At 70.5% G+C, this 57,364-nt stretch carries 51 protein-coding genes, 1 pseudogene and 2 riboswitches (2 of these 54 only partly in view); of the genes and pseudogenes, 17 read left to right on the top strand and 35 right to left on the bottom strand.

The window, feature by feature from the left end:
• The 5 genes from MYF83_RS09095 to betA form a co-directional block, all read right to left on the bottom strand.
• Positions 1–2,374, bottom strand: partial view of a GcvT family protein gene (locus tag MYF83_RS09095; protein ID WP_248959780.1) — the 5' portion only. Its footprint begins 80 nt before the window's first position; the window shows 2,374 of its 2,454 coding nt (coding positions 1–2,374); its start codon is at positions 2,372–2,374; its stop codon lies off the left edge, out of view.
• Positions 2,375–2,459: 85 nt separating this feature from the next.
• Positions 2,460–3,446 carry an ABC transporter substrate-binding protein gene (locus tag MYF83_RS09090; RefSeq protein WP_248959779.1) on the bottom strand — a complete coding sequence of 329 codons (987 nt, stop codon included), beginning with the start codon at positions 3,444–3,446 and terminating at the stop codon, positions 2,460–2,462.
• Between the two features lie 37 nt (positions 3,447–3,483).
• Positions 3,484–5,466 (bottom strand): ABC transporter permease subunit, encoded by a 1,983-nt coding sequence (locus MYF83_RS09085; protein ID WP_248959778.1) that lies wholly within the window; start codon positions 5,464–5,466, stop codon positions 3,484–3,486.
• 52 nt (positions 5,467–5,518) lie between these two features.
• Complete coding sequence (locus tag MYF83_RS09080) at positions 5,519–6,583, bottom strand: quaternary amine ABC transporter ATP-binding protein (RefSeq protein WP_248959777.1); 1,065 nt, start codon at positions 6,581–6,583, stop codon at positions 5,519–5,521.
• 310 nt (positions 6,584–6,893) lie between these two features.
• Positions 6,894–8,540 (bottom strand): choline dehydrogenase, encoded by a 1,647-nt coding sequence (gene betA, locus MYF83_RS09075; protein ID WP_248959776.1) that lies wholly within the window; start codon positions 8,538–8,540, stop codon positions 6,894–6,896.
• Between the two features lie 152 nt (positions 8,541–8,692).
• On the opposite strand from betA, the gene MYF83_RS09070 reads away from it, so the two are divergent.
• The gene (locus MYF83_RS09070) at positions 8,693–9,463 is read left to right on the top strand and encodes an IclR family transcriptional regulator (RefSeq protein WP_248959775.1); all 771 of its coding nucleotides are present in this window, start codon (positions 8,693–8,695) and stop codon (positions 9,461–9,463) included.
• Between the two features lie 51 nt (positions 9,464–9,514).
• Here the strand turns inward: MYF83_RS09070 and MYF83_RS09065 are convergent, their stop codons facing one another.
• Both MYF83_RS09065 and MYF83_RS09060 read right to left on the bottom strand, forming a co-directional pair.
• Positions 9,515–10,627: an aromatic ring-hydroxylating oxygenase subunit alpha gene (locus MYF83_RS09065; protein ID WP_248959774.1), complete on the bottom strand. Its 1,113-nt coding sequence runs from the start codon at positions 10,625–10,627 to the stop codon at positions 9,515–9,517.
• The gene (locus MYF83_RS09060) at positions 10,624–10,983 is read right to left on the bottom strand and encodes a bifunctional 3-phenylpropionate/cinnamic acid dioxygenase ferredoxin subunit (RefSeq protein ID WP_248959773.1); all 360 of its coding nucleotides are present in this window, start codon (positions 10,981–10,983) and stop codon (positions 10,624–10,626) included. The genes MYF83_RS09065 and MYF83_RS09060 overlap by 4 nt, the downstream gene beginning before the upstream one ends.
• Before the next feature lie 156 nt (positions 10,984–11,139).
• Here MYF83_RS09060 and MYF83_RS09055 point away from each other — a divergent pair, with 156 nt between their 5' ends.
• The 3 genes from MYF83_RS09055 (at position 11,140) to MYF83_RS09045 (ending at position 12,934) form a co-directional block, all read left to right on the top strand.
• Complete coding sequence (locus MYF83_RS09055) at positions 11,140–11,679, top strand: VanZ family protein (RefSeq protein WP_248959772.1); 540 nt, start codon at positions 11,140–11,142, stop codon at positions 11,677–11,679.
• Positions 11,680–11,832: 153 nt separating this feature from the next.
• On the top strand, positions 11,833–12,582 hold the full coding sequence (locus tag MYF83_RS09050) for a GntR family transcriptional regulator (protein ID WP_248959850.1): 750 nt from the start codon (positions 11,833–11,835) through the stop codon (positions 12,580–12,582).
• A 127-nt stretch (positions 12,583–12,709) separates the two neighbouring features.
• Positions 12,710–12,934 carry a hypothetical protein gene (locus MYF83_RS09045; RefSeq protein WP_248959771.1) on the top strand — a complete coding sequence of 75 codons (225 nt, stop codon included), beginning with the start codon at positions 12,710–12,712 and terminating at the stop codon, positions 12,932–12,934.
• A gap of 87 nt (positions 12,935–13,021) precedes the next feature.
• Here the strand turns inward: MYF83_RS09045 and MYF83_RS09040 are convergent, their stop codons facing one another.
• The gene (locus MYF83_RS09040) at positions 13,022–14,476 is read right to left on the bottom strand and encodes a coiled-coil domain-containing protein (protein WP_248959770.1); all 1,455 of its coding nucleotides are present in this window, start codon (positions 14,474–14,476) and stop codon (positions 13,022–13,024) included.
• Positions 14,477–14,659: 183 nt separating this feature from the next.
• Between MYF83_RS09040 and MYF83_RS09035 the strand changes: the two genes are divergently transcribed.
• The 3 genes from MYF83_RS09035 (at position 14,660) to MYF83_RS09025 (ending at position 17,007) form a co-directional block, all read left to right on the top strand.
• The gene (locus tag MYF83_RS09035) at positions 14,660–15,241 is read left to right on the top strand and encodes a gamma carbonic anhydrase family protein (RefSeq protein ID WP_248959769.1); all 582 of its coding nucleotides are present in this window, start codon (positions 14,660–14,662) and stop codon (positions 15,239–15,241) included.
• Positions 15,242–15,262: 21 nt separating this feature from the next.
• Positions 15,263–16,615, top strand: coding sequence for a hypothetical protein (locus MYF83_RS09030; protein ID WP_248959768.1), 1,353 nt, complete (start codon positions 15,263–15,265; stop codon positions 16,613–16,615).
• 230 nt (positions 16,616–16,845) lie between these two features.
• Positions 16,846–17,007, top strand: a complete 162-nt coding sequence (locus MYF83_RS09025) for a hypothetical protein (protein ID WP_248959767.1) — start codon at positions 16,846–16,848, stop codon at positions 17,005–17,007.
• A 117-nt stretch (positions 17,008–17,124) separates the two neighbouring features.
• On the opposite strand, the gene MYF83_RS09020 is transcribed toward MYF83_RS09025, so the two are convergent.
• From MYF83_RS09020 to MYF83_RS08995, 6 genes are all read right to left on the bottom strand, one after another.
• Positions 17,125–17,406 (bottom strand): metal-sensitive transcriptional regulator, encoded by a 282-nt coding sequence (locus tag MYF83_RS09020; RefSeq protein ID WP_248959766.1) that lies wholly within the window; start codon positions 17,404–17,406, stop codon positions 17,125–17,127.
• A gap of 42 nt (positions 17,407–17,448) precedes the next feature.
• On the bottom strand, positions 17,449–18,531 hold the full coding sequence (locus tag MYF83_RS09015; RefSeq protein WP_248959765.1) for a glycosyltransferase: 1,083 nt from the start codon (positions 18,529–18,531) through the stop codon (positions 17,449–17,451).
• Positions 18,528–19,343, bottom strand: a complete 816-nt coding sequence (locus MYF83_RS09010) for a hypothetical protein (RefSeq protein ID WP_248959764.1) — start codon at positions 19,341–19,343, stop codon at positions 18,528–18,530. Before MYF83_RS09010 ends, MYF83_RS09015 begins: the two co-directional genes overlap by 4 nt.
• 236 nt (positions 19,344–19,579) lie before the next feature.
• Positions 19,580–21,727 carry a (Fe-S)-binding protein gene (locus MYF83_RS09005; protein ID WP_248959763.1) on the bottom strand — a complete coding sequence of 716 codons (2,148 nt, stop codon included), beginning with the start codon at positions 21,725–21,727 and terminating at the stop codon, positions 19,580–19,582.
• Between the two features lie 215 nt (positions 21,728–21,942).
• The gene (locus MYF83_RS09000; RefSeq protein WP_248959762.1) at positions 21,943–22,608 is read right to left on the bottom strand and encodes a TetR/AcrR family transcriptional regulator; all 666 of its coding nucleotides are present in this window, start codon (positions 22,606–22,608) and stop codon (positions 21,943–21,945) included.
• A gap of 17 nt (positions 22,609–22,625) precedes the next feature.
• Complete coding sequence (locus MYF83_RS08995) at positions 22,626–23,441, bottom strand: sugar phosphate isomerase/epimerase family protein (protein ID WP_248959761.1); 816 nt, start codon at positions 23,439–23,441, stop codon at positions 22,626–22,628.
• A gap of 107 nt (positions 23,442–23,548) precedes the next feature.
• Between MYF83_RS08995 and MYF83_RS08990 the strand changes: the two genes are divergently transcribed.
• The 5 genes and pseudogenes from MYF83_RS08990 to disA all read left to right on the top strand — a co-directional run bounded on the left by MYF83_RS08990 (position 23,549) and on the right by disA (position 27,791).
• A complete protein-coding gene (locus MYF83_RS08990) occupies positions 23,549–24,247 on the top strand; it encodes a class I SAM-dependent methyltransferase (protein WP_248959760.1) in 699 nt (232 codons plus the stop codon).
• 109 nt (positions 24,248–24,356) lie between these two features.
• Positions 24,357–24,668: pseudogene (locus MYF83_RS08985) on the top strand (MerR family transcriptional regulator); the annotation flags it as partial.
• 64 nt (positions 24,669–24,732) lie between these two features.
• Positions 24,733–25,047: a thioredoxin gene (gene trxA, locus MYF83_RS08980; protein WP_248959759.1), complete on the top strand. Its 315-nt coding sequence runs from the start codon at positions 24,733–24,735 to the stop codon at positions 25,045–25,047.
• Positions 25,048–25,201: 154 nt separating this feature from the next.
• Positions 25,202–26,635, top strand: coding sequence for a DNA repair protein RadA (radA, locus tag MYF83_RS08975; protein ID WP_248959758.1), 1,434 nt, complete (start codon positions 25,202–25,204; stop codon positions 26,633–26,635).
• 67 nt (positions 26,636–26,702) lie between these two features.
• Entirely contained in the window at positions 26,703–27,791 is a 1,089-nt protein-coding gene (gene disA / locus MYF83_RS08970; RefSeq protein WP_248959757.1) for a DNA integrity scanning diadenylate cyclase DisA, read from the top strand.
• Between the two features lie 33 nt (positions 27,792–27,824).
• On the opposite strand, the gene MYF83_RS08965 is transcribed toward disA, so the two are convergent.
• Positions 27,825–28,529, bottom strand: a complete 705-nt coding sequence (locus MYF83_RS08965) for a hypothetical protein (RefSeq protein WP_248959756.1) — start codon at positions 28,527–28,529, stop codon at positions 27,825–27,827.
• 191 nt (positions 28,530–28,720) lie between these two features.
• Between MYF83_RS08965 and MYF83_RS08960 the strand changes: the two genes are divergently transcribed.
• Complete coding sequence (locus tag MYF83_RS08960; RefSeq protein ID WP_308201422.1) at positions 28,721–29,587, top strand: HhH-GPD family protein; 867 nt, start codon at positions 28,721–28,723, stop codon at positions 29,585–29,587.
• A gap of 100 nt (positions 29,588–29,687) precedes the next feature.
• Here MYF83_RS08960 and MYF83_RS08955 read toward each other — a convergent pair whose 3' ends face one another.
• The 6 genes from MYF83_RS08955 to MYF83_RS08925 form a co-directional block, all read right to left on the bottom strand.
• Positions 29,688–30,632 (bottom strand): TIM barrel protein, encoded by a 945-nt coding sequence (locus tag MYF83_RS08955; protein ID WP_248959755.1) that lies wholly within the window; start codon positions 30,630–30,632, stop codon positions 29,688–29,690.
• Positions 30,633–31,007: 375 nt separating this feature from the next.
• Positions 31,008–33,560: an ATP-dependent Clp protease ATP-binding subunit gene (locus MYF83_RS08950; protein WP_248959754.1), complete on the bottom strand. Its 2,553-nt coding sequence runs from the start codon at positions 33,558–33,560 to the stop codon at positions 31,008–31,010.
• Positions 33,561–33,870: 310 nt separating this feature from the next.
• The gene (locus tag MYF83_RS08945) at positions 33,871–34,203 is read right to left on the bottom strand and encodes a histone-like nucleoid-structuring protein Lsr2 (protein WP_248959753.1); all 333 of its coding nucleotides are present in this window, start codon (positions 34,201–34,203) and stop codon (positions 33,871–33,873) included.
• Positions 34,204–34,762: 559 nt separating this feature from the next.
• Positions 34,763–35,410 carry an RDD family protein gene (locus MYF83_RS08940; protein ID WP_279339294.1) on the bottom strand — a complete coding sequence of 216 codons (648 nt, stop codon included), beginning with the start codon at positions 35,408–35,410 and terminating at the stop codon, positions 34,763–34,765.
• Positions 35,411–35,562: 152 nt separating this feature from the next.
• Complete coding sequence (locus MYF83_RS08930) at positions 35,563–36,783, bottom strand: RDD family protein (RefSeq protein WP_248959752.1); 1,221 nt, start codon at positions 36,781–36,783, stop codon at positions 35,563–35,565.
• Positions 36,784–37,007: 224 nt separating this feature from the next.
• On the bottom strand, positions 37,008–37,553 hold the full coding sequence (locus MYF83_RS08925) for an amino-acid N-acetyltransferase (RefSeq protein WP_248959751.1): 546 nt from the start codon (positions 37,551–37,553) through the stop codon (positions 37,008–37,010).
• 373 nt (positions 37,554–37,926) lie between these two features.
• A riboswitch (cyclic di-AMP (ydaO/yuaA leader) is annotated at positions 37,927–38,136 on the top strand.
• Positions 38,137–38,141: 5 nt separating this feature from the next.
• On the opposite strand from MYF83_RS08925, the gene MYF83_RS08920 reads away from it, so the two are divergent.
• A complete protein-coding gene (locus MYF83_RS08920) occupies positions 38,142–39,221 on the top strand; it encodes a C40 family peptidase (RefSeq protein WP_248959750.1) in 1,080 nt (359 codons plus the stop codon).
• A 148-nt stretch (positions 39,222–39,369) separates the two neighbouring features.
• Here the strand turns inward: MYF83_RS08920 and MYF83_RS08915 are convergent, their stop codons facing one another.
• The 5 genes from MYF83_RS08915 to MYF83_RS08895 all read right to left on the bottom strand — a co-directional run bounded on the left by MYF83_RS08915 (position 39,370) and on the right by MYF83_RS08895 (position 45,760).
• Positions 39,370–39,561 (bottom strand): helix-turn-helix domain-containing protein, encoded by a 192-nt coding sequence (locus MYF83_RS08915; RefSeq protein WP_307784623.1) that lies wholly within the window; start codon positions 39,559–39,561, stop codon positions 39,370–39,372.
• Positions 39,562–40,404: 843 nt separating this feature from the next.
• Positions 40,405–41,187 (bottom strand): type III pantothenate kinase, encoded by a 783-nt coding sequence (locus tag MYF83_RS08910; protein WP_248959748.1) that lies wholly within the window; start codon positions 41,185–41,187, stop codon positions 40,405–40,407.
• On the bottom strand, positions 41,187–43,754 hold the full coding sequence (locus MYF83_RS08905; RefSeq protein WP_248959747.1) for an L-aspartate oxidase: 2,568 nt from the start codon (positions 43,752–43,754) through the stop codon (positions 41,187–41,189). The genes MYF83_RS08910 and MYF83_RS08905 overlap by 1 nt, the downstream gene beginning before the upstream one ends.
• Before the next feature lie 105 nt (positions 43,755–43,859).
• Positions 43,860–44,702: a pantoate--beta-alanine ligase gene (gene panC, locus MYF83_RS08900; RefSeq protein WP_248959847.1), complete on the bottom strand. Its 843-nt coding sequence runs from the start codon at positions 44,700–44,702 to the stop codon at positions 43,860–43,862.
• 167 nt (positions 44,703–44,869) lie between these two features.
• The gene (locus MYF83_RS08895) at positions 44,870–45,760 is read right to left on the bottom strand and encodes a Rossmann-like and DUF2520 domain-containing protein (protein WP_248959746.1); all 891 of its coding nucleotides are present in this window, start codon (positions 45,758–45,760) and stop codon (positions 44,870–44,872) included.
• 236 nt (positions 45,761–45,996) lie between these two features.
• Here MYF83_RS08895 and MYF83_RS08890 point away from each other — a divergent pair, with 236 nt between their 5' ends.
• Positions 45,997–46,980: an SAM-dependent methyltransferase gene (locus MYF83_RS08890; RefSeq protein WP_308201421.1), complete on the top strand. Its 984-nt coding sequence runs from the start codon at positions 45,997–45,999 to the stop codon at positions 46,978–46,980.
• 51 nt (positions 46,981–47,031) lie between these two features.
• Here the strand turns inward: MYF83_RS08890 and MYF83_RS08885 are convergent, their stop codons facing one another.
• Both MYF83_RS08885 and MYF83_RS08880 read right to left on the bottom strand, forming a co-directional pair.
• On the bottom strand, positions 47,032–48,234 hold the full coding sequence (locus tag MYF83_RS08885) for a cytochrome P450 (protein ID WP_248959745.1): 1,203 nt from the start codon (positions 48,232–48,234) through the stop codon (positions 47,032–47,034).
• Positions 48,235–48,301: 67 nt separating this feature from the next.
• On the bottom strand, positions 48,302–49,078 hold the full coding sequence (locus MYF83_RS08880; RefSeq protein ID WP_248959744.1) for a TerC family protein: 777 nt from the start codon (positions 49,076–49,078) through the stop codon (positions 48,302–48,304).
• 165 nt (positions 49,079–49,243) lie between these two features.
• Positions 49,244–49,359, top strand: a riboswitch (SAM riboswitch).
• A 77-nt stretch (positions 49,360–49,436) separates the two neighbouring features.
• Between MYF83_RS08880 and MYF83_RS08875 the strand changes: the two genes are divergently transcribed.
• Positions 49,437–50,798, top strand: coding sequence for an aminotransferase class V-fold PLP-dependent enzyme (locus tag MYF83_RS08875; protein ID WP_372500117.1), 1,362 nt, complete (start codon positions 49,437–49,439; stop codon positions 50,796–50,798).
• A gap of 18 nt (positions 50,799–50,816) precedes the next feature.
• The gene (locus MYF83_RS08870) at positions 50,817–51,971 is read left to right on the top strand and encodes an NADH-quinone oxidoreductase subunit D (RefSeq protein WP_248959743.1); all 1,155 of its coding nucleotides are present in this window, start codon (positions 50,817–50,819) and stop codon (positions 51,969–51,971) included.
• A 158-nt stretch (positions 51,972–52,129) separates the two neighbouring features.
• Here the strand turns inward: MYF83_RS08870 and MYF83_RS08865 are convergent, their stop codons facing one another.
• The 7 genes from MYF83_RS08865 to ftsH all read right to left on the bottom strand — a co-directional run.
• Positions 52,130–52,585, bottom strand: coding sequence for a DUF3180 domain-containing protein (locus MYF83_RS08865; protein ID WP_248959742.1), 456 nt, complete (start codon positions 52,583–52,585; stop codon positions 52,130–52,132).
• Between the two features lie 61 nt (positions 52,586–52,646).
• Positions 52,647–53,153: a 2-amino-4-hydroxy-6-hydroxymethyldihydropteridine diphosphokinase gene (gene folK, locus MYF83_RS08860; protein ID WP_248959741.1), complete on the bottom strand. Its 507-nt coding sequence runs from the start codon at positions 53,151–53,153 to the stop codon at positions 52,647–52,649.
• Positions 53,150–53,515, bottom strand: a complete 366-nt coding sequence (gene folB, locus MYF83_RS08855; protein WP_248959740.1) for a dihydroneopterin aldolase — start codon at positions 53,513–53,515, stop codon at positions 53,150–53,152. Before folB ends, folK begins: the two co-directional genes overlap by 4 nt.
• A 16-nt stretch (positions 53,516–53,531) precedes the next feature.
• A complete protein-coding gene (locus MYF83_RS08850) occupies positions 53,532–53,966 on the bottom strand; it encodes a nuclear transport factor 2 family protein (protein WP_248959739.1) in 435 nt (144 codons plus the stop codon).
• Positions 53,963–54,820, bottom strand: a complete 858-nt coding sequence (folP, locus tag MYF83_RS08845; RefSeq protein ID WP_248959738.1) for a dihydropteroate synthase — start codon at positions 54,818–54,820, stop codon at positions 53,963–53,965. Before folP ends, MYF83_RS08850 begins: the two co-directional genes overlap by 4 nt.
• A gap of 117 nt (positions 54,821–54,937) precedes the next feature.
• The gene (folE, locus tag MYF83_RS08840; protein ID WP_248959737.1) at positions 54,938–55,525 is read right to left on the bottom strand and encodes a GTP cyclohydrolase I FolE; all 588 of its coding nucleotides are present in this window, start codon (positions 55,523–55,525) and stop codon (positions 54,938–54,940) included.
• 3 nt (positions 55,526–55,528) lie between these two features.
• A protein-coding gene (gene ftsH / locus MYF83_RS08835; protein ID WP_248959736.1) for an ATP-dependent zinc metalloprotease FtsH crosses the window boundary here: on the bottom strand, positions 55,529–57,364 show its 3' portion. The gene runs 183 nt beyond the window's last position; the window shows 1,836 of its 2,019 coding nt (coding positions 184–2,019); its start codon lies off the right edge, out of view — the gene reads right to left on this strand; the stop codon is at positions 55,529–55,531.

Genomic DNA, 57,364 nt, shown 5'->3' with positions numbered 1-57,364 from the left:
CGATGTGGACCTGCCGCCCGGGCTCCGACAGCGGGCGGGGCAGCCAGGCGTAGGCGATGGCCTTGCCGATGGTGTACCCGTACGCCGCGCTGGTGACGTACCCCACGCAGGTGTCGCCGTCGTAGACGGGCTCCTTGCCCATCACCACGCCGGAGGGGTCGTCGATCGTCAGGCAGGCCAGGCGGCGGGCGACCGAGGCGCGGCGCTCCTCCAAGGCGGACCTGCCGATGAAGTCGCCCTTGTCCATCTTGACGGCGAACCCCAGGCCGGCCTCGAACGGATCGTGCTCGTAGGTCATGTCGGCGCCGAAGGAGCGGTAGCCCTTTTCCAGGCGCAGGCTGTTGAACGCGCCGCGCCCGCCCGCGATGATGCCGTGCGGCCGTCCGGCCTCCCAGAGCGTGTCCCACAGCTTCACGCCCATGTCGGCGGTCGTGTAGAGCTCCCAGCCCAGCTCGCCGATGTAGGACAGGCGTAGCGCGGTGACCGGCACCGACCCGATGTACGCCCGCTTGGCACGGAAGTAGCGGAAGCCCTCGGCGGAGAAGTCGCCCTCGGTGAGCGGCGCCACCACGTCGCGTGCGCGCGGGCCCCAGATCCCGACGCAGCATGTGCCGGGGGTGATGTCCCTGATGGACACCGACCCGTCGGCAGGACGGTGGCGGGCGAGCCAGTCGAGGTCGAGGTTGCCGTTGGCGCCGACCTGGAACAGCTCGCGGCCGAGCCGGGCGACCGTGATGTCGCTGCGGATGCCGCCGTCGTGGTCGAGCAGCAGGCAGTAGGTCACCGATCCGACCGGCTTGTCGACGGCGCCAGTGGACATCCGGTCCAGGAAGGCCGCCGCGCCGGGCCCGGCGACCTCCAGCCGCTTGAGCGCGGTCATGTCGTACAGGGCGACGCCCTCCCGGGACGCCCGTGCCTCGGCGCCCACGATCGGCGACCAGTAGCGCGCCGCCCAGTCGCCGGGCACGGGGATGCCCCCGCCCTCGGCCAGGGCGGCGTTCGCGCCGTACCACTGGGGGCGCTCCCATCCAGACGCCTCGAGGAACAAGGCGCCGAGCTCGCGCTGCCGCGCGTGGAAGGGGCTCACCCGTAGCGGGCGCAGGTTCTCCGGCGGCTGGAGCGGGTGGATGATGTCGTAGACCTCGACGAAGTTCTGGCAGTCGCGGGTCAGGACGTACTCGGGGGCGAGCTGGTGCGGCTCGAAGCGGTTGACGTCGCACTCGTGCAGGTCGAACGACGAGCAGTGCCCGTCGACCAGCCACTCGGCCAGGGCTCGCGCCACGCCCGCCGAGTGGGTGACCCAGACGGCCTCGGCCACCCAGAACCCCTTGACCTCGGTGGACTCGCCGAGCAGGGGCATGTTGTCGGTGGTGAAGGAGAACAGCCCGTTGATGCCCTCTTCGATCTTGGTGTCGCGCGTCGAGGGCAGCAGCGATTGCGTCTCGGTCCAGGCGTCGGCGAAGTCGCCGGGCGTGAACGGCGTCACCGACGGCATCACCTCAGCGTCGTCGACGGACGCGATGGCCTCGGGGCGCACGGGCATCGGTCGGTGGCCGTAATAGCCGACGGCCAGCCGGTCGTACCGCTCCCGGTAGTACAGGTCGGCGTCCTGGTGGCGCAGGATCGGGCGGGTCGCCTCCTGTGGCCTGCCGCCGTCCGTGGGCGCCTCCTCGGCCTGGCCGCTCAGAGCAGGCACCGGGCCGGTCCAGGCGAGCTGGTGGGCGAGGGGGGTAAGGGGCAGCGCCATGCCGACCATGCCCGCGACCTTCGGGCCCCAGATGCCGGCGCAGCAGACGACGACGTCGGCGGGGATCTCGCCCTGGTCGGTGAGGACGCCGGTCACGTGGTCGTCCTCGACCCGGATGTCCAGCACCTCGTGCCGGTCGAGGACGCGTACGCCGCGCTCGCGGGCGAGCCGGAGCTGCGCCTCGACGGCGCGCACGGCCTTGGCGATGCCGTCGGTCGGCACGTACAGGCCGCCGAGCACCCGGTCGGGGTCGAGCAGCGAGTGGCGCCGGAGGCACTCCTCGGTGGTGAGCAGGTGCGCCTCGACGCCCCAGGCGGTGGCCCAGCCGTGCCGCCTGTGCAGCTCGGCGAGCCGTTCGGGGGTCGTGGCGACCTCCAGACCGCCGACCTGGAGGAAGCAGCCGAGCGCCAGGAGCTTCTCGACGGTGTAGCGCGCCAGCTCCGTCATGGTCTTGGAGGGGTTGGTCTGGAAGACCAGGCCGGGCGCGTGGGAGGACGAGCCGCCCGCCGCCGGGACCGTGCCCTGGTCGACCACGGTGATGTCGTCCCAGCCTCGGGCGGAGAGCTCCTCGGCGAGTGCCGCGCCCACCACGCCCGCTCCGATGACGACGACCCGGGGGCCCGTCATACCGCCACCTCCGTTGCGCATGATGAACAATGATGCGCCTTCCGCAACAAGCGTGACCGGCCGCCCGGGGGGTGTCAAGAGCAGGTCAGCCCGTGGGCAGCCAGGCCTTCACCTTGTCGGGGTTGGCCTCGACCCACTTCTTGGCGGCATCCTCGGCCGACATCTTGTCCTCGGAGATGTACTTGGCCACCAGGTTCTGGTCGTCGTTGGTCCAGGTGAAGTTCTTCACCAGCTGGTAGGCCGGGCTGCCGGAGTCGGCGAACTTCTTGCTCACGATCTTGTCGAGCTCGTACGGCGGGTAGTCGCAGGCCACCTTGGCCGCGTCCGCGTCGCACCCCTCGGTGTAGGCGGGCAAATTCACCTTGACGAGCTTGACCTCCGCGAGGAACCACTGCGGCTCGTAGAAGTAGCCGATCATCGGCTTCTTCTGGGCCTCGGCCTGCCGGAACCCGGTGATCAGCGCCGCCTCGCTGCCGGCGTACACCACCTTGTAGTTCAGCTTCAGGTTCTTGACCAGGGCCGCGTCGTTGGTGACGAACGAGGGGTCGCCGTCGAGCAGCTGCCCCTTGCCGCCGGACTCGGAGCTCTTGAACAGGTCGGCGTACTTGTCGAGGTTCTTCCAGTCGGTGATGTCGGGGTACTTCTCGGCCATCCACGGCGGCACGTACCAGCCGATGACGCCTTTGTTGCCGGTCGAGCCGGTCTCGACGGCGACCTGCTGCTGCTCGATGTACTTCTTCTTGAGGTCGTCGTGGCCCCAGTTCTCCACGATCGCGTCGACCTCGCCGGTGGCGAATCCCTGCCAGGCCACCTCCTCCTTGAGGTCCTTCTTCGTGACCTGGCAGCCGAGCTCCTTCTCGGCCACGTACGCGATCACCGCGGCGTTCGCCTCGTATCCGACCCAGGGGTTGATCGCGAGGTTGACGGCGCCGCACGCCTTCTTCGCCGGATCGGCCGTTCCAGAGGCGGACGGGCTCTCTCCCACCTTCGCACCCGCGCACGCTGAGGCGAGGAGGCCGACGGCCGCCACGAGTACGGCCGTCCTCGGCCGCGCGATCCTCGAAACTCTCACCAAAGTCCTCCTGATCGAAGGCCGCCGGAGGCGGCCGTTACACACCCGTGACGGGCGATTTCCGAACTCCCCGACGCTGTAGGGCCTTGGTGATCGCGGCCAGCATGGTGCCGAGGACCACGATCGCGAGGCCGGCGGCCAAGCCCTTGCCGCGCAGCTGGAGCTGGGAGAACCCCGACACCACGTCGTATCCCAGCGCTCCCGCGCCGACCAGCCCGCCGACCACGACCATGGCCAGCACGTAGCACAGCCCCTGGCCCGCGGCGAGGGTGACCGCGCCGCGCGCCATCGGCACCTGCACCCTGGAGATGATCTGCCACGTGCTCGACCCGGCGGCGGTGGCGGCCTCCACTGCCGCGGTGGACACGCCCCTGATGCCGTCCGCGACGAGCTTGATGGCCACGGGGGCGGCGTAGACGACCGCCGCGATGATCGCGGTGAACCGGGTGGCGCCGAACAGGCCGAGGATGGGCACCAGGTACACGAACGCGGGCATGGTCTGGCCGGCGTCCAGCACCGGGCGGATCACCCGGTCGGCGCGGTCGTCCCGGCCGATCCAGACCCCGATCACGATGCCCAGCGCCATCACCAGCACCGTGGCGACGAGCGTCGCGGCCAGCGTCACCATGCTGTCCTGCCACAGCCCGAGCGCGACCAGCAGGGCCACGCACACCGCGCACACGGCCGCGACCCGCACGCCGGCGACCACCAGCGCGGTCGCGGTGACCACGGCGAGCACCAGCCACCAGGGCGAGTCGGTCAGCACGGCCTCGAACGGGTTGAGCAGCCCGTAGGTGATGAGGTTCTTCAGCCCGTTGGTGGTGGCGAACAGGTTCGTCTGCGCCCACTGGCTCGCCGCGTCGGCGCCCTTGCGGACGAAGGAGCCCACGTCGGCCTCGCCCGGGAACTCCGCGGCCCACACGTAGACGTGCGACAGGTAGACGAGCACGGCGGCGACCGCGAGGACGGCGCCCACCTGGATCCGGCGCCGGAGCGGCCGGTGGGCGCGTCCGGCGCGGCGGGCGTCCTCGACGCGGCGTCCGGCCGCCGAGGTCACCCGGTCGAGCACGATCGCCATGATGACGATGGCCAGGCCGGCGTTGAAGGACGTGCCGACGTCGAGGGTCTCCAGGGCCTTGAGCACGGTCTTGCCGAGCCCGGGCGCGTCGATGAGCGCGGCGATCGTCACCATGGACAGCGCGGCCATGATCGTCTGGTTGACGCCGACGACGATGGTCCGCTTGGCCAGCGGGAGCCGTACCTTCGCGAGCAGCTGCCAGGGCGTCGACCCGAGTGAGGCGCCCGCCTCCACGGTCTCCTTGGGCACCTGCCTGATCGCGTGCGAGGTGATGCGGATCGCCGGCGGGATGGCGTAGATCATCGTGGCCACGGTGGCGCTGGCGGGCCCGATCAGGAAGACCAGCGTGAGCGGCGCCAGGTACACGAACGTCGGCATGGTCTGCATGAAGTCGAGCACCGGGGTGACCAGGCGGTCGAACCGGTCGTTCAGCCCGGCCCAGATGCCGAGCGGGATGCCGGCGGCGAGCGAGAGCAGGACGGCGGCCAGCGTCAGCGCCAGCGTGTCCATGCTCTCCTCCCACAGGCCGAGCAGCCCGAAGGACACGAATCCGGCCACGGTCAGCAGCGCGACCCTGAGGTTCCCGTACAGCAGGGCGACGGCGGCGGCGAGTCCCACCACGCCGAGCCAGCCGACCACCGGGACGGGACGGCCGAACGACGGCCGGCTGATCAGCGCCTGGACGAACGTGACGAACTCGTCGATGAAGAGCCGCACGTAGTTGAAGAAGTACAGGAAGATCGGGTTGGAGTCGCGGTTGTTGTCCACGACGTCGGCGGCCTCGCCGATCCGTGCGTGCAGCGGGGTCAGCTCGGCGCCGTCCAGCGGGAGGGTGGCCTGGCCCCGGAAGGCGATCCACAGCGCGATCCAGGCGGCCAGGATGCCCACGAGCAGGTACGGGCGCGACCACACCGGCCGGCGGGCCGCCACGGCCGCCGTCATCGCGGCCTCACCTCACCACGTCCACCCGCCGCGCGGGCGATCCCGTCGCCGCTCAATCCGCGATCACCTCGAGGATCTCGGCGCTGCTAACCACGCCGAGCAGCTCGCCGTCCGCCACGACCCGCACCGGGCGGTCCGCGTGCAGGACGGTGCGCACGGCGTCCTTGATGACGACGTCGGGACCGAGCTCGGGGCCGTCCAGCGCGTCGCCGTCGCCGGGCGGCCGCATGATCCAGCGCAGGGTCAGCACCTGCGAGCGGGACACGTCGCGCACGAACTCCCGCACGTAGTCGTCGGCGGGCGCGCCCACCACCTCGTCCGGGGTGCCGATCTGGACGATCTCGCCGTCGCGCATGACCAGGATGCGGTCGCCGAGCTTCAGCGCCTCGCTCAGGTCGTGCGTGATGAAGATCATCGTCTTGCCGACCTCATGGTGCAGCCGGATGACCTCGTTCTGCATGTCCCTGCGGATCAGCGGGTCCAGGGCCGAGAACGGCTCGTCGAAGAACAGCACCTCGGGGTCGACGGCCAGGGCGCGGGCGAGGCCCACCCGCTGCTGCATGCCGCCGGAGAGCTGGTCGGGGTAGGACTCGCCGTACCCGGTGAGCCCGACGAGGTCGAGCATCTCGCCGGCCCGCGCGTATCGGGAGTCCTTCTTCTGCCCCTGGATCTCAAGGCCGTAGGCGATGTTGTCCAGCACCCGCCGGTGCGGGAGCAGGCCGAAGTGCTGGAAGACCATCGCGAACCGGTGGCGGCGCAGCTCGCGCAGCTGCTTGTCGCCGGCCTTGCGGATGTCCACGCCGTCCAGCAGCACCTCGCCGGCGGTCGGCTCGACCAGCCGGGTGAGGCAGCGCACGAGCGTCGACTTGCCGGAACCGGAGAGGCCCATGACGACGAAGACCTCGCCGCGCCGTACGGCGAAGGAGACGTCGCGCACGGCGGCGACGCAGCCGGTGCGCTCCCTGAGCTCGGCGCGTGACAGCTCGGCGAGCGGAGTGCCGGCCACCCGGTCGGCCCGGGGCCCGAACACCTTCCACAGGCCGCGCACGTCGAGGGTCACCGACTCCTCGGCCTCGGTAAGGGCCTTCGGAAGCTCGGCCGGCGACGTCGCGGTCATGGTCACCTCGCGGTTCGAGGGATGGAGGCCGGTCACCTCCGGCGGCCACCGTGGCAGAACTCTGCCACGGACCTCTCCGTTCGCGATCTGGTTGCGTATGACGCATCAGAATGCTTAACGAGGAACAGAATCGACCCTCTGGTCAGCCCCGTCAAGGCTTGCCGCGTTTCCCTTCGCGACCGAAACGCGCACTGCCGTACCACCATAGAGGTGATGAAAACCGCGTGGCATCCGTCGGACATACCTAGAAGCGGTGTTTCCAGCCCTATATCTGGTCATTTCCGGCGCTGATCGGTCGCCGAGCCCGGGATCAGCGGGACGGCGCGGAGGCGCGGCCGGGATGCCGGTAGAACTCCACCGGCTCCGGCGGGAGCGGCGTGTCGCCGAGGATGAGGTCGGCGGCCTTCTCCGCGACCATCATGACCGGCGCGTAGATGTTGCCGTTGGTGACGTACGGCATGACCGAGGCGTCCACCACGCGCAGCCCGTCCAGTCCGTGCACCCGCATGGTGAGCGGATCGACCACGGCGCCCTCGCCGACGCCCATGCGAGCCGTGCACGACGGGTGCAGGGCGGTCTCGGCGTCACGCGCGACCCAGTCCAGGATCTCCTGGTCGCTCTCGACCGACGGCCCCGGCGACAGCTCGCCCGCGTTGAAGCCGTCCATGGCGGGCTGGTTGAGGATGCCCCGCGCCACCCGGACGGCCTCCACCCACTCCCGCCGGTCCTGGTCGGTGGACAGGTAGTTGAAGCGCAGCGCCGGACGCTCCCGCGGGTCGGTGCTGCGGATCTTCACCGAACCCCGGGCGTCGGAGTACATCGGGCCGATGTGCACCTGGTAGCCGTGCCCACCGGCCGGGGCCGAGCCGTCGTAGCGGACCGCGACCGGCAGGAAGTGGAACATCAGGTTCGGATAGGCCACCTCGTCGTTGCCCCGGACGAAGCCGCCCGCCTCGAAGTGGTTGGTCGCCCCCGGCCCCTTGCGCAGGAACAGCCACCGTGCCCCGACCCACGGGCGGTTGCGCCACTTCATCGCCGGCTGCATCGACACGGGCTGCTTGCAGCCGTACTGCACGTAGACCTCCAGGTGGTCCTGGAGGTTCTCCCCCACGCCGGGCAGGTCGTGGACGGGCTCGACGCCCAGGGCGGACAGCTCGGCCGCGTTGCCCACGCCGGAGAGCTGGAGGAGCTGCGGCGAGTTGATCGCGCCGCCGCACAGGATCACCTCGCCCGCCCGCACGGTCCGGCCGTCGTACTCCACCCCGACCGCGCGCCTGCCCTCGAACAGGATCCGCGTCACCAGCGCCCGCGTCCTGACCTCGAGGTTCGGGCGCCGCTTCACGGGATGCAGGTACGCCCGGGCGGCCGACAGGCGGCGTCCGCGGCGGATGTTGCGGTCGAAGGGCGCGAAGCCCTCCTGGCGGTAGCCGTTCACGTCGTCGGTCAGCGGGTACCCCGCCTGCCGCACGGCCTCGAAGAAGGCGGTGAACAGCGGGCTCTGCGCCGGCCCGCGTTCCAGGACCAAGGGCCCGTCGTGGCCGCGGAAGGCGGTCCCCGGGTCGGCCGTGCAGTTCTCCATGCGCTTGAAGTACGGCAGGCAGTGCGCGTAGTCCCAGGTCTCCATGCCGGGGTCGGCGGCCCAGCGCTCGTAGTCCAGCGGGTTGCCGCGCTGGAAGATCATGCCGTTGATGCTGCTGGACCCGCCGAGCACCTTGCCGCGCGCGTGGTAGATGCGGCGGCCGTTCATGTGGGGCTCGGGCTCGGACTCGTACTTCCAGTCGTAGAACCGGCTGCCGATCGGGAACATCAGCGCGGCGGGCATGTGGATGAAGACGTCCCACGGATAGTCCGAACGGCCCGCCTCCAGCACCAGCACCCGGACGGAAGGGTCGGCGGACAGCCGGTTCGCGAGGGCGCATCCGGCCGATCCACCACCGACGATGACGAAGTCGTACATACCAGCCCCGTCCCGCTCTCATCTCGCATATGCGGAGAAATGACGTGCATTGCTTGGTAGCGATTGACGCACATGGTTGCGGCATCCGCAACCATTCGGGGGGCACCGGAAGAAATGGACGCCGGTACGCCGACGCCTTACAGTCCCGAGCTATGGGCAACGAATCATCGGCCGGCGTGCAGTCGGTCGACCGGGCCATCAGCGTGCTGGAGATCCTCTCCCAGCGCGGCGAGGCCGGCGTCAGCGAGATCGCGGCCGAGATCGGTGTCCACAAGTCGACGGCCTTCCGGCTCCTCGGCGCCCTCGAAGCCAGGAACCTCGTCGAGCAGGCGGAGGACCGCGGCAAGTACCGCCTCAGCTTCGGCGTCATCCGGCTCGCCGGCGGCGTCGCCTCCCGCCTCGACCTCATCCAGCAGGGACGCCCGGTCTGCCGCCGCCTCGCCGAGGAGATCGGCGAGACCGTCAACATCGCCGTCGTGCGTTCCCACTACGCGGTCAACCTCGACCAGGTGCGCGGCCCGTCGGCGGTCACGGCGTACAACTGGGTCGGGCAGCTCACCCCGCTCCACGCGACCTCCAGCGGCAAGGTCCTGCTCGCCCACCTCGACGACCGCCATCGCGACCGGCTGCTGTCGACCGCCGGCCTCGACCGCTACACCCCCGCCACCATCACCTCGGCCGCCGAGCTGGCGCCCCAGCTCGACGAGGCCAAGGAACGCGGGTACGCCGTGACGCTGGAGGAGTACGAGATCGGGCTCAACGCCATGGCCGCCGCCATCCGCTCCTACGAGGGCGAGGTGGTGGCGGCCGTCAGCGCCTCCGGGCCCGCCTACCGGTTCAGCGCGGAGCGCATGCACCGGCTCGCCCCCGTCCTGATCGGCGGAGCGGCCGACATCAGCCACCGCCTCGGCTACTCCGGCTGAGCTCGCTGACGAGCAGGCGGACCACCCCGGGAAGGCGGTCACGCGCCGGCGTCAGCGGGGCAGGCCGAGCCGCTCGAGGACCCAGTCGTGGAAGCCCGCGATGTGGTGCTCGCTGGGCACGAGCACGCCCCCGCGGGCGTACGCCCGGGAGGACATCGCCGGCTGGCAGCGCTCGCAGGCGTCGAAGTCCTGCACGTTGACCTTGTGGAACAGCTCCACGGACGGGCCGATGTCCCTGCCGCTCTCCACGACCTCCGGCAGGAACAGCCAGTCGCACTCCACGATCGTGCGGTCGGCCGCCAGCGGGAACATCCGGTGGACGATGGCGTGGTCGGGCACGAGGTTGACGAAGACCTGCGGCCTGATGGTGATCGCGTAGTAGCGCCGGTCCTGCTCCTCGGCGACCGTCGGGATGCGGTCGACCCCCGGCGAGCCGTCGACCGTGAACCCCTGGATGCCGCTGCCGAAGGCGGCGCCGTGCCCGACGAAGTACTGGGCGGCGTACCCGTCGGCGAACTCCGGCAGCACCTCGGTCAGCTCGGGGTGGATCGTCGCGCAGTGGTAGCACTCCATGAAGTTCTCGACGATCAGCTTCCAGTTGGCCTTCACGTCGTAGACGATCCTGCGGCCGACCTTCAGGTCCTCGATGCCGTAGTTCTCGATCGAGGCCAGGTCGCCGAGCCGGGTCACGACCGCGCCGAGCACGTCCTCCTCGAAGGAGGGGGGCTCGTCGGCCAGGCACACCCAGACGTACCCGATCCACTCGCGCACGTGCACCTTGACCAGGCCGTGCTCCACCCGGTCGATGTCGGGCATCTTGGTGAGGTTCGGCGCCGCGATCAGCTTGCCGTCCAGGTCGTAGGTCCAGGCGTGGTATGCGCACTGGAAGGCCCGCCGCACCTGGCCGGACTCCTCCGTGCACAGGCGGGCGCCGCGGTGGCGGCAGACGTTCAGGAAGGCGCGGGTCGCGCCGTCCTTGGCCCGGCTCACGATGACGCTCTCGCGCCCGACCTGGACGGTGCGGAACGCGCCCGGGCCGGCCAGATCGTCGGCCCTGGCCACGCAGAACCACATCGACTCGAAGATCTGCCGCTGTTCGAGGGCGAAGACGTCCTCGTCGGTGTAGAGGTGGCCGGAAAGGGTGGCGAGCAGGCTGGACGTCACGAGTCACTCCTCGGTCGCCCCGCCGTCACGCCCGGCGGGAGGTTGGGGGGCGCGCCGGACGGCACGACGTAGATCATGCCGTCCTCCACCACGACGCCGTGGGTGCGCACGGGGAGCTTGGCCGGCGGACTGTCCACCTCACCGGTCCGCAGGTCGAACCTGCTGGAGTGGAGCGGGCACTCGATCTGGCAGCCTTCCAGCCATCCGTCGGACAGCGAGGCGTCCTGGTGGGTGCAGGTGTCGTCGATGGCGTAGATCTCGCCGTCCTCGGTGTGGAAGACGGCGACGGGCGGATCGATGTCGAGCCGGTGGGCCTCGCCCCGCGGCAGTGCCGCGAGGGGACAGGCGGGAATCACCGCGAATACCCCTCAGTTGGTGATGGCGGAACGGGACTCGCTATGCGCAACAGATTGCGGTCCAGGTGAGGCACCTGTCAATACGTCGGCGAGGGTCGCCGACCGGGCCGCCGATCACTCACCGGCACCGGCCCGCCATGCGGAAAGATGTCCGCTATGCGGCTTGAATGGCACCTCTGGGGACATGTCGTCTTAGCCACATTGTTGTTGCTGCCCGTCGCCGTGGCCCTCGCGCACCTGCTGGCCGCGTGGCGGGCCGGCCGTGGCCGCGCCCATGCCGCCCGCACGGCGTACGCGGACGTCTTCATCGCCGCGGGGACGCTTCCGTGGCTGTGGATGATCCTCACGCCGGGAAGCGCCTCGGGCGTCAGCCTCGTCCCCCTGCGTGACCTGGCGGAGCTGGCCGGCGGCCCACCTGGGGCGGCGTTCGCTCAGGTGGGAGGGAATCTGCTGGTCTTCGCCGCGCTCGGCGCCCTGCTCCCGGTCCGGTCCGCGCGCATGGCCTCCCTCTGGCGGGTCGCCCTGATCGCCGCCTCGCTCTCGGTCACGGTGGAGGTGCTGCAGTACGGCCTGCGCCTCGGCCGGGTGTCCTCGGTCGACGACGTCCTGCTGAACACCGCTGGAGCCCTGCTAGGGGCCCTCGTGACCCGCCCCTGGCGGGCGCGCACGGCACCGGTTGGGACCGGTCCACAGTAAACGGAGCACGAAAGACCCCGAAGATCACCACACGGGCACGATCCGCTCAAAAGAAGCACGGGACCAACGTCCGTATCTGTGCGATCGTGGACAAGGCGGGGCAAGTTCTCTGGAGACGCGGACCGCGTTGGTGACTGAGGGTGATAGAGCGTGATGCAATCCCCGGTACCTCACGAACCCCCGATCTATCGCCGCATCGCCGATCGCCTGCGCCAGGCGATCAAGGCGGGCGAGTTCCGCGATGGGGATCGCCTACCGGGCGAGAACGCCCTCATGGCCGAATACGGCATCGCCCGCGCCACGGCGAGACAGGCCCTCGCCGTCCTCATCAACGAGGGCATGGCCGTTCCCCGCAGAGGATCGGGTGTCTACGTCCGGCAGTTCCGGCCGATCCGCCGGCACGGCTCCCGCCGCCTGTCACGCGAGCAATGGGGGACCGGCAGGGCCATCTGGGACGGCGACACCGCCGGCCGGCCGTACGCGGTCGACGAGATCGCCGTCACGCGCGAGCAGGCGGCCGAGGACGCCGCCCGGGTGCTCGGCTGCGAGGAGGTCTGGGTGCGGCGGCGGCGCTACTCGGTCGACGGGCGGCCGGTGCAGCTCGCGACCTCCCACTTTCCGGTCGAGCTGGTCACCGGATCGCCGATCACCGTGCCGGACCCCGGCCCCGGCGGCGTCTACGCGCGGCTGCGCGACCTCGGGCACGCGCCCGTCCACTTCACCGAGGAGGTCCGCGCCCGGATGCCCGCGCCCGACGAGGCCTCCCGGCTGGGCCTGTCCGCCGGAACGCCGGTCATCGTGGTGTGCCGGACGGCCTACGCGGCCGGAGGCGGGGCGGTGGAGCTCAACACGATGATCATGGACGCCGCCTCGTATGTACTTCAGTACGACTTCGACGTGTGAGTCAAGGCGACATGTCAAGCGTTAGGTTGACCTGTCCCGCTAGAACATTGATTTCTCTAGAGATGTCCCTCAACGTGTGAGTGAGAACGGTACAAACCTGGCCCTCGCCGCGGGAAGGGTGGACGGGATGTCGTTTGACCGGCACCTCGCCGAAATCGCCCGGGAGTTCCCCGACTGGACCATCTGGAGGAGCGACGCGGGACGGTGGTGGGCCACCCGGCACCACCTGCTGACCGAGCGGGAACGTGACGCGGGTTGTGCGATGACGATCGACGCCGATGATCCGGAGGGGTTGCGCGAACGGCTGCTCGAGCAGCAGGAGCGCATCACCTCGATCGATCGCGAGACCTGATCACCGGTCACGTCCACGCCGGTGCGAGGGGGGCGCGGAAACCTCCGACCCGATCGGGGGCGGAGGTTTCCGCACAGGGATGAGGCGCTACTGCCGGTGAGCCGGCAGCCCGTCACCGTGGTCCGGCGTCCGAGCCGCCTGGACGTCGTCGGTGGCCTCGAAAAAATCCCGGATACGACCTTTGGCGGGATCCTCGTGATCATTCGCGTGCCGGCCGCCGTCGGCGCCGTGCCCGTCGTTCCGCCGACTCACCACCTGGACGGTGTCCTGCGGGTCGCGGGTGTCGAAGACCGAGCGGACGTACCCGCCGTCATAGGCGTCGTGCCCGGGCCCCGTGGGGGGACCGTCCTGGTCGGCACGCGCGTCGTGCTCGCCGTACGGGTCGTGCTCGGCGCCCGTCCCGTGCGCGCCCACCGGGCCCTCGCCGTCGCGCGGGTCGCGCTCGCCCTGCGGCCTTTGGAAGCCGTGGTCACCTTGGAGGCCGTGGTCGTCCGGAAGACCCTGCGCCTCAGGGCCGTCACCCTGGCCGCGCCCGTCGCCGGCCGCCTGTCCGTCACCGGCCGCGTGCGCGTCGTCGGTGTGGCGAGCGTCGCCGTCGGCGCCGGCGTCGGTGTCGTCCAGCACGACCCGTACCGACTCCAGCTCCTCGGCCGCCGGCGCCCCGCCCGGACGCAGGTCGTCGACCGATCCGATCGAGGGCGGGGGAGGCAGCACGGCGGACTCGTCGATCAGCGGCCCGGCCGTCCCCTCACGCCGCAGCAGATCGGTGAGGACGGACCCCATCTCGCTGAGCCGGCGGACCACCTCGGTGTGGGTGTCGGTGAGAAATGTCACTCTCTGGCCGGTGTGCTCGTCCAGCGACGCGGCCCGCTGCCGCGCGGCGGCGAGCGTGTCGTTCGCCTCGGCACTCGCGGCCTTGAGCGTGGCCTCCGACTCGGCCTTGGCGGAGGCGAGCGTCGCCTCGGCCAGGGCGTTCGCCTCGGCCACCACCCGCTCGGCCTCGCGCTGCGCGGCGGTGAGCGTCCTGTCGGCCTCGGCCCGCGCGTTGCGCAGCGTCTCCTCCGACTCGGCGCGCGCGGCCCCCAGCGTCTCCTCGGCGTCCGAGCCCGCCTGCGCCAGCAGGCGCTCGGCGGCGTTGGTGGCGTCGGCGACCCGGCGCTCGGCCTCGGCCTGTGCGGCCGCGAGGATGCGTTCGGAATCGGCCGCGGCGTCCTCGCGCACCTTGGCGGCCTCGGTGTCGGCGGTCTCGCGCTTGGAGATCGCCTCCTCCTCGGCGAGCTTGAGTATCTGGCTCAGCCGCTGGCCGAGCTCGTCGTAGTCCTGGGGGGCCTCGGCCAGGCGGCGGCGGGCCTCCGCGAGCTCGACCCGGCCCTGCTCGGTCTGATCGATGGCCCGCGCCAGGCGTTCCTCCAGGTCACGGATCTGGTTCCGCGTCCGGACCATGTGGTCGTGGACCTGGCGGCGGCTGTATCCACGCATGACGACCTCGAAGCCGAGGTCCTCGTGCATCATGTCCGGAAAGCTGTCGTGCTGGTTCGTCATGGCTGAGCCCTGGGGGTCTTGAAACGAGTGGGGGTCGTGCTTCGGTAACGACACGTCAGGACACGACTTTCCTGCCATCTGCCCAAGTCCGCAACCCGAACGCCTGACCTCTTCCGGTCGAATGAGCCTCTACCGGCAGTAAGGCCGGAAACCGGTGAAGTGCCTCGTGAGATCATCGAAGGCATGAGCAAGCCGACCCCTTCCGGCCCCGGGGCGTCCCCGGCGCGGCCCTACATCGCCGCGCTCGGCGGCGCCGTGCCCTCCGTCCACCCCGAAGCCTACGTGGCGCCGACCGCCGTCGTGGTGGGCCGTGTGACGCTCGGGCGCGGCACGAGCGTGTGGTACGGCTCGGTCCTGCGCGGCGACGACGAGGCGATCGAGGTCGGCGAGGAGTGCAACATCCAGGACCTGTGCTGCCTGCACGCCGACCCGGGCCTGCCCGCCGTGCTGGAGAGCCGGGTGAGCCTCGGCCACCGCGCCGTCGTCCACGGCGCGCACGTGGAGAGCGGCGCGCTGGTCGGCATCGGCGCGGTCGTGCTGAACGGCGCCAGGATCGGCGCGGGCTCGCTCGTCGCGGCGGGATGCGTCGTCACCCCGGGCAAGAAGATCCCCGCCGGTGTGCTGGTCGCGGGGGTCCCGGGCACGATCGTGCGGGAGCTGACCGAGGCCGACCGCGCGTCGTTCGCCCGCACACCCGACAACTACATGGCCAAGGCCGCCCGCCACCGCGCCGCCTCGCCCCTGTCCCCGCCGTCCGGAGGCTGACCCGGCGATCCCGGCAGTAGCATGGCGGCCGTGCAGTGGGACCCTTTCGAGGAGATCGAGCGGGATGTCCGCGCCATGGTCGTCGACCCGCGCTGGGCCGACGTCCCCGCACCCACCCAGGCCCAGGCGATGGCGGCCCGCCTCCTGCTCACCGCCGACGGCGGATGCTGGCTGTTCGGCGCGCACGCCCGCTGGTACCGCCACGATCGGACAGAGGGGCTGTGGCACCTGTCGGCGCCGCCCGCCGATCCGCTGGTCCGTGCCGGCGCCCGGCCCCTCCACCCCGCGCCGGCGATCCCCGAGCACCTGCTGCCGGCCGCCGCCGACTTCGCCTTCGACCGGGGCTCCACCCAGGCCTTCGTCGGGCCGGACGTGCCCCGCGGGCTCACCGACCGGATGCGCGTGCTGCTCGACGTCGCCCGGGCGGGCGGGGAGGAGGGGTACCCGTTCGTCACCGGCCCGCTCGGCGAGATGTTCCACCCGGACGTCACCGCGCCGGTGGCCGCGATGTGGGGCACGGTCATGTGGTGCGCCTACGCCCCGGCGTTCGACGGCAACGAGGTCCTGCTGTCCATGTTCGGCGAGTTCCTCGCGCGGCCGCTCCCCGGGGACGACTGGGTGCGGTGGCTGCCTCCCACCCCGCTGGACGCCCTGACGGCCCTGTACACCGGGCGGCTGGCACGCGGCGTGGGCCCGGCGGTGCGCGTGGCGGGGCAGGTGGCCGACACGGCGCGCGTGCTGCTCGCCGATCCGCGGTTCGCGCCCCGCGCCGCCGCGCTGCTGGCGATGGTGGAGCCCCTGCGGACCCGCCCGTGGCACGATCACCCGGCCGGGGACGCCGAGGCGGTCCGGCGGGCGTGGCTCGCGCGCTGCCCCGCCCACCTCAGGGGCGCCGTCCTGGCCGAGACCTCGCCCGGCGAGCACTTCCGCCACGCGCTGTACGACATGGTGGGGGCGCTGTCGTTCGTGCGCGCCCACGGCGCCGATCCCCGGGCGGTGGCCGCCTCGCTGCTCGCGGCCGACGTTCACGCTGTGGCGCCCGCGGTCGCGCCACAGCTCTACCCGTGGCTGGACGCCGAGTTGCGGCGCGCGTACTACGTGGCGCTCGCGGATCCGGTCCACCCGCTGCGGGGCTGCTGGCCCAGGGACGGTGAGCCGCCGGCCGCCCTCCGGCCGCCGGACCGGGGGTCCGCGGCGGCCCTGCTGGGAGCGGGCTACGCGACGGGGCTCGCCTGGTGCCGCCTGACGGGCACGGCGCCTCCGGCGCGCGGCTTCCCCACGTCCTCGGCCACGGTGACCTGCTTGATCCATGAGCGGGATGACCCGCGCCCAGGAGTCACAGGAACCTCATCAGAATGGATTGGCCACACCTGACCGCGCGACCATGATCTAAACGCTTTATGAGGTTATTTCCTGCTTACCTCGCGTATATCATTCCCCGTCCTCCCATCTGGGGATTTGGCTGAATTGTGATCTCGGATCCGGGAAATGGTTCCACGGGGACACTGGAGGGTCTGACGAATGGTCCCGATGGGCCATGTCATCGAAAGCCACCCGGTCGTAACCTCGAAGTGGGTGTGGGCTGCGGAAGGAAGGACGACGCGGTGGGGCACGACTACCTGGACTCACGGGTCCATGACCGTGTCGCGTTGGACGAGATCGCGCTCTACGCGGAGGTGCTCAGCGCCGTCGCTGTCAGCGAGCGAGAGCTGACGTTGGATGAGCTCGACAACGCGCTCGGATTGCGCACTTCGGTGAGCCACTGAAGTAGCTCGTAGAACTGGTCCCGGACTCCTCGGGGGTTCGGGACGGTTTTGCGAAACAACGTCCCCTGACCACTCCTCGTGACTAGTCCGGCGGGGCCGGGAAATCCGCGACGAGCGCTACGAGCGCACTAGCCTCGCTATCGCCGCGGAGGCCTCCTTGACCTTCTCCTCGGCCTCGGGACCGCCCGCGTTGATGGCGTCCGTCACGCAGTGGCCGATGTGGTCCTCCAGGAGCCCCAGCGCCACCGCCTGCAGGGCGCGCGTGGCGGCCGACACCTGGGTGAGGATGTCGATGCAGTACGACTCCTCCTCGACCATGCGCTGCAGCCCGCGGATCTGCCCCTCGATCCGCCGAAGCCTGGTTAGATAGGCCTGCTTGTCACCGCTGTACCCATGCATAATGTCTACGATACCTGTTCGGGGTATCTCCTCCGAGGGCGCTCAGCTCCGGGCCCGCAGGCCTTCGACGAGCGCCTCCCAGCGGGCGGCGATGGCCGGCGGGGCGTGCTCCGCCGCCGACACCAGGGCACCGGCCGCCAGCACCATGCGGCGGCGCTCGTCGTCGATCAGCGCCAGCAGCGCCGAGGCGTACGCCCCGATCTCCCCCTCGCCCACCGGCACCAGCACGCTGTCGCGGCCGGGCGTCACGAACTCCTCCACGCCCCGCGCGCCCTCGAACCCGACCACCGGCACGCCGCACCCGAGCGCCTCGATCACCGTCATGCCCGGCGTCTCGGTGTGCGAGGTGACGGCCACGATCGACGCCTTGGCGAACTCCCCCTGCAGGTCGGGCGTGGTGCCCATGAAGTACACGTTGTTGTGCAGGTTCAGCTCGCCCACCAGCGCCCGCAGCCGCTTCTCCTCCGGCCCGCCGCCGTACAGGCGCAACCGCCAGTCGGGGCGCTTGTCCGCCACGATCGCGAAGGCCCGGATGAGCCGGTCGAACGCCTTGCCGGGCAGCCACCGCCCGCCGGCCGAGACGATGCGGTTGTCCATGCGGGAACGCGGCCAGGGCCCCGGCGGGAGCGCGTCCGGCACGATGACGACCGGAGGGGTGGCGGCGCCGTCCAGGAGACGGACCATCTCTTCCCTGGTCGTCTCGGTGGAGGTGACGACCGCGTCCAGCTTGGGATAGAAACGCCGGACGGGGCCGGGCACGGACGGGCGGCTCCACTCGCGGGCGATGCGCACCGTCTCGCGCGGCACGTGCCGGGCCGCCTGCACACTGAGCCCCGGCCTGGTCGTGACCAGAACGTCGCAGCGCAGACCTCGCAGCGTCCGCCAGAGCGCCATCTCGGTGCGCATCTGGCCGCGCGGCAGCAGGTGACGGACCCCGGGGCGCGCGTCGATCAGCCAGCGCAGCGTGATGCGCGGGTCCACGGTGAAGAAGGGCGCCTCGCGCACCCTCCTGACGCTGATGATCTCGACGTCATGCCGTGTAGCCAGCTCCGTCGCGAGATTGAGCACCGCCCGGGTGTCGCCCCGCATGCCGAACGCCGAGGGGACCAGAAAGCAGATCTTCATCCGCCCACCTCGAGACGGAGCTCGTCGTCCACGGTGTAGCACGGCCGGACCGGCACGCCGTCGACCCTGGTATCGGGATAGTGCACGCGGCGGCGCTTGCCGTCCACGTCGTCGATGCGCGCCCCCAAGGGCAGGGGCACCTCGAGCCCGTCCACCTCCAGGGACGGCTCCCACAGCCCTTCGTACTCGGGCGTCGCGGCGATCACGTCGCACAGGGAGAGCGCCGCGTGGAAGCGCACGCCCTTGACGGTGGCCGCGGCCGTCACCGCGGCCTCGGGACCTGACGTGCTGCGCAGGGCGAGGCGGGCCGTGTGGTGGGCGTCGTCGTCCTCGAAGCCGGTGTAGGCCAGCACCCCCGTGACCTCGAAACGGCCCTCGCGGAACCACACCGCGCGCACGTCGGCCACCGGCCCGGCCTCGGAGATCCTCAGGGCGAGGTAGCCGTTCAGGGTGCGATACGCGCGATAGGCGAGGGTGCGGCGGCTCAGCGCGTAGGCGTCCAGCCGGTCGAGGGAGAAGCCGGGGTCGACGGACTGCACGCGGGTGCGCGTGCCGGACGGGTCCTGGCCGGAACCCTGCTCGAGGTAGATGTCCCAGCGGCCCGGACCGAGGTCCAGCGGCGCCAGCGACACCGCGACGGAGGCGTCGCGCGCCTCGGCTCCCGGCGTGCCCAGCACCACCTTGCTCTCGGTGCCGGTGCCCCGCTGGCGCAGGACCAGCCGCGTGCCCTCCGCCAAGGGCTCGTCGATGGACAGGCGGAGCGAGAGGACGTCGGCCAAGGTGACCTCGGCATCGGTAACGACAACGCGCACCGCGCCCCCTCCCCGTCGAATGAGCCCCGCGCGTTGAGGTTACCGTGATTTCTCCGTTATGTGGAGAAAGGTTTTCGGGCCCTGCCCGGTGCTCACCCGGGCAGGGCCTATACGCGCTCGGGGCGCGGCGGTGGTCTGACGAGGAGGGAAGGTGAGGAACGAACCCGGACGACGAGGAAGACCGCCGCCTCAAGGTCGCCCCGAACCCCCGAGCGCAGCGAGGCGGACAACAGGGATCAGACCTTCGCCGGCAGGCCCTTCACCGAGGTGACCAGGAGCTGGGCCACGTCCACGACCTCCAGGGACTCCTTGGCCTCGCCGCTGTTCTTCTTCTCGTTGATCGCGTCACCGAGCATGACCAGACAGAACGGGCACGCGGTCGAGACGGTGTCGGGATCGGTGGTCAGCGCCTCGTCCACCCGCTCGGTGTTGATGCGCTTGCCGATGCGCTCCTCCATCCACATGCGCGCGCCGCCCGCGCCGCAGCAGAAACCGCGGTCCTTGCAGCGGTGCATCTCCTGGGTCTGGACCCCGGGGACCTTCGCCATGATGTCGCGCGGCTGGGCGTACACCTTGTTGTGGCGGCCGAGGAAGCACGGGTCGTGGTAGGTGATCTTCTCCTCGATCGGCGTAATCGGGGTGAGCTTGCCCTCCTCGACCAGGTGCGCCAGCAGCTGGGTGTGGTGTACCACCTCGAACATGCCGCCGAGCTGCGGATACTCGTTGGCGAGGGTGTTGAAGCAGTGCGGGCAGGTGGCGACGATCTTCTTGATCCCCGCCTCTTTCAGCGTCTCGATGTTCTGCTGGGCGAGCATGTTGAACAGGAACTCCATGCCCAGGCGGCGCGCCGGGTCACCGGTACAGGCCTCCATCGGGCCGAGCACCCCGAACTTCACGCCGGCGATGTGCAGCAGCTCGGCGACCGCCTTGGTGGTCTTCTTGGCGCGGTCCTCCAGGGCTCCGGCACAGCCGACCCAGAAGAGGTACTCCAGGTCGTCGGGAGCCTTCTCGTCGATGACCAGGACCTCGATCGGGTCGACCTCGCGCGAGGCCAGCTCCTCGATCCACTCGGCCCGCTTCATCTCGGAGACGCCCCACGGGTTCCCCTTGTTCTCGAGGTTCTTGAGCATGACGCCCGCCTCGGAGGGGAAGTTCGACTCGATCATGACCTGGTAGCGGCGCATGTCGATGATGTGGTCGATGTGCTCGATGTCCACCGGGCACTGCTCGACGCACGCGCCACAGTTGGTGCACGACCACAGCACGTCGGGGTGGATGACGCCGTCCTCGCCGACCAGCGGCTTGCCGGCCAGCGCGAGGACGTCCTCGGGCAGGTTGGCCCGCTCCTCCTCGCTCGCGAGCAGGTAGGGCGCGATGGCGAAGGCGTGGTCGCGCTGGTCGAGGATGAGCATCTTCGGCGACAGCGGCTTGTCGGTGTTCCACGCCGGGCACTGCGACTGGCACCGGCCGCACTCCGTGCAGGTGTAGAAGTCGAGGAAGCCCTTCCAGGTGGTGTCCTCGATCTTGCCCCGGCCGAACACGTCGGTGTCGGGGTCGGCCTCCTCGAAGTCGAGCGCCTTGCCGTTACTGCGCATCTCCGGCACGGCGCCGAGGCCGTCCGGGCGGCGGGAGAACATGACGTTCAGCGGCGCCGTGAAGATGTGCAGGTGCTTGGAGTTCACCACGATCACGAGGAACACCAGCATGACACCGATGTGCAGGAGCAGGCCGACCTTCTCGAGCACCTCGTTGGCGGAGTGGCCGAGGGGACGCAGCAGCGCGGCCGCGGCGTCGGAGCCGAACGCCCCGGAGCTGTAGGGGAAGTTCCCGGTGTTGATCGCCGCGCCGCGGAACAGGAACAGCGACCAGATCACGTTGAAGATCATGAACAGGATCAGCCACGCGCCGCCGAGATGCGAGCCGGCGAAGCGCGAGTCGCGCCCGAGCTTCTTCGGCGAGTTCTTGACGCGGATGACCGCGAACGACGCCAGGCCGACCAGACAGGCCAGGGCGATGAAGTCCTGCAGGAACCCCAGGATGGGCCAGGTGCCCACCAGTGGGATGTGGAAGTCGGGCGTGCCCGTGACCGCGCCCTGGATGAGCGCCCCGTACGCCTCCAGGTAGACCGTGGCCAGGATCACGAAAGCCCAGAACACCATGAAGTGGGCGACGCCCGACGGTGTCCATTTCAGCAGCTTCTTCTGGGCGAACACCTCGACGAGCTGCGCCTTGAGTTCGGCGCCGATATTGTCCTTGGCGTATTGCACCCGTTCAGGAGCGGGCTGGCCGCTGGTGGCGAGGCTTTTGAGCCAGAGCACGCGGCGACCTGCGAGCGTGACCGCAATGGCGGTCATCACCAGCCCGATGATCGCTACAAGGAGCACGGGTCCTCCAAAGTACGGCGTTGGCTGCCCAGCGTAGACACACCGGTCATCCACAGTGACGGCACGACCACCCCGAATGGTACGCGCCGGTAACTTATGGGTCGTACGCCGGGGCGTCCACACCTTTGGTAGACCCCGATGCTAGAACAATGCCCTGAGCGAGCGCTCAGCAAGGTCCCACTCAGTCGTCGGCCGGGGTGACGCCGGCGTCCCGGTCAGTCGTCACCGAGGTAACGCTGGATCGTCGGAGCGAGGATCCCCACCAGCTCCTCCACCTCGGCGGACGCCAGCGGCTCCAGGCGCAGGACGTACCGCATCAGGACCACGCCGAACATCTGCGCGAACGCGACCTCCATGCGTACCGGGGAGATGCCGAGACCCTCCACCACCCGGTTGAAGACGGCCATGGTCAGGAACTCGCGGATCATCACGACGACCTGCTCGTTGGTCATCGCACTGCGCATCAGCGCGATGATCGGCTCCCGAGCGGCCGGATCGGCCGTCATGGTCAGCAGGAACCGGACCAGGCGCTCGCCGATCTCCGCCCGCGGCCCCTGCAGGATCAGGGGGATCACCTTGGCCGGATCGACCGGCAACTGCATCGCCGCGACGAAGATGCCGTCCTTGGTGTCGAAGTAGTGGTGCACGAGGGCCGGATCGACCTCCGCCTCGCGCGCGATGCCCCTGATCGTGGCCTTGTCGAAGCCCTTCTCCGCGAAGATCTTGCGCGCCGCGGCGATGATCTGGCCACGCGTGTCCGCCGACCCGCGCCGCCGGCCCGGGCGCCGCCTCCCGGCCGCCTCCTCCGTGGCGCTCACGTCGCCGCCCGTGGCGCCCACGTCGCCGCCCGTGGCGCTCATGTCCTCGCCCGTGGCGCTCACGTCCTCGCCCGCGGTGCTCACGTCGCCGGTGAGGCGGCGAAGTGCAGGCGGGCGAAGGCCAGGCCCTCCGCCAGGTCGTCGATGCGCTCGGTGCGCCCGGCGGCCTTCCTCGTGTTGATCTCCAGCACGATCAGGCCGCCGTACCCCGCCGTGGCCAGCCGCTCGAGGATGCGCGCACAGGGCTGGTTGCCCCTGCCCGGCACCAGATGCTCGTCCTTGTTGGTGGTGCCGATGCCGTCGGCCAGGTGAAGGTGCGCCAGCCGGTCGCCGAGCTTCTCGGTCATCTCGAGCGCGTCGGAGCCGGAGACCGCCGTGTGGGACAGGTCGAGCGTGACCTGCGGGTAGTCCTGGTCCACCGGGTCCCACCCGGGGGAGTAGGGGACGACCTCGGCGCCGCGGGCGCGCAGCGGGAACATGTTCTCCACCGCGAACACCACGTCGGTCTCCTCCCGGATGCGGGCGAGGCCGACCTCGAAGTCGCGGGCGTAATCACGCTGCCAGCGGAAGGGCGGGTGGACCACGACGGTGCTCGCGCCGAGCCGCTCGGCGGCCTTCTGCGCCCTCACCAGCTTGGCCCACGGGTCGCGGCCCCACACCCGCTGGGTGACGAGGAGGCAGGGGGCGTGCACCGCCAGCACGGGGAGCTGGTAGTGGTCGATGAGCCGCTCCAGCACGTCGATGTCCTGGCTGACCGGGTCGGCGCCCACCATGACCTCGATGCCGTCGTAGCCCAGGCGCGAGGCCAGCTCGAAGGCGTCCGGAGTGCGCTCTGGATACACCGACGCGGTGGACAAAGCGATCTTGGCGTTCGGGACTCGGATGACGTCGGTCACATCTGCCAGCCTAAGCCGGGTCACGGCCAGGTCGCGCTCCGCAACCCGGGATGAAACGAGTATCACATCGGCCGGATCGGCGTCGTGGCTGGTCTACCGTGTCTCCCATGGCGCGGATCGCGGAGGGGGCCATCCCCAGTCCGAACATCTGGAACTCCCCCCGGACCTACGAGCTCGAGAACCGCGCCGTCGACCCCGAGGGCGTCGTGGACGAGGCGATCGCCGCCATCCGGCCCTGGACCGGCGGCGTCGTCCTGGACATCGGCTGCGGCACCGGCTACCACCTGCCCGCCTTCGCCGCCACCGCGAGCAAGGTCATCGGCGTCGAGCCGCACTCGGGCCTCGCGGCGCTGGCCGCCGAGCGCTGCCGGGGGCTCTCGCGCGTCACGGTCCGCACCGCCACCGCCCAGGCACTCCCGGTGCCGGACGCCTCCATCGACGTGGCGGTGGCACGGTGGGCCTACTTCTTCGGCCCCGGCTGCGAGCCCGGGCTCCGCGAGCTGTCCCGGGTCGTACGGCGGGGCGGCGCCGCCTTCGTGGTCGACCTGGACGCGACGCGCGGCGCGTTCGGCGACTGGTTCAGCCGCACGGTCCCGTCCTACTCCGCGCCGGCCGTGGAGGCGTTCTGGTCCCGCCAGGGCTGGCAGCGGCGGGAGCTCGACCTGCGCATGGCGTTCACCTCCCGGGCCGACCTGGAGTCCGTCCTGCGCATCGAGTTCGCCCCCGCCGTGGCCGAGGAGGCGATCGCCCGGACGCCCGGGCTGGAGCTGGACTACCCGAACGTCCTGCGCTGGCGCCACTACTGACCCGCTGACGGCCGGGCGGACGGCGGCCGGTCGCGCGATCCGGGACGCAGGGGCTTGACCTTGACGTTGACGTCAAGGGTTAGCGTGAGCGCGGATCAGGGAGGGCCCGATGCGGATCGGAGAGCTGGCGAGGCAGGCGGGGGTGAGCACCCGGGCGCTGCGCTACTACGAGCAGCAAGGGCTGCTCCCGGCGCGGCGGTCGACCAACGGCTACCGCGAGTACGACGAGTCGGACCTGAAGCTCGTCAGCGAGATCCGCGCCCTGCTCACCGTGGGGTTCACGCTGGAGGACGCCCGCCCGTTCGTGGAGTGCCTGCGGGCAGGCAACCACTCCGGCAACGCCTGTCCCGAATCCGTCGAGGTCTACCGGCGCAAGCTCGCCGAGATAGACGATCAGATCCGCACCCTGCGCGAACGCCGCGCCGAGGTGGCCGCGCAGTTCGCCGAGGCATGCCCGGGATGCGCGCTGAGAACCGGAGGAACGAATGATCACGCTGACCGCCGAGAACTTCCACGAGCAGGTGCTGGCGAGCGACAAACCCGTCCTGGTGGACTTCTGGACGGAGTGGTGCCCCCCGTGCCGCATGGTGGCGCCGATTCTCGAGGAGATCGCGAAGGAGTACGGCGAGCGCCTGACCGTGGCCAAGCTGAACGCCGAGGACTACCCCGAGATCGCCGCGCGCTACGGGGTGATGGGCTTCCCCACCCTGAACCTCTACCGTGACGGCGAGGTGGTCCGCCAGGTGATCGGCGCCAAGCCCAAGCGCATGCTCCTCGCCGACCTGGAAGGCCAGTTCTGACCGGCCGCTCCCCCGGGCCGCTTGAACCGGCCTCCCCCGGCCCGCCCCGCCGGCCTCCCCCTGGCCGCCCCGACCGGCCGTCCTTACCGGCCGCGTTCCGCCCCCCGGACGCAGGCGGTGAGGATTGTCGGCCCAAGCCGATAACGTGCCCCGCATGACCAAGACGCAGAAGGCCGGTTACCGCTGCGCAGAGTGCGGCTGGCGCACCGCCAAATGGGTGGGCCGCTGCGGCGAGTGCCAGGCGTGGGGCACGGTCGACGAGGAGGGCACCCGCACGGGCGTCCACGTCGTCCAGGGCGGCGCGGTGTCCGCGCCCGCTCTGCCGATCGGCCAGGTCAAGGCCGAGTTCGCCCGCGCGCGCACCACCGGCGTGGGCGAGCTCGACCGGGTGCTCGGCGGCGGCCTGGTCCCCGGCGCCGTGGTCCTGCTCGCCGGGGAGCCCGGCATCGGCAAGTCCACCCTGCTGCTGGAGGCGGCCGCCAGCACGGCCCGCCACGACACGGTGCTCTACGTCACCGGCGAGGAGTCCTCGGCCCAGGTGCGGATGCGCGCCGACCGCATCGGCGCCATCCAGGACCAGCTCTACCTCGCCGCCGAGACCGACCTGTCCGCGCTGGTCAGCCACGTAGAGAAGGTCCAGCCCCGGCTGCTCATCGTCGACTCGGTGCAGACCATAGGCTCCGCCCAGGCCACCGGCGTGCCCGGCGGGGTCACCCAGGTCCGGGAGGTCACCGGCAACCTCGTCCGGCTGGCCAAGGAGCGCGGCATGTCCACGATCCTGGTGGGTCACGTCACCAAGGACGGCTCGATCGCCGGCCCCCGGGTGCTCGAGCACCTGGTCGACGTCGTGCTGCACTTCGAGGGCGACCGCCACTCCCGGCTGCGCATGGTCAGGTCCATCAAGAACCGCTACGGCCCCACCGACGAGGTCGGCTGCTTCGACCTCAACGAGAGCGGCATCCGGGGGCTGCCCGACCCGAGCGGGCTCTTCGTGTCCCGGCGCTCCGAGCCGGTGCCCGGCACGTGCGTCACCGTGACGGTGGAGGGCACCCGTCCCCTGCCCGCCGAGGTGCAGGCGCTCGTCGGCCCCACCGAGGCCCAGCAGCCGCGCCGGTCGTCCTCCGGCCTCGATCCGTTCCGCGTCACGATGATCCTCGCCGTGCTGGAGCGCCGGCTGAACGCCCGGCTGAGCGGCTGCGACGTCTTCACCGCGACCGTCGGCGGCATCCGGCTCAACGACCCGGCGGTCGACCTCGCCGTGATGCTCGCCGTGGCGAGCGCGGCCGGCGACCGGCCGCTGCCTCCCGGCCTCATCGTGCTCGGCGAGGTGGGCCTGGCCGGCGAGCTGCGCCGGGTGAGGGACATCCGGCGGCGGGTCGCCGAGGCCGCCCGGCTGGGGTTCACCCACGCCCTGGTGCCCGCCGGCTCGCTCGACCAGGATCCCTCCGCCCTTCCCGGCCCCGAGGGCCGCGAGGCGCTCCGCCCGGTGCCCGTCTCCAGGTCCCCCATCCGCACGACGACCTTCTCTCAAGGGTTCGACGTCACCGAGGCCGAGAACGTCTGGGACGCGCTGACCCACGTGACGTGAGCGGTGTCCGGGTCCGGCCTTCACTTCGCCGGTAAACTGGGCGACGTCAGCGACCAGCGGGGGCCATGTGGCACACACCAGCAAAGGGATCGACGAGCGTCGAAGATCCACCCTTGCCGCGCTCGCTCCAGGCACCGAGCTGCGTGACGGCCTGGAGCGGATTCTCCGTGGGCACACCGGGGCCCTGATCGTCCTGGGCTACGACGCGAAGGTCGAGGACGTCTGCACGGGCGGCTTCACCCTCGACGTGGAGTTCTCGGCCACGCGCCTGCGCGAGCTGGCCAAGATGGACGGCGCCATCGTGCTCGACCAGGCCGGCAAGAAGATCGTGCGGGCGGCGGTCCATCTGGTCCCCGACTCCTCCATCCCCACCAACGAGTCCGGCACCCGCCACCGCACCGCCCAGCGGGTGGCGCGGCAGACCGGCCATCCCGTGGTCACCATCAGCAAGTCCATGCGCATCATCGCCCTGTACCTCGACGGCGTGCGCTACGTCATGGAGGAGTCCGCGGCGATCCTGTCGAAGGCCAACCAGGCGCTGGCGACCCTCGAACGCTACAAGATGCGCCTCGACGAGGTGTCCGGCACGCTGTCCGCCCTCGAGATCGAAGACCTGGTCACCGTGCGGGACGTCGCCGCGGTCGTGCAGCGGCTCGAGATGGTGCGCCGCATCGCCGGCGAGATCGAGGACTACGTCGTCGAGCTGGGCACCGACGGCCGCCTGCTCTCCCTCCAGCTCACCGAGCTGGTCGGCGGCGTCGAGGAGGACCGCGACCTGATCATGCGCGACTACCTGCCCCCCGCGTCCGAGCGCCGCCCGCGCACGGTGGGGGAGGCGCTCGCCGAGCTCGACCGGCTGTCGTCGGGCGACCTGCTCGACCTCACGGCCGTCGCCCACGTCCTCGGGCACACGGGCTCCGAGCCCCTGGAAGGGCCGGTGAGCCCTCGAGGGTTCCGCCTGCTGGCGAAGGTGCCCCGGCTGCCCGTCAGCGTCGTGGACCGGCTCGTGGACCACTTCGGCGGCCTCCAGAAGCTCCTGGCGGCCAGCACCGACGACCTGCAGTCCGTGGGCGGGGTCGGCGAGTCACGCGCGCGCAGCGTCCGCGAGGGCCTGTCACGCCTCGCCGAGGCGTCCATCCTCGAACGCTACGTCTGAGCCCCGCGTCCGCACGTGCGGGCCGCCCGGCCGTCAGTGGAGGTGGAACACGACCTTCGGGCTCCTCAGCTCGCCCAGGCGGGCCATCGCGACGTAGGTGCCCTCGCGGGCCTTGGGGCGGCTCGACCGGCAGTCGGGCGCCGACCGGTGCCGGTCCCAATCGACCATCCGCACGTGGGGGACCCCGCGCTCGAGGCGCCGCAGGTCGGCCCCGACTCCGCTCACGCAGTCGGCGGTCGACCAGACGCGGTCGGTCCCCGAGGTGATGCGTATCTCGACGGCGCGAGGCCCGACGTCCACGGTGCAGTCGACGCGTCCGGTGTTGACGACGGTGAGCAGGAACCTCGGGCTCCGCTTGCCGGAGTAGACCTCCGCCTGGCCGCGCAGGCTGATGACGAGATCGTCGTTGTCACACCGATCGCCGGGCCGGCGGGGTCGATGCGGGGACGGCGAGGGGGTGCGCGGCGTCGTGGCGTGCCCGGAACCCATCGTTTTGGCGGTCGGGGTCGGAGAGGGGGTCACGGCGGCCGTCACGCTCGGGGACGGGCTCGGCTCCTTGGAGCCCGCCGTCACCGGCCGCCCCGCGGGGCCCCGCTCGGACCCTCCGGACGCGCTCGTGCAGGCCCACGCGACGACGGCGACGACGACAAGGGCACCGGTGAGCACCGACACCCTGCGACGCCAGTAGACGTCGGGCCCCTCTACGCCGACGTCGCCACGGAACGTGTCCGGATCCATACTGTCAGTATGGAGAGTTCTAGCCCTCCTAGGGTGTCGACCCGCCGATCAGCGGATAACGTCCTGGCCGATCCCGGCCGACAGACCATGACAGAAGCCACCCCATCGATGGGAAACGGCGATCCCATCAAACTCCTGATCTCATTCCCCACTCGGGCGGCCGCCACCGTGATCCGGTTAGGCTCGATCCCGTGGCCACCGGACTGCACGCCCCGATCCTCGACTGGTACGCCGAGAACGCGCGCGACCTTCCCTGGCGGCGACCCGGCGCCGGCCCCTGGGCGATCCTGGTCAGCGAGATCATGCTGCAGCAGACCCCCGTGGTGCGCGTCCTGCCCGTCTGGACCGAATGGATGGAGCGCTGGCCCACGCCCGCCGCGCTCGCCGCCGAGCCTCCCGGCGAGGCCGTACGCCACTGGGGACGCCTCGGCTACCCCCGCCGCGCCCTCAACCTGCACGCCTGTGCCCGCGCGATCACCGCCGAGCACGCCGGGCAGGTGCCGTCGTCCTACGAGGAGCTGCGCCGGCTGCCCGGCATCGGCGACTACACCGCCGCGGCGGTGGCGAGCTTCGCGTTCGGCCGCAGCCACGCCGTGCTGGACACCAACGTGCGGCGGGTGCTGGCCCGGGCCGTACGCGGCGAGGAGTACCCGCCGAAGGCCACCACGACGGCCGAACGCAGGCTCGCCGAGTCCCTGCTGCCCGCCCTGGACGCCCCGCGCTGGGCGGTCGCCGTCATGGAGCTCGGGGCGCTGGTCTGCACGGCTCGCACACCCCGCTGCGCGGACTGCCCGGTCGCCGCCGCCTGCGCGTGGCGCCTGGCGGGCCGTCCGGCCTACGAAGGTCCCGAGCGGCGCGGCCAGACGTACGCCGGCACCGACCGGCAGTGCCGGGGCCGGCTGCTGGCGGTGCTCAGGGACGCCCACGGCGCGGTCCCCAAGGCCGCGCTCGACGCCGTCTGGGACGACGCGGTGCAGCGCGAGCGCGCCCTGGACGGCCTGGTGGCCGACGGCCTCGCCGAGGTCGTGGACGAGGGCGCCTACCGCCTGCCCACCTGAGCCTCGCCCTCGCCCTCGCACCGCCATGGCGCCCGGCGACCACGGCGCGCTGGTTCGGAACCACCACTCACGACAGGCAGGCCAGGGCCTGGCGGAGCTGTCAGGCGGCGAGTTTGAGGCCGAGGGCGGTGAGGTTGCGGCGGGTCCAGTCGAGCTCGTCGGCCAGCGTGGCCACCAGCGCGGCCGGCCCCTTGCCCTTGGCCGGGGCCGCCAGCCCGTGGGCCTCGACCTCGATGTGGGCGCCGCCGATCGCCGGACCGGCCAGGATGGCGGCCAGGGCGTTCTCCAGGATGGACTCGGTGGCCGGCGCCTCGCCGCTGTGGTTGTGCACGTGGCCCAGCTTGATCACGGAGGCGCCGGCGGCGGCGACCCCGCGCAGAGCCGCGCCCGGCTCCTCGACGCCGCAGGTCAGATGGCAGGCGTCCAGGCAGACGCCGAGGTACTCGGAGTCGATGCCGCACACGCGCTCGACCGCCTGCTCGGTGGTCTCCAGCACGCAGCCGGGCCACGGCTGGAACCCCACCCTGATCGTCTTCCCGGTCACGCTGTGCAGGCCGCGCAGTTCCCGCGACAGCCGGTCGAGCCGCCGGGACGCGATGGCGTGCAGGTCGGCCGGCCAGTCGCGCCGCCAGCCGATGGGAATGGTGGAGATGCTGCCGAAGCGGACGTCCTCCGGCAGCAGGAAGGCGAGGATCTTCGCCAGGGACATCGTGTAGCGGTAGCGCTCGGGCTTGGCCCAGTCGGGGCCGGGGCTGTCCTGCCCCATGCCGCGGCCGCCCGCGCCGTTCAGGCTGACGACCTCCAGGCCCCGCTCCTCCAGGGAGCGGCGGAGCCGTACGAGCTCGATGCGGTCGGCGATGAGGTGGTCGGCGACGGCGGGAGCCAGCCACAGGCCGATGCCGAGCCGGTCCACCCCGAGCCGCCTGCGCACAGGGACGGCGTAGCGGGTCAGGTGGGCGATCAGGTTCTCCAGGTCCTCCGCGGGGTGCACGCCCGCGTTGTAGGACAGGTGAACGAGCGTGCCGTCCTCATGACACAGGCGCATAGGGTGCCTCCCAGGCGTACTCTGGTGCGAACTCGGCGCCGCACACCGCCCGTGGGGCGTATGAGACGGAGTCCTCTCTGCCGGGAATCCGGCCTGGCCGCCCGAGTCTGCCCGGCGCACACCTGTTGCCGCGTCCTCCCGGCAGCGGATCCCCCGCTACATCGGAGGGGGGATCTCAGCGGTGTTCACCGTACTCGGCGGATGGTGTGAGCCACATGGCATGGCTCGACCTGATTCGCTCTACGCAGTGTAGTACTACCTTCGGTGGCGTCATAGCGAATACGGTCAAACTGATCTCATGAAAAACGGAGGACCCCTCGTGAGGTGCTCCTCACGAGGGGTCCCGCCGAACCTGTGCGCCGGAAGGCGCGATCGTTACGGCCGCGTGCGGTCGGACGGACCGGCGGACGCGGCGGCGCGGCTGCTCGCCGGCTCGTCGACGATGGCCGCCGCCGAGTCGGGGATCTCCGGCTGCGCCTTCTGCTCACCGGTGAAGGTGAACTTGGCCTCGTCGCCCTCGCCCTCGATCGCGATCTTGACGACCTGGCCGGGACGGAGGTCGCCGTACAGGATCTTCTCCGACAGCGAGTCCTCCAGTTCGCGCTGGATCGTGCGGCGGAGCGGACGCGCGCCCAGAACCGGGTCGTAACCACGGTCGGCCAGCAGCTGCTTGGCATCCTGGGTGAGCTCCATGCTCATGTCGCGGTCCTTCAGCCGGGCGTCCACCTGGGCGAGCATCAGATCGACGATCTTGATGATCTCGGCCGGCGTCAGCTGGTGGAAGACCACGGTGTCATCGACACGGTTGAGGAACTCGGGCCGGAAGTGCTGCTTGAGCTCCTCCTGGACCTTCGACTTCATCCGGTCGTAGTTGCCCTCGACGTCGTTGGACTTCGCGAACCCGACCCCGATGCCCTTGGAGATGTCACGGGTGCCGAGGTTGGTCGTCATGATGATGACGGTGTTCTTGAAGTCGACGACGCGGCCCTGGGCGTCGGTCAGGCGACCGTCCTCCAGGATCTGCAGCAGCGAGTTGAAGATGTCCGGGTGGGCCTTCTCGATCTCGTCGAACAGGACCACGGAGAACGGCTTGCGCCGCACCTTCTCGGTCAGCTGGCCGCCCTCTTCGTACCCGACGTAGCCGGGCGGGGAGCCGAACAGCCGCGAGACGGTGTGCTTCTCCATGAACTCGGACATGTCCAACATGATCAGCGCGTCCTCGTCCCCGAAGAGGAACTCGGCGAGCGCCTTGGACAGCTCGGTCTTACCGACGCCGGACGGGCCGGCGAAGATGAACGAGCCACCGGGACGGCGGGGGTCCTTCAGACCCGCACGCGTGCGGCGGATCGCCCGGGACAGACCCTTGATGGCGTCGTCCTGGCCGATGATCCGCTTGTGCAGCTCGTCCTCCATGCGGAGCAGCCGCTGCGACTCCTCCTCGGTGAGCTTGAAGACCGGGATGCCGGTCGCCGTGGCCAGGACCTCGGCAATGAGCTCCTCGGTGACCTCGGCGACGACGTCCATGTCGCCGGCCTTCCACTCCTTCTCGCGCCGGTCGCGCTTGAGCTGGAGCTGCTTCTCCTGGTCACGGAGGGCGGCGGCCTTCTCGAAGTCCTGCGCGTCGATCGCGGACTCCTTGTCGCGGCGCACCTGCGCGATCTTCTCGTCGAACTCGCGGAGGTCCGGCGGGGCGGTCATGCGGCGGATGCGCATGCGCGAGCCGGCCTCGTCGATGAGGTCGATCGCCTTGTCCGGCAGGAACCGGTCGCTGATGTAGCGGTCGGCCAGCTGGGCGGCGGCCACGAGCGCGGCGTCGGTGATCGTCACGCGGTGGTGGGCCTCGTAGCGGTCGCGCAGACCCTTGAGGATCTCGATCGTGTGGCTGAGCGAGGGCTCGGCGACCTGGATCGGCTGGAACCGGCGCTCCAGCGCGGCGTCCTTCTCGAGGTGCTTGCGGTACTCGTCCAGCGTGGTCGCACCGATGGTCTGCAGCTCGCCGCGGGCCAGCATCGGCTTGAGGATGCTGGCGGCGTCGATCGCGCCCTCGGCGGCGCCCGCGCCGACGAGCGTGTGCAGCTCGTCGATGAACAGGATGATGTCGCCGCGCGTGCGGATCTCCTTGAGGACCTTCTTCAGGCGCTCTTCGAAGTCACCGCGGTAGCGGGAGCCGGCGACCAGCGCACCGAGGTCGAGGGTGTAGAGCTGCTTGTCCTTCAGAGTCTCGGGCACCTCGCCCTTGACGATCTTCTGGGACAGGCCCTCCACCACGGCGGTCTTGCCGACACCGGGCTCGCCGACCAGAACGGGGTTGTTCTTGGTCCTGCGGGACAGGACCTGCATGACCCGCTCGATCTCCTTGTCGCGCCCGATCACGGGGTCCAGCTTGCCCTCGCGGGCGGCCTGGGTCAGGTTGCGGCCAAACTGGTCCAGCACAAGTGAGGTCGACGGGGCCGACTCCTGGGGGCCTCCCGCCGCCGCGGGCTCCTTGCCCTGGTAGCCATGGAGCAACTGGATGACCTGCTGGCGCACCCTGTTGAGGTCGGCGCCAAGCTTCACCAGCACCTGAGCGGCCACGCCCTCGCCCTCACGGATGAGGCCCAAGAGGATGTGCTCGGTGCCGATGTAGTTGTGACCCAGCTGCAAGGCCTCGCGGAGCGACAGCTCAAGGACCTTCTTGGCGCGCGGGGTGAACGGAATGTGCCCCGACGGCGCCGACTGCCCCTGGCCGATGATCTCCTCGACCTGCTGGCGCACACCCTCAAGACTGATGCCCAGGCTCTCAAGAGCCTTGGCGGCAACGCCTTCACCCTCATGGATCAAGCCAAGAAGAATGTGCTCAGTGCCGATGTAGTTGTGGTTGAGCATCCGGGCCTCTTCTTGGGCCAGGACGACAACCCGCCGTGCGCGGTCAGTGAACCTTTCGAACATCTCGTCGCTCCTCACAGAGCGGTCAGGCAGCTCGGGATATCCGGGCCCGCCGCATCCGCATGCTAGCCCCGACCGGTGACCGCTCTATACAGGAGACGTTCCCCGAGAGCAGGGCGTTCACGCTCCATCCAACTACTGTTGGGGGGTCACATGTTCCCGCTACGCCGCAAGCGAACGACGTTTAGCGTCGCCGATATACGTGAACCCCCCGGCCGCGCGCCGGACGATCACGCTCGGATAACACGATCATGCGGCTATGACGGCGATTGATGCCGGTCACCGCCATAGCCGATGATCCACAATGAGCTCGTCAGTGTGCCGCTTCGTACTGCTCGACCACGGAGGAGGCAATACGGCCGCGCTCACTCACGGAGATCCCGTGAGCCTTGGCCCACGCACGGATCTCCGAGCTCTTTTCCCGGGACGGCCGCTGGCCGCCCCCGCGCTTACGGCCCCGGGCGGGGGCGCCCTCGGCCCGGCGGGCATTGGACACGAAAGAGGACAGCGCCTCGCGCAGCTTCTTGGCGTTTTCGCCGCTCAGGTCAATCTCGTAAGCGGAGCCATCAATCGCGAAGGTGACAGTCTCATTGGCCTCGCCACCATCGAGGTCGTCGATGAGTATCTTCTGGATCTGCGTGGCCATCTGGCAATCCTTTCGCAGAGCATTGTTCGATTCGCCAGCTAAACATATACCCGGTAACCCTGGCTGACAATTCAAGGAACCTGCGGGTTCAAGGGGAACTGGGCCGCGGGCCCTGCCGGTCGCCGGAAGAAGCCTCAGATGACTTCTCCGAGGCCTCCGCCTCCTGTCGCCGCCCCGCCGCTTCGGAACGCACCAGCTTGACGACCGCGATGATGACCACCGCGGCGACCACCAAGGGTGGTATCAACGCGGACAATACATCGTTCATTGATCCTCGCTCCACGCGGGGGGTGGCATTCCACCACCCGCCCACGTTAATTGTCACACGAGACCGCTCGGCTCTGTACCATGACCGGCTGATCCGGGAGTCACGATCCGACTCTATCCCCACGGGAGGTCAGTGGGGGTGCGGGGGGCGGGCGCCAAAGCGGCCGAAGGACCGTTCCACGGCATTCTCCGTCTCTCCAGACGGCTTACCGGATGGCCCGGGAAAGGTGCTTGCCGCCGAAAACACCGACGGGGCGGTCGCAGCGCGACCGCCCCGCCAATAAACCTGATCTCAGCGCGGCGCCTTGACGACAACCGTGCCGGCGAGCTTGTCGTGCAGCCCCTGCTGTAGCGGCTTGTCCGTCAGGATAAGCACGCCCAGCACGATGACGAAGATGGAGGAGATCCATCCGAGGAAGGGAATCCCGTAGAGAACCATCACGCCCGGGAAGATAGCGGAGCGCTTCATCACGGCGGAGGAATCGAGCGGGGCGCCGCCGAGCGCGGCGAGACGGATCTTCATGACCTTCTTGCCGATGGTCTGACCGCCCTTGGAATGCATCACGTAGTCGTAGGCGGCGTAGGCGCCGTAGGCGATGATCCCCGCCAGCAGGCCCGGAAGCACGACCGTACCGGTCGACAGGCTCGGATTGGAGAGGATGTCGGCCACCGACGGCGTGAAGATCGGCGTGAGGATGGCGGCCACGATGAAGTAGACGACGCCGAAGATGATGCCGTCGATGATCCGGGCGACCAGGCGCTCCCACCACTCGGCCAGCGGGGCCGGGACTCCGGGGGGAAGCGGCGCCCCTTGCGGGGCTCCGTACGGGGCGGAACCGCCGTAGGGGGTGCCGTACCCGCCGCCCTGAGGGCTTCCGTAAGGCTGGCCGGGATTCGGCGGCGGCTCGTAGGGATTGCCGGGGGGTGGTTCTGCCGTCATTTGATCACCTTTCGCGACAGGCGAAGGAAGCTGCGGTTGATGCAAGGTCCTATCGCATGTAGAGGTATGTCCGTTACCGATTCGCCAAGCTCGTCGGCCCTATATAGCAAACGAGGCCGGAGGACGGATCCCCCGGCCCGCGTGGCATGCGCTTACTTGACCTTCACGACGACGGTGCCGGCGACCTTGTCGTGCAGGCACTGCTGGAGCGGCTTGTCCCAGAACTGCCAGAGAACGTTGACCAGGTAGAAGACCCAGGTGACGAGCCCGACGACGGGGATCCAGTTCAGCAGCTGCGGACCCCACAGGACCCCGGCGCGCTTGACCGCCAGGTCCGAGCCCAGCCCGCCCTCGATGGCGCCCCCGACCGGAACGACCTTGATGCCCATGACGATCTTGCCCACGGTCTGGCCGCGCTGCTTGGTCATCAGGAACTCGTAGCCGATCCACGTCAGGCCGGCGAGGATCGCGATCAGCAGGGACGCCAGGAAGACCCCGCCGCCCGCGTTGACCGCTCCCGTGGCCGGGTCGAAGCTCGGCGCCGTCACGATGATCGCCGTCAGCACGATCGAGAGGATCACGTACGGGACCACGAGGATCACGATGTCGATGAGGCGGGCGACGAGGCGCTGCCACCACTCGGCCAGCGGCGCGGGCGCACCCGGAGGCTGCGCGCCGGTCGCGCCGTACGGCTGCTGGTAGCCGGCCTGGCCGTAGCCCGGCTGGCCGTACTGCTGCTGCCCGTACCCCTGCGGCTGGCCATAGCCCTGCTGGCCGTACTGCTGGGGCTGCTGGCCGTACTGCTGCTCGCCATAGCCCTGCTGACCGTACTGCTGCTGGCCGTACTGAGCCTGCTGGTCGTATGCGGGCTGCTGGCCGTACTGCGGCTGCTGCCCGTACGCCTGCTGCTGGCCGTAGCCCTGCTGGGCCTCCTGCTGGCCGTACGCCTGCCCCTGCTGGGGCTGCTGCCCGTACTGCTGCTGCTGGCCGTAACCGGCCTGCGCGCCCTGCTGACCGTACTGCTGCTGGCCGTACTGAGCCTGCTGGTCGTATGCGGGCTGCTGACCGTACTGCGGCTGGCCCTGCGCCGCCTGCTGGCCGTAGCCCTGCTGGGCCTCCTGCTGGCCGTACTGAGCCTGCTGGCCGTAACCCTGCTGCCCGTACTGCGGCTGCTGGCCATAGCCCTGCTGGCCGTACTGCTGCGCCTGCTGGCCGTACTGCTGCTGGCCCGCCGCCTGAGGCTGCTGGGGATAGCTCTGCCCGTATGCTCCCGTCCCGCCCTGCTGGCCATACCCCTGCTGCTGGCCGTAGGCCTGCTGCTGTGGGTATGCGGCGTGCTCCGACGTCGGCTGGGGACGGTGGACGACGGTCATCTCGGGATCGGCTCCCGGGGGGTTCTGCTGCCCATATTGCGGTGAGCCGGATGACGAATGATTGTCGTCCGGCTCATCCCGTGGGTACGGCGGCTGTCCGGTGCTCACCGTGTCACCTCACTTCGGGTTCGCATGCGGCCTAGGTCAGTCACACATGCTCTGGTGTTGCCCAAGGTAGCGACAGCGGCATCAACAGTCACCTTTCCATCCCGTCACCGGGCCGGTCAAGATCGCGGGCTCAAATGGAGGAGCATGCGCGTGTTACCCAGCGTGTTCGGTTTGACGTGCTCCAGGTCCAGGAACTCGGCGACGCCTTCGTCGTAGGAGTCCAGCAGCTCGGCGTACACCTCGGGCGCCACCGGGGTCCCCTGGATCGGGACGAATCCGTGCCTGGCGAAGAAGTCGACTTCGAAGGTCAGGCAGAAGACCCGCTGTACCTCCAGCTCACGGGCGGCGTCGATGAGCGCCGCGACGATCTTGTGGCCGATGCCGAGGCCGCGGCAGGCGGCGTCGACGGCCACCGTGCGGATCTCCGCGAGGTCCTCCCACAGCACATGGAGCGCTCCGCAGCCCACAACCTGGCCGTCCCGCTCGGCCACCCAGAACTCCTGGACGTCCTCATAGAGGGTCACGGTCGACTTGCGCAGGAGGCGCGGCCCGTCGCCGGAGTAGGTGTCGACCAGTTTCCTGATGTCCCGGACGTCGGAAGTGCGGGCTCGCCTGACGACGGGCGCGCTTCCGGCGGGCACGAGCTCCGCGACCTGCTCCATGACCGGCCAGCGTATCCGCCCGCCGGCGGCCGGAGGATACGTGGCCCGAGGGAGGCGCGCACCCGGTAACGGTCCACCCGAAACCCCACACCCCCACGGCCACCGTAGCTGCCGGTGATGCGTCGAACGCGCACAGTAGGGACGATCACCGTCGGTGCGGCCAAAGAGTCCACATGGTCCCGGACCTGCGATTTCCCGTGACGGGAATGCCCGATGGCCACGTAATCGCAGCTCGGCACGGGTGGCGCCTCCCACCCAGCGTGATCTTTCCGTGATGCGGCGGTTGTGCAACCTCTACAGAATTCGCAGTTCTGGTTGAGCAGGAACCTCGACTGCACTAGTGTCCAGCGTCAATGTCGGTCTTCGCATCGCGATGGCCACACCGCCTAATTCCCGCCACGTCCCGAAGGGCGGGAAACCGGGGACCCAATGATGGGGAAACGGGGGTCACCCCCGGCGCCCCACCACCCCCTGGGGTGAATCCGAGAAAGAGGCATCGCGATCCTCCATGATCAGGTGCTCGGTAGGGCTACTCCGGCCCGAACCCGTCAGCTAACCCGGTAGGCGGCCGAGGAGAGGAGCTCGTTGGTGGAGCCTAGGCGCACGCCTGGAAAGAGCGCGGGCAAGCATGCCCGCGCCCGAGAGCGCAACCCGCGCGCCTGGTTCGGCGGAGCCTCGGGGACGGCCTGGCGCCTTCCCCGCCGCATCGCGCTCGTCACCGCCACCCTGACGGCCATGACGTTCGGTTCGCCGCTGATGGCGGCGACGGCCGAACCCAAGCCCACCCTGAACGAGCTCAAGACCCAGGTCGAGCACCTGTACAACCAGATCGAGTCGCTCACCGAGCAGTACAACGGCCAGAAGGAGCGCCTCAAGCAGGCGCAGCGCTCGGCCGACCTGGCCAAGAAGACGCTCGTCAAGAGCCAGGTCGACCTCGAGGAGAAGCGCCGCAAGGCCGGGCTGTACGCCCAGGACGCGTACATGACCGGCGACCTCGGCTCCCCCCTCGCGCTAGCCATGTCCGGCGACCCGGACGGCTACCTCGACCGGGCGGCCACGACCTACGCCCTCCAGCTGGAGCAGGGCGAGGAGGTCTCCCAGATCGCCAAGGCGATGGCCATCGCCGAGCGCGCGAAGGCGAGCGCCAAGGCCCGCGAGACCGAGGTCAAGAAGCTCGTCACCGACCTGTCGTCGCAGCGGGACAAGATCCGCAACCTGGTCTCCAAGACCGAGAGCAACCTGTTCAAGCGCGCGCTCTCCCAGAGCGGCCAGTCGTACGGCAGGGCGACCAAGATCGCGATTCCGATCCCCGGCACGGGCAAGGCCGCCGAGGCCGCCAAGTGGGCCCTGACGCAGCAGCTCAAGCCGTACGTCTGGGGAGCCGCGGGTCCGAGCACCTTCGACTGCTCCGGCCTGGTCATGTGGGCCTACCAGAAGGTCGGGATCAGCCTGCCGCACTACACCGGCGACCAGTGGACCGCCGGCACGCACGTGTCCCGGCAGGATCTGCGCCCCGGCGACCTGGTCTTCTTCTACAGCGATCTGCACCACGTGGGCATCTACATCGGCGGCGGCATGATGGTGCACGCGCCTCACACCGGCGATGTCGTCCGGGTGGCCCCGCTGGGCAACCGGCCGTTCGCCGGCGGCGTGCGCATCGCCGACTGATCGCCGACCGGCCGCCGGGTTCGGCCGTCCAGGTCCGCGGGTTCGGCCATCGAGGTCACGGAGCGCCTGGGGTGTTCTTAGGAGCCGTGTGCCGGCCCTGCCCGCTGTCTGATCCTCCCGCCTGTGTCCAGACGATCGGCGCCGCCGGCTAGATGAGCCGGCGGCGGGCCGCCCACGCCACCGCCTCTATGGCGGTGGCCACGCCGATGCGGTCACAGATGCCGCGCAGGCGGCGTCGCACGGTGCGGCCGCTCACGTCGAGCCGCCGGCCCACCCTGTCGACGGTCACGCCCTTGGCCAACTCGGCGAGCAAGAGAAGATCGTCATCGCTCAGTCCCACGCCGTCTGATCCCGGAGGAAAGCCATTCCCTCGGGAAACCAGATCCGGATACGCCATCGGGTGTCCTCCCCCACGACGAACTCGGCAACATACTGAATGCTTCAGCCCGCCCGTCAGGAACGTTAAACGCCGCGCTGAAAGGTCGTCAAGCGCTGGCCTCGATACTCGTTACGTTTGTGATTGACATACCAGCGCATATGTGAACTACTCATGACATGTCTCGGTACCTGCCGAACGGGGCTGACGCCGACGGAGATCGGGCACGCCGGCCGCCGGAGCCGAGACGAGACCCGGCCGCGGCACTGGTCGAGGCGGGGTTCCGCGGGAGCCGCGCTTGGAGCCGCCTCGGTCCCCGATATATGACGGGCCGCCTATAGGCCTAATTAGCCCGCGAAACGACAGCGGTTTCTGACCCCTTTCCACCGGTCGCGGGCGGATGCGTAACATGGCCGTAATTTGCGGTGTGGATCACACCCCCGCGTCGTAATCGGCGCGCGCCGCCTCGACGCCCTCGATATGGATCTCCGCCCACCGCTTGATCGTGAGCCTGACGGGCATGGAGCGCGCCTCCACGGCGCGGGCAGCCATGTGGTGCTCGACGGGCAGGCTAGGTGGTGCTCGACGCGGAGGCGGTCGCCCCGGCCCCGCGCGGAGTCCGGCCGTACAGGCCCCCACACCGCCTCTCAACGGCCTGACCACCGCCCGGGGACTTCGGGGGCGGTGGTCGAGGCCGAAGCCCTCTCGCGCGTCCTCGGAGCCCGCCGGACCCGATCGGCGGAGGCGGGGCGCCTCGTACTGATCCCCTGACCGACCGGGGGCCGCGTCCGCGGGCCGGACGCGGTCTCAGCTGGTGTTGCGGTTGTAGATGAGGCGCAGCCCGATCAGCGTGAGCCAGGGCTCGTGCACGTCGATGGAGCGGGCCTCGTCCACCACCAGCGACGCCAGGGAACCGGTGGCCACGACGGTGACGTCGTCGGGGTCGGCGGCGAGTTCGGGGGCCATGCGCTCGACGATGCCGTCGACCTGGCCTGCGAAGCCGTAGATGATGCCCGCCTGCAGCGCTTCGACGGTGTTCTTGGCGATCACCGAGCGCGGGCGCACGAGCTGGACCTTGTGGAGCTGGGCTCCGGCCGCCGCCAGGGCGTCCACCGAGATCTCGATGCCCGGAGCGGTCACCGCTCCGACGTACTCGCCCTTGGCCGAGACCGCGTCGAACGACGTCGCGGTGCCGAAGTCGACGATCACGCACGGCCCCCCGTACAGGGTGATGGCGGCGAGCGCGTTGACGATGCGGTCGCTGCCCACCTCCTTGGGGTTGTCCATCCGCACCGGCACCCCGGTGCGGACGCCCGGCTCGACGATCACGGCGGTCACGTCGCCGTAGTAACGCCGGCACATCTCGCGCATCTCGTTGAGGACCGAGGGGACCGTCGAGCAGATGGCGATGCCGCTGATGTCGGCGCCCTTGAGCAGGGGGCTCTGGCCGAGCAGCCCCTGCAGGACGACCGCGATCTCGTCGGCGGTGCGCCGCGCGTCGGTGGCGAGGCGCCAGTGCTCGATGACCTCCTCGCCTTCGAACAGGCCGAGCACGGTATGGGTGTTGCCGACGTCGATCGTGAGCAGCATCAAGCCCCCCGAAGGTCCAGAGCGATGTCGAGTGCGGGCGCCGAGTGGGTCAGCGACCCCACAGCAAGGTAGTCAACACCGGTTTCGGCCACCTCACGGGCCGATTCCAAGGTGAGTCCTCCGCTGGACTCCAGCCGTGCCCTGCCGTCCACCAGGCGCACCGCGCGAGCCAGCTCGTCCACGGTGAAGTTGTCCAGCAGGATCTCCTCCGCCCCTTCCGCGAGCACCGGTTCGAGCTGGTCGATGCGGTCCACCTCCACCTCGATCGGCAGCTCCGGGTAGGCCTGTCGTACCGCGCGGAACGCCTCGGCGACCCCACCGGCCGCCACCACGTGATTGTCCTTGATCAAGGCCGCGTCGGAAAGCGACATCCGATGATTGACCCCTCCGCCGCACCGCACGGCGTACTTCTCGAGCGCTCGCAGGCCCGGAAGCGTCTTGCGGCTGTCGCGGACGCGGGCGGCGGTACCGCTCACCGCCTCGACCCAGCGGCTGGTCAGGGTCGCGATGCCGGACAGGTGGGTGAGCAGGTTGAGCGCGGTGCGCTCGGCGGTGAGCAGGTCGCGCACCGGTCCGACGACCGTCATGAGGATGTCGCCGCTCGAGACGCGCTCGCCGTCCTTCACGTGGCGTTCCAGCGTCAGCCGTCCACCGGAGGAAGCGTGGAACACCGCCTCGGCGACCGCGAGCCCCGCGACCACGCCGCCGGCACGTGCCACGACATCACCTACGGCCCGCTGATCTGCGGGCACCGTGGCGATGGTGGTGACGTCGCCGTCCTCGGTGAGGTCCTCGGCGAGGGCGGTGCCGACCAGCGCCACGACCGCCGCCGGGTCCAGGCCCGCCTCCGCCAGGTCGGCCCCGACCTGGTTCGGAAGGCCGGCCGTCCGGTCGTCGTCGTGCTGGGCGTAGGTCATGGTCAGTCCCTCCTCGGCCAGGGTCAGTCCATCCTCGGCCAGGGTCACGTCGAGGTGCCCCAGCCACCAGGCATCATTTCGTTCGGGGAAATCCTCACGCCAGTGAGATCCGCGCGTCTCCTCGCGCGCCCGGGCCGCCGTGACGATGGCGGTCGCCACCGTGAGCAGGTTCGTGGCCTCCCAGGACTCCGTGCACGGCTCCACGGCCACCGGGGTCCAGCGGGCGTCGAGGAGGCCGTTGCTCACCTCCGCCAGGCTCCGCCCGCTTCTCAGCACGCCCGCGCCGGCGCTCATGCGGGCCTGGACGCGCGGACGCACCCGGGGGTCGACCAGCCCTGTGGCACGGCCGTCGTCGACCGGTTCGCCCGGCGAGCCCGCGGCATACCGGACGGAGGCGAGGTCGGCGGCGATGCGCTCGGCGAAGACGAGCCCTTCCAGCAGGGAGTTGGAGGCGAGCCGGTTCGCCCCGTGCACCCCTGTGCAGGCCGCCTCGCCGCAGGCGTACAGGCCCGGGACGCTCGTGCGCCCGTGCAGGTCGGTACGGACCCCGCCGCTGGCGTAGTGCGCGGCCGGGGCGACGGGAATGGGCTCGCGGGCCGGGTCGATGCCGTGTTCCCGGCACACCGCGTAGATCGTCGGGAAGCGGGAGCGCCACTTCTCCTCGCCGAAGTGCCGCGCGTCGAGGTCCACGTGGCTCGCGCCGGTCTCCAGCATCCGGCGCATGATCGCCTTGGCCACCACGTCGCGCGGGGCCAGCTCGGCGAGCTCGTGCGCGCCGACCATGAACCGCTCGCCGGCGCCGTCGAGGAGCACCGCGCCCTCGCCGCGCACGGCCTCAGAGATGAGCGGCTGCTGGCCGGTCGAGCCCTCTCCGAGCCACAGGACCGTCGGGTGGAACTGCACGAACTCCAGGTCCCGCACGGCGGCGCCGGCCCGGAGCGCCAGGGCCACCCCGTCTCCGGTGGAGACCAGGGGATTGGTCGTGGCCGCGTACACCTGGCCCATGCCTCCGGTGGCGAGCACGACGGCGCCGGCGCGCACCGCGCCCACCCCGTCCCTCGCGCCCTCGCCCATGACGTGCAGCGTGATCCCGCACGTGGCCCCGGTGGCGTCCTGCAGCAGATCGAGCACCAGCGCGTGCTCGATGACCTCGATGCGCCCGCTCGCGTGGACGGCCTCGACCAGGGCGCGCTGGACCTCGGCGCCGGTGGCGTCCCCGCCGGCGTGGACGATGCGGTCACGGCGGTGGCCGCCCTCGCGGGTGAGCTGGAGGCCGCCGTCCGGCTGCCGGTCGAACCGGGCCCCGTGGTCCATGAGCCGCCGCAGCGCCCCCGGTCCCTCCGTCACCAGTGCCCGCACGGCCGGGACGTCGCACAGTCCGACGCCGGCGATGAGCGTGTCGCTGAGGTGGTCGGCGGGGGAGTCGGCGGGGTCGAGCACGGCGGCGATGCCGCCCTGCGCCCAGCGGGTGGACCCGGCCGACAGGACGTCCTTGGTGACGACGAGCACGCGCGCGCCGGGGACGAGCTCGGCGTAGCGGAGGGCGACGGTGAGTCCGGCGATGCCGGAGCCGACGACGACGAGATCGGCGTGCACCGTCCAGCCGGGTTCGGGCGCGGTGAGCCGACGAGGAATGGGTGGGTGGGTCATGGGGGCTCCCTTATTTCGTCAATATGACGATAATGCATCCCCAGTGAGCCCTATGCGCCAGGGCCCCTCCTCCTGGCCGGGTCAGCCGGCGGACCCGGGGCCGGCTCAGGCCGGCAAGGTCAGGACGACGTTGTCGATCAACCGGGTGGTGCCGACCCTGGCGGCGACCGCGAGGACGGCCTCACCGCGGTGGTCGTCCGCGACGGCGGTGAACGTCGCCGGGTCGACCAGGCTCAGGTAGTCGAGCGCCAGCGGCGGATCCGCCTGGGCGGCCTGGTCAAGGACGGCGTGCGCGGCGTGCAGGATGTCCTTCGGCCGCGTGTGCCGCGCGCCCTCGCGCAGCGCGGTCGACAGCGCCAGAGCCGTGACCCGGTCGGCCACGGACAGGTAGCGGTTGCGGCTGGACAACGCCAGCCCGTCCGGCTCCCGCACCGTGGGCGCGCCGACGACGGCGACCGGAAGGTTCAGGTCGGCGACCATGCGGCGGATCATCGCGAGCTGCTGGGCGTCCTTCTGGCCGAAGACGGCGATGTCCGGCTGCACCAGGTTGAACAGCTTGAGCACGACGGTCAGCATGCCGTCGAAGTGCCCCGGCCGGAACGCGCCCTCGACGATCGTGCCCATCTGCCCGGAGGAGACGCCGACCTGGCGGTCCGGGAGGTACATCTCCTCGACCGCCGGAGCGAAGACCAGCCCGGCGCCCTCGGCCGCGCACACCGCGAGGTCGGTGCCGAACGTGCGGGGGTACCGCGAGTAGTCCTCCTGCGGGCCGAACTGCAGGGGGTTGACGAAGATGCTGACCGCCACGTGGTCGGCGCGCTCGCGGGCGAGCCGGATCAGCGCGCGATGGCCCTCGTGCAGCGCCCCCATCGTGGGGACCAGCGCCAGCGTGCTCCTCCCGCCGCCCTCTCCGGCCGCCGCCGCGGCGTACCCGCCGCCGACGCCCAGCGCGGCACGCGCCGCGAGCAGCTCGGACCGGTCCCCGGCGACGATCACGTCCACGAGTTGCCTCCTTGTGGGTCGAGCAGGTGCCCGGTCGCATCCCGGCCAAAGGCGCCGAGCGCGGGTGCGCCGTCAGTCCACGAGTATCCCCGGGGCCCCGCGCCGGCGCGCCGTCAGGTCCAGGAGTTGCCCCCGAGGGCGTCCAGCAGGCGTTCCGCCGCCTCCGGCTTCAGCAGGCCCGCGGCCAGGGCCCGGTCGGCGGTGAGCCGCGCCAGGGCCACGTACGCGTCCGCGGCCTCGGGCGCGGCGAGGATGAGCGCGTCCACGTGCTTGCGCACGGTGACCGCGTCCCCGCGGACGACCGGCCCGGTCAGGCCGGAGAGGCCGAGGCGCAACGCGTTGTCCAGCGCGGCGCCGAGCAGCGGGCCGAGCATGCGGCCCGGGTGCTCGACGCCGATCTTCTTGAGCAGCTCCTGGGACTCGGCGATCAGGGTGACCATGTGGTTGGCCGCCCCGGCGAGGGCGGCGTGGTACAGCGCCCGGTCCTCGTCGGCGATCCAGACCGGCTCTCCCCCCATCTCGATCACCAGGGCCTCGGCCACCGGACGGAGCGGGTCGGGCGCGGTGACGCCGAACGAGCAGCCGACGAGGCGGCGCATGTCGTCGTCCCTGCCGGTGAAGGTCATGACGGGGTGCAGCGCGAACGGCAGCGCCCCCGCGGCCGTCGCGGGGTTCAGGACGCCCAGACCGTACGCGCCGCTGGCGTGCACGAGCATCTTGCCCCGCAGGTCCACACCCGCGGCCGCCAGCCCGGAGACCAGGTCGGCCAGGACGTCGTCGGGCACGGTGAGCAGGACGAGGTCGGCCATGCGGATGACCTCGTCCGGCTGGAAGATGTCGACGCCGAGCCGGTCGAGAGCCCTGCGCCGCGAGGCGTCGGAGACCCCGGCGGCGGCCACGAGGTAATGCCCTGCCTGCGCGAGCGCCGCGCCGAGGACGGAACCGACCCGTCCGGCTCCGAGCACTCCGACCGCGAGACGCCCGGGGCGGTCGCTTGTCTCCATCACGTTCCTGTTCAGCTTCGACGGACCAGGCCCGTTGCCAGCGTAACGGTCGGCCCGCGGCCGGCCGGTGTCCGGCGCCATCGGCGGGTCGCCACCGCCCGCACCGGCCGCCGACCGGGATGAACTTCTATTCATACCGGCTTATGGTGCATAGGCGACAGGTGCGATGACCGTTTCACGAGGGCCGATGGTTGTCCACAGCCTGTGGGCGAGACCGCCATGCGCCGGGACCGTTGTTGGTAACGTCCGATGTCGTGTGGGTCACCTGGCGCGAGGCCATGCAACGAGCCCTCTACGGTGAGGGTGGGTTCTACATCCGCGAGCGCCCGTCGGGCCATTTCCGCACGTCGGTCGGGGCCTCGCCCGCTTTCGCCCAGGCTGTGCTCCGCCTGCTCGGCGTGGCCGACGAGGCCGTCGGCCGTCCCGCCGAACTCGATCTCGTGGACGTCGGCTCCGGTGACGGCCTGCTGGTCACCCAGGTGCACCACACGGCGGAGCCCTGGCTGGCCGAGCGGCTGCGCGTCACGGCCGTCGATCTCTCCCCGCCTCCCGGCGACCTCGACAAGGAGATCACCTGGACCGGCTCCCTCCCCGAGGCGGTGACCGGCCTGGTGATCGCCAACGAGTGGCTGGACAACATCCCCTTGGACGTGGTCGAGCAGACGCCGCAGGGGCCCCGCCTGGTGCTCGTCGATCCCGAGACGGGGCGGGAGCGGCTCGGAGACCCGCCGGGCGAGCAGGACAGGCGATGGCTGGAGCGCTGGTGGCCACTGCGCTCGACAGGCCTGCGCGCCGAGATCGGCCGGCCGCGCGACGAGGCCTGGGCGTTGGTCGTCACCCGGCTGAGGCGGGGCCTGGCGGTGGCCGTCGATTATGCACACCCTGTGGATAACCGGCCGCCCTTCGGCACCCTGACGGGATACCGGGACGGCGCCTGCGTGGCCGCCATACCCGACGGTTCCTGCGATATCACCGCACACGTGGCGCTGGACGCGTGTGCGGCGGCCGGCGAGCGGGCCGGGGCGATATCCACAACGTTGACCACGCAACGACATGCGCTGGGCGAGCTCGGGGTCAGCGGTGCCCGGCCGCCGTTGAGCCTCGCCGCCACCGACCCTGGGGTCTACCTGCGCGCTCTCGTCCGCGCCTCCGAGGAGGCCGAGCTGATCGACCCCGAGGGTCTCGGCGGCTTCGGCTGGCTCGCTCAATGGAAACGCTGACGGCCTGACCTTCCGCTGCCGCCCCGTCGCTCCACGCGCCGGACGACCGCGTCAGCCTGTGGAGATCTTGAGCGACTCCAGGCCGCGGATGACGTAGTTCGGCTTCCACGCCGGCTGCTCGACGAGCTCGATCTTGCGGGCCGCCTTCAGCAGGGCGCCGAAGGACTCCACGAGTTCGATGCGCGCCAGCGGAGCGCCCAGGCAGAAGTGGATGCCGGCGCCGAAGGAGATGTGCGGGTTGTCCTTCCGGCCGACGTCCAGCCGGTCGGGGTCGTCGAAGACCTCCGGGTCGCGGTTGGCCGAGCCGAAGAGCAGGGCCACCTCGACGCCCTTCGGGATGTCCACGCCTCCGATGGTGATGTCCTCCAGCACCCAGCGCTCGAACATCTGCAGCGGGGTGTCCCAGCGCATCAGCTCCTCGACGGCGGTGGGCAGCAGCGAGAGGTCGCCGCGCAGCCGTTCCAGCTCTCCGGGGTTGCGCAGCAGCGACCACCAGCCGTTGCCCGTGACGTTCACGGTGGCTTCGTGGCCGGCGTTGAGCAGCAGCACGCACGTGCCGACGAGCTCGTCCTCGGTGAGCGCGTCGCCTTCGTCCATGACCTGCGCCAGCGCGCTGATCAGGTCGTCTCCGGGGTTCACGCGACGCTCGGCCGCCAGCCCGCGCAGGTACTCCGCGAATTCCGACGCCGCGCGCACCGCCGTGTGCTGCGCCTCGGCGGACGGCGCGAGCTCGTACATGCCGCAGATGTCCGCCGACCAGGGCCGCAGGAGGTGCCGGTCGGCCTCGGGCACGCCGAGCATCTCGGCGATGACGGTCACGGGCAGCGGCTCGGCCACCTCGGCCAGCAGGTCGCCGCCCCCGCGCTCGACGAAGCCGTCGACCAGCTCTCCGGCGATGCGGCGCACCCGGGGGCGCAGTTCCTCGACCATGCGCGGCGTGAACGCCTTGGAGACCAGCCGGCGCAGCCGGGTGTGCACGGGCGGCTCGACGTCGAGCATGCCCGCGCGGATCACCCGCCAGAACGGCTCCTGGAAGTCCGGCTCGGGCTCCCGGCCGAACTCCTCGTGCGAGGCCACGTGCAGGTAGGAGCGGCCGAGCCTGCGGTCCCGCAGCGCCGCGTTGACGTCCTGGTGCCTGGCGACGAGCCACTGGCCGGTCGGCTCGAAGTAGCTGACCGGCTCGTCGTCGCGGAGCCACCGGTACACGTCGTACGGATGAGCGACGAAGTCGGGATTCCACGGATCAAATCGCACAAAGTTATCGTAAATGGGATTTCTTACCGGGCGACACCCGCCGCCCGGCCAGGTCAGCCGGGCGAGGTCACGACGCCGGAGTGCCGTCGGGCCGGGACGGCTCGTCGTAACGCTCCCGCAGCTCCACGGGCCGCTGGACGCCCGCCTTCCTGCGCGCCCTGATGTTGAGCAGTTCCACGCCCAGCGAGAACGCCATGGCGAAGTAGATGTACCCCTTGGAGATGTGCTGCTCGAAGCCCTCGGCGATGAGCACGACGCCGATCAGCAGCAGGAAGGACAGCGCCAGCATCTTGATGCTCGGGTACCTCTCCACGAACGCGCTGATCGGTCCCGCCGCGAAGAGCATGATCACCACCGACACGATGACCGCGGCCACCATGACGCCGAGCTCGTCGACCATGCCGACGGCGGTGATGACCGAGTCCAGGGAGAACACCACGTCCAGCAGCATGATCTGCACGATCACCGCCGTGAAGGAGGCGGCCACCTTCCCGCTGGAATGGCCTGGCGCCCCCTCCAGGCTGTCACCGATCTCGAAGGCGCTCTTGCCGAGCAGGAACAACCCTCCAAGGATCAAGATCACGTCTCGCCCGGAGATCGCCTGCCCGAACACCTCGAACAGCGGTTGCGTCAGCCGTACGACCCACGACAGCGCGAGCAGCAACGCCAGGCGGCTCAGCATCGCCAGCCCCAGGCCGACCTTGCGCGCCAGGTCGCGCCGCTCCGGTGGAAGCTTCCCGGCGAGGATCGAGATGAAGATGATGTTGTCGATCCCCAGCACGATCTCCAGGGCGACCAGGGTCAGGAACCCGATCCAGATCTCCGGGTTGGCGATCCACTCCACAGCGCCTCCTCCGTGCCGGTATCCGTGCTGTTCACGGCCCCTCGGGGAGGAGTCCGTCCCCTGTCAACGCACGACGGCCCGGCAAAGTTCGCCATACGCCGGAGGCGTCCACCGCACGCCCGTGAGGTTGCGGAGGCGCGGGGGATCTGGGTTATAGTCCCCGTAGGTCATGAGTGCCAGCGCCAAGCCCCGGCTCGCTGGCCGGCAACCCTCGCGCTCGCGGCGGGGTGCCCCGGGTGAAGACCAGGTCCGGCGCGAGGTGTGCCGGGCAAGCGCGGGCTCCGTCGTTCCAACGCCATGGCCGGGGTCCCATGACCCTAGGAGGCCGTCGTTGTCTGCTCTCACCGTCCTTAACAGCATCTCCCCCGCCGTTTCCGGCACGTCCCCCGCCGCGACGCCCTTCGTCCACGCCGCGGCCGGCGTCCCGGCCTCCCGGGTCGACGGCGACGCCGCCGCCGGTCGGTGGGCCATCCCGGCCGTGCTCGGGGAGGACCTGCTGGTGCCGGTCAAGGGCGGCAGGCTCCTGCCGTACGCGAACCTGGACTACGCGGCGAGCGCGCCGTGTCTCGAGCCGGTGAGCGCCGCGGTCGCCGCCGCGCTTCCGGCCTACTCCAGCGTGCACCGGGGCGCCGGGTACGCCTCCCAGCTCACGACGGCGCGCTACGAGCAGGCCAGGCACACCGTGCGCGCCTTCGTCGGCGCCCGTCCCGGCGACGCCGTCGTGTTCACCCGCAACACCACCGACGCCTCCAACCTGCTGGCCCGCTGCCTGCCGGAAGGCACCACGGTCGTCGTCTTCGAGACCGAGCATCACGCCTCCCTCCTGCCCTGGCCGCATGCCGTACGGCTGGCGCCGCCCGCGTTCCCCGGCGAGGCGGTGCGCGCCGCCGACGAGACCCTCGCGGCCATCGAGGGGCCCAAGCTCCTGGTCGTCACCGCGGCCTCCAACGTCACCGGCGAGCTATGGCCGATCGCCGCGCTCGCGCACATCGCCCACCGGCACGGCGCGCGCATCCTCGTCGACGCCGCCCAGCTCGTCCCGCACCGCCCGCTCAACCTGACCGCGCTCGACCTGGACTACGTGGCGTTCTCCGGGCACAAGCTGTACGCGCCTTTCGGTGCGGGCGCCCTCATCGGCCGGGCCGACTGGCTCGCCGGGGCCGAGCCGTACCTGCGGGGCGGCGGCGCCTCCAGGTCGGTCACCGGGGGCGCGGGACAGAACACCCCGCTGGACACCGAGTGGAGCGCCGACCCCGAGCAGCGGCACGAGGCCGGCACGCCGAACGTGCTCGGCGCCATCGCGCTGGCCGCCGCCTGCGACGCCCTGTCGGCCACCGGCTGGACGCCGCTGGTGAAGGAGGAGGAGCGGCTGGTCGGGCTGCTGCGCGACGGGCTCGCCCGCATCGAAGGCGTCCACGAGCTGTCCCTCTGGGGGCCCGCCCACCCGCGGGTCGGCATCGTGTCGTTCGTCGTCGACGGCTGGACGGCCCGCGAGGTCGCCGAGGCGCTGTCCTGCGAGTACGGCATCGGCGTGCGCGACGGCAGGTTCTGCGCCCATCCCTTCGTCAACCACCTGCTGGACGGCGTCGGGAAGGCCGCGGACGGCACGTGCGAGGACGGCTCGGCCGGCGCCGTGCGGGCGTCCATCGGCATCGGCACCATCGAAGAGCACGTCCAGCGCCTGGTCGCCGCCCTCTCAGATCTTGTCTCCCGGCGCTGACGTGACAGCATGGGCCTTATGACCGAACCTTCCGAGCGGTTCGTGGGGGTCGGGGCCGGGGCCAAGGAGCTCGCCACCGAGGACATGATCCTCAACATCGGGCCCCAGCACCCCTCGACCCACGGTGTCCTTCGCCTGCGGCTCACCGTGGACGGCGAGCGCATCGCCTCCGCCGAGCCGATCATCGGCTACATGCACCGCGGCGCGGAGAAGCTCTTCGAGGTTCGCGACTACCGGCAGATCATCGTGCTGGCCAACCGGCACGACTGGCTCTCGGCGTTCGCCAACGAGCTGGGCGTGGTGCTGGCCGTGGAGCGCATGCTCGGCATGGAGGTGCCGGTGCGCGCCGTCTGGGCGCGCACGCTGCTCGCCGAGCTGAACCGCGTGCTGAACCACCTGATGTTCCTCGGCTCCTATCCCCTGGAGCTCGGCGCCATCACCCCGGTCTTCTACGCCTTCCGCGAGCGCGAGACCCTGCAGGCCGTCATGGAGGAGATCTCCGGCGGGCGCATGCACTACATGTTCAACCGGGTCGGCGGGCTGAAGGAGGACCTCCCGTACGGCTGGCTCGACCGGGCGACGCGGGCGGTGGCCGACGTGCGCAAGCGGCTGGCCGACATCGAGAACCTCATCTACGGCAACGAGATCTTCATCGCGCGCACCCGCGGAGTCGGGATGCTCGACCGTGAGACGATCTTGCAGTACGGCGTCAGCGGCCCGATCGCACGCGCCTCGGGGGTCGACCTCGACCTGCGGCGCGACGAGCCGTACCTGGCCTACGGCGAGCTGCCGGTCAAGGTGGTCACGCGCTCGGCCGGCGACTGCCACGCGCGGTTCGAGGTGCTGCTGGACCAGGTCAAGGTCTCGCTCGACCTCGCCGACGCGTGCGTGGACCGGCTCAGGTCGCTGCCACCGGGGCCCATCAACCAGCGGCTGCCGAAGGTGCTGAAGGTCCCCGAGGGCCACACCTACGCCTGGACCGAGAATCCCCTCGGGATCAACGGCTACTACCTGGTGTCCCGCGGCGAGAAGACCCCGTGGCGGCTCAAGCTGCGCAGCGCGTCCTACAACAACATCCAGGTGCTGCGGGAGATGCTTCCCGGCCACCTGATCGCCGACATGGTGGCCATCCTCGGCTCGATGTTCTTCGTCGTCGGCGACATCGACAAGTGACCTCTCACCTCCGCCGCGAGGCCGATTCCGGGAGAGAGGTTTAACCGCCCGTATCTCGTAAAGAAGGACCCTGCGTAAAGGGATAGGGATCAAGGGTGGCTCCGTGCGAAGCGGGGCCCGGCGCGAAGCCGGGCCCCGCTTCGTGCGTCCCGGCACGTTCACGCGCGGGTGTCGTCGTCCGGTTCCCTCGGGACCTTGCAGCAGTGCTCCAGGAAGAGGGCCGCGCAGATCAGGATCACGCAGGCGAGCAGCGACCCGCCGGCCAGGAAGAAGTCACGCCGGGGAGTGTCCTGGTCGAGCATCTGGAGGACGTGGAAGACGAAGCCCGCGAAGATCCCGGCGAAGGCGGCGCCCACGTACGCCGACGCCTTGGCCAGGGCGGCCAGCCGGGCCACCGCCAGCGGCTCCACCGGCTTGGTGTCGGGCCTGCGCTCGATGCGCGCCTTGGTCATCCATCCGCTGTACGCCTCGCCGACCGCGAGGAGGAGCACGGTGGGTATGGCGGTCCACGGGACGGTCGGCAGGTCGGAGTAGACCTTCTGCAGCAGGGCCCACGTCACGACCGCGAAAACGGCCAACAGCAGGACGAGCACGCCGGGACGGCTCGGTTTCACGCGCGATCCTCCTCGTTTGCCCTTCAGCGACCCGGCACACACGTCAGTGTGACGGCCTACGTCAGTCTGGTGGCTGTAGCGCCAGATCGGGGCGGAGCCGCACGCCCTTCTGGTCGAGATCGGCGAGCAGCCCGGCCACCGACCCCCGGCCGGGAAGCACCGCCCCCGGGTCGGCCTGCGACCACGGCACCAGCACGAACGCCCGCTCGTGAGCGAGGGGGTGTGGAAGCGTGAGCTCGGGATCGCTCGACATCAGGTCACCCACCATGATCAGATCGACGTCGAGGGTGCGTGGCCCCCAGTGCTCCTTGCGCACCCGGCCGAACGCCGCCTCCACGCCGAGAGCCCGTTCGAGGATCGCCTGGGGCCCGAGCGTCATGGTGCTGCCGATCACGACCGCGTTGAGATAGGGGCGCTGGTCGGGCGGCCCACCGACGGGATCGGTCTCGTACACCGGCGACACCGCCACGAAGTCCAGCCCGGGCGCGTCGAAAAGCGCGTCGACGGCGCCTTGCAGCGTGTCGAACCGGCGGCCGAGGTTGCTGCCCAGCGCCAGAACGACCTTCATTGCCGCCTCCTTGTAACCGTCACCACCACGTCGTCGAACGGAAGCGGGATGGGCGCGGCGGGCTTGTGCACCCTCACCTCGACCTCCTCGACCAGCTCGCCGGCAAGGCAGGCGTCCGCCAGGCGCTGTGCCAGCGTCTCTATCAGGTTGACCGGCTCCCCCTCGACGATGCCCGCCAGCCTGACGGCCAGCTCGCCGTAGTCGACGGTCTTGCTCAGGTCGTCACCGGCAGCGGCCGGGGCGGTGTCCAGGTGGAGCGTGACGTCCACCACGAACTCCTGCCCCAGCTCGCGCTCGGCCGGCAGGCACCCATGCCTGCCCCGCGCCCGCAGCCCCACCAGGCTCACCGTGTCCGCGCTCATCGCCCCCACCTCGCGGTCACTCCTCGGCTTCCTCGTCGTCATCGCCCTGCAGGACCGGGGAGCCGTGGTGGGACCAGAGCCGCCAGCCCCCCATGGTCCTGACGAAGGTGTTGGTCGCCACGACCCGGCCCGCCGCGAAGGTGGCGTCCTCGGTGTCGGCGGCGGTCAAAATGTTCTCGGCGCAGGTCAGCACCGCGACATCGCCGATCACGGTCGTGCGCACGTCGGTCAGCACGAACTGGATGTACGGCGTGTTGGCCATGATCAGAGCCCAGGAGCGCAGGACCTCCGACCGCCCGGTCAGCATCGGCCAGCCGGGATGCACGCACATCGCGACCCGGCCCTCTTCGTCGTCGGCCCAGATCTCGGTCATCCGGTCGAGGTCGCCGCCCTCGATCGCGGTGTAGAAAGCCTCGTTGAGCTTCTCGATCTCCGCAGCGGTCGTGCTCATCGGACCCCCTCCCCGTCCAGCCAGGCGGCCGCGACGCGGACGGCGTCGGCGTTGGGACGCACCCGGTGGACCCGCACGCACCAGGCGCCGGCGTGGGCGGCCAGCGCGGTGACGGCGAGCGTGGCGTCGTCGGATCGGCTGAACGGCCTAGGCGTGCCGTCGGGATCGGCGAGCAGGCGACCGAGGAACCGCTTCCGCGAGGCCCCGATGATGACGGGGTAGCCCAGCTCGTTGAGCCTGCCGATGCCGGCGAGCAGTGGCCAGTTGTGCTCCGCTCGCTTGGCGAAGCCGAGGCCCGGGTCCACGATGATCTGGTGCTCCGCCACGCCCTCGGCGAGCACGGAGTCGACCCGCTTGCGCAGCTCCTCGGCGACCTCGGTCACCACGTCGGAGTAGACGGCGCGGCCCTCCATCTCGTGGCTGTGGCCGCGCCAGTGCATCACGACGTAGGGCACGCCCGCGGCGGCCACCACGCGGGGCATCACCGGGTCGGCGAGACCGCCGCTGACGTCGTTCACCAGGGCGGCCCCGGCCCCTACGGCCGCCTCGGCGACCTCGGCGCGCATCGTGTCGACGCTCACCGTCACGCCCTCTTGTGCCAGGACGCGGATGACCGGCTCGACCCGGCGCAGCTCCTCTTCCAGGGACACCCGCGCGGCGCCCGGACGGGTGGACTCGCCGCCCACGTCGACGATGTCGGCTCCCTGCTCGACGAGCTCGAGGCCGTGGCGCACCGCGACGTCGGGGTCGAACGACTGGCCGCCGTCGGAGAAGGAGTCAGGGGTGACGTTGACCACGCCCATGACCAGACAGCGCCCCTCGTGGGGCAACCCCGGCACCCTCCATGTGGTCATGGCGTCCAGCCTAGGTGCTCCCCGGTGACGATCTGTGCCATGGGTCCGGCTTGTGGATAACGAATCGGCCCGACCCGCACGTGATATTCCACACGTGCCGAACTCGGCCCAGAGCGGTCAGCGGCGGCCGAGGATGAGGGCCATCGCCTCGGCACGGGTCCTGTCGCTGTCGCGGAAGTCGCCGCGCACCGCCGAGGTGATGGTCTTGGCGCCCGGCTTGCGCACCCCTCGCATGGTCATGCAGAGGTGCTCCGCCTCGATCACGACGATGACCCCCCGCGGCGCCAGCACGGCCATGAGCGCGTCGGCGATCTGCGAGGTCATGCGCTCCTGGACCTGGGGGCGCCTGGCGTAGACGTCGACCAGCCTGGCGAGCTTGGACAGACCGGTGATCTGCCCCTTCTCGTTGGGCACGTAGCCGACGTGGGCGACCCCGTGGAAGGGGACGAGGTGGTGCTCGCAGGTGGAGAACACCTCGATGTCCTTCACCAGGACCATCTCGTCGTGGTCGGCGTCGAAGACGGTGGTGAGGACGTCCTGCGGAGTCTGCCCCAGCCCGGCGAACTGCTCGGCGTAGGCGCGTGCGACCCGGGCGGGGGTGTCGAGCAGGCCGTCCCGGTCCGGATCTTCACCGATCGCGAGCAGGATCTCGCGAACGGCCTTCTCGATCCGGGCCGAGTCGACCTTGAACGGTTCGGCGGTCACCCGTCAGGCCTCGTCCTGGGGCGCCGGGTGGTGGTCGTTGGTCAGCGTCGCCCCCTGAGCGGCCTGGTTGCCCGCCGGGAGCGCGGCGCCGTTGCCGTTGCCCGCGATCTCCTTGGGCGTCAGGATGGGCGGCCGGTCGGAGGGCAGCCTCTTGCCGTACCCGGAGTAGGACGGGCGCTTCTCCCTGACGACCACGGAGGCGAAGATCTCCACGACCTGCTGGCGGGAGAGGGTCTCCTTCTCCATGAGCTCGAGCACGAGGTTGTCGAGCACGTCGCGGTACTGGACGAGGATCTCCCAGGCCTGGTCGTGCCCGGCCTCGATCAGGCGGCGGACCTCCTCGTCGATCGTCGAGGCGATCTTCTCGGAGTAGTCGCGCTCGTGGCCCATGTCACGGCCGAGGAAGACCTCGCTGTTGCCGGTGCCGAACTTGCGGGCGCCGAGGTGCTCGCTCATGCCGTACTCGGTGACCATGCGCCGGGCGATCGAGGTGGCCTTCTCGATGTCGTTGGCCGCGCCGGTGGTCGGCTCGTGGAAGACCAGCTCCTCGGCGGTGCGCCCGCCGAGCAGCATCGCCAGCTGGTCGAGCATCTCGGACCGGGTGGCGAGGAACTTGTCCTCCATGGGGAGCGTCATCGTGTAGCCCAGCGCGCGGCCACGGGACAGGATCGTGATCTTGTGCACCGGGTCGGAGTTCGGCAGGGCGTGGGCGACCAGCGCGTGCCCACCCTCGTGGTAGGCGATGATCTTCTTTTCCTGGTCGGACATGACCCGGCTCTTGCGCTCCGGACCCGCCATCACGCGGTCGATGGACTCCTCGAGGGTGCCCATCGTGATGAGCTTCTGGTCCTGGCGGGCGGTCAGCAGCGCCGCCTCGTTGATCACGTTGGCCAGGTCGGCGCCGGTGAACCCGGGGGTGCGGCGGGCGATGACGTCGAGGTCGACGTCCGGCGCGAACGGCTTGCCCCGCCCGTGGACGCGGAGGATGCCCTTGCGGCCCTCCAGGTCGGGCCGGTCGATGACGACCTGACGGTCGAAACGGCCGGGACGCAGCAGCGCGGGGTCGAGGATGTCGGGCCGGTTGGTCGCCGCGATCAGGATCACGCCGCCCTTGACGTCGAAGCCGTCCATCTCGACCAGGAGCTGGTTCAGCGTCTGCTCGCGCTCGTCGTGGCCGCCGCCGAGGCCCGCGCCGCGGTGCCGGCCGACGGCGTCGATCTCGTCGATGAAGATGATCGCCGGAGCGTTGGCCTTCGCCTGCTCGAACAGGTCGCGGACCCGGGAGGCGCCGACGCCGACGAACATCTCGACGAAGTCGGAACCGGAGATGGAGTAGAACGGCACGCCGGCCTCACCCGCGACCGCGCGGGCCAGCAGGGTCTTGCCGGTGCCGGGCGGGCCGTACAGCAGCACGCCCTTGGGAATCTTCGCGCCGATCGCCTGGAACTTGGCCGGGGCCTGCAGGAACTCCTTGATCTCCTGGAGCTCCTCGATGGCCTCGTCGGCGCCCGCGACGTCGGCGAAGGTGGTCTTGGGGGTGTCCTTGGTGATGAGCTTCGCCTTGGACTTCCCGAAGTTCATGACCCGGGAACCGCCGCCCTGCATCTGGTTCATGATGAACAGGAAGATGAGGACGATGATGACGATGGGGAGGAAGCTCACCAGCAGCCCGACCAGGAAGTTCTCGGTCGGCACGGTGACCTTGTACCCGCCGGGCAGCTTGCCGGCCGCAACCTGCGTCTGGAGCTGCTTCTGCAGCTCGACGCCCTGCCCCTGGACCCAGTACGCGTAGAAGCGATCTTCGCCCTGAACCTTCTGGGCGGTCTTGATCTCTATGCG

The organism is Sphaerisporangium perillae, assembly GCF_023276435.1.
GTDB lineage: Bacteria > Actinomycetota > Actinomycetes > Streptosporangiales > Streptosporangiaceae > Sphaerisporangium > Sphaerisporangium perillae.
Note: the sequence above shows the minus strand (reverse complement) of the source record. Positions and strands in the feature narration are given on the sequence as shown.

Coding starts and splice junctions, on each gene's coding strand:
- MYF83_RS09045 (WP_248959771.1), top strand. CDS start 12,710: ATGTCGTTTGACCGGCACCTCGCCGAAATCGCCCGGGAGTTCCCCGAC.
- MYF83_RS08990 (WP_248959760.1), top strand. CDS start 23,549: ATGGCGCGGATCGCGGAGGGGGCCATCCCCAGTCCGAACATCTGGAAC.
- betA (WP_248959776.1), bottom strand. CDS start 8,540: ATGTACGACTTCGTCATCGTCGGTGGTGGATCGGCCGGATGCGCCCTC.
- MYF83_RS09080 (WP_248959777.1), bottom strand. CDS start 6,583: ATGACCGCGACGTCGCCGGCCGAGCTTCCGAAGGCCCTTACCGAGGCC.
- MYF83_RS09040 (WP_248959770.1), bottom strand. CDS start 14,476: ATGACGAACCAGCACGACAGCTTTCCGGACATGATGCACGAGGACCTC.
- MYF83_RS09050 (WP_248959850.1), top strand. CDS start 11,833: ATGCAATCCCCGGTACCTCACGAACCCCCGATCTATCGCCGCATCGCC.
- MYF83_RS08950 (WP_248959754.1), bottom strand. CDS start 33,560: ATGTTCGAAAGGTTCACTGACCGCGCACGGCGGGTTGTCGTCCTGGCC.
- folB (WP_248959740.1), bottom strand. CDS start 53,515: ATGAGCGCGGACACGGTGAGCCTGGTGGGGCTGCGGGCGCGGGGCAGG.
- trxA (WP_248959759.1), top strand. CDS start 24,733: ATGATCACGCTGACCGCCGAGAACTTCCACGAGCAGGTGCTGGCGAGC.
- MYF83_RS08925 (WP_248959751.1), bottom strand. CDS start 37,553: ATGGAGCAGGTCGCGGAGCTCGTGCCCGCCGGAAGCGCGCCCGTCGTC.
- MYF83_RS08945 (WP_248959753.1), bottom strand. CDS start 34,203: ATGGCCACGCAGATCCAGAAGATACTCATCGACGACCTCGATGGTGGC.
- folP (WP_248959738.1), bottom strand. CDS start 54,820: ATGACCACATGGAGGGTGCCGGGGTTGCCCCACGAGGGGCGCTGTCTG.
- MYF83_RS08965 (WP_248959756.1), bottom strand. CDS start 28,529: ATGGATCCGGACACGTTCCGTGGCGACGTCGGCGTAGAGGGGCCCGAC.
- MYF83_RS08905 (WP_248959747.1), bottom strand. CDS start 43,754: ATGACCCACCCACCCATTCCTCGTCGGCTCACCGCGCCCGAACCCGGC.
- MYF83_RS09070 (WP_248959775.1), top strand. CDS start 8,693: ATGGGCAACGAATCATCGGCCGGCGTGCAGTCGGTCGACCGGGCCATC.
- radA (WP_248959758.1), top strand. CDS start 25,202: ATGACCAAGACGCAGAAGGCCGGTTACCGCTGCGCAGAGTGCGGCTGG.
- MYF83_RS08955 (WP_248959755.1), bottom strand. CDS start 30,632: ATGCGCCTGTGTCATGAGGACGGCACGCTCGTTCACCTGTCCTACAAC.
- MYF83_RS08940 (WP_279339294.1), bottom strand. CDS start 35,410: ATGACGGCAGAACCACCCCCCGGCAATCCCTACGAGCCGCCGCCGAAT.
- MYF83_RS09055 (WP_248959772.1), top strand. CDS start 11,140: ATGCGGCTTGAATGGCACCTCTGGGGACATGTCGTCTTAGCCACATTG.
- MYF83_RS08910 (WP_248959748.1), bottom strand. CDS start 41,187: ATGCTGCTCACGATCGACGTCGGCAACACCCATACCGTGCTCGGCCTG.
- MYF83_RS09035 (WP_248959769.1), top strand. CDS start 14,660: ATGAGCAAGCCGACCCCTTCCGGCCCCGGGGCGTCCCCGGCGCGGCCC.
- MYF83_RS08870 (WP_248959743.1), top strand. CDS start 50,817: ATGACCGAACCTTCCGAGCGGTTCGTGGGGGTCGGGGCCGGGGCCAAG.
- MYF83_RS09085 (WP_248959778.1), bottom strand. CDS start 5,466: ATGACGGCGGCCGTGGCGGCCCGCCGGCCGGTGTGGTCGCGCCCGTAC.
- MYF83_RS08850 (WP_248959739.1), bottom strand. CDS start 53,966: ATGAGCACGACCGCTGCGGAGATCGAGAAGCTCAACGAGGCTTTCTAC.
- MYF83_RS08930 (WP_248959752.1), bottom strand. CDS start 36,783: ATGACCGTCGTCCACCGTCCCCAGCCGACGTCGGAGCACGCCGCATAC.
- MYF83_RS09020 (WP_248959766.1), bottom strand. CDS start 17,406: ATGCATGGGTACAGCGGTGACAAGCAGGCCTATCTAACCAGGCTTCGG.
- folK (WP_248959741.1), bottom strand. CDS start 53,153: ATGAAGGTCGTTCTGGCGCTGGGCAGCAACCTCGGCCGCCGGTTCGAC.
- MYF83_RS09015 (WP_248959765.1), bottom strand. CDS start 18,531: ATGAAGATCTGCTTTCTGGTCCCCTCGGCGTTCGGCATGCGGGGCGAC.
- MYF83_RS08895 (WP_248959746.1), bottom strand. CDS start 45,760: ATGGAGACAAGCGACCGCCCCGGGCGTCTCGCGGTCGGAGTGCTCGGA.
- MYF83_RS09030 (WP_248959768.1), top strand. CDS start 15,263: ATGGCGGCCGTGCAGTGGGACCCTTTCGAGGAGATCGAGCGGGATGTC.